General features: G+C 65.7%; 48 protein-coding genes, 2 tRNA genes and 2 pseudogenes (1 of these 52 cut by a window edge). 32 read left to right on the plus strand and 20 right to left on the minus strand.

The annotated features are described in order from the left end of the window. Together OCW50_RS23735 and glmM are read left to right on the plus strand one after the other, a co-directional pair. A pseudogene (locus OCW50_RS23735) lies at positions 1-232 on the plus strand (ATP-dependent zinc metalloprotease FtsH); the annotation flags it as partial. A gap of 224 nt (positions 233-456) precedes the next feature. Continuing rightward, positions 457-1812, plus strand: a complete 1356-nt coding sequence (gene glmM, locus OCW50_RS23740; RefSeq protein WP_262272986.1) for a phosphoglucosamine mutase — start codon at positions 457-459, stop codon at positions 1810-1812. 309 nt (positions 1813-2121) lie between these two features. Here the strand turns inward: glmM and OCW50_RS23745 are convergent, their stop codons facing one another. Continuing rightward, positions 2122-5283 carry an efflux RND transporter permease subunit gene (locus OCW50_RS23745; RefSeq protein ID WP_262299206.1) on the minus strand — a complete coding sequence of 1054 codons (3162 nt, stop codon included), beginning with the start codon at positions 5281-5283 and terminating at the stop codon, positions 2122-2124. A gap of 63 nt (positions 5284-5346) precedes the next feature. Beyond that, positions 5347-6615: an efflux RND transporter periplasmic adaptor subunit gene (locus OCW50_RS23750; RefSeq protein WP_262299207.1), complete on the minus strand. Its 1269-nt coding sequence runs from the start codon at positions 6613-6615 to the stop codon at positions 5347-5349. 247 nt (positions 6616-6862) lie between these two features. Between OCW50_RS23750 and OCW50_RS23755 the strand changes: the two genes are divergently transcribed. From OCW50_RS23755 to purU, 3 genes are all read left to right on the plus strand, one after another. Continuing rightward, entirely contained in the window at positions 6863-8035 is a 1173-nt protein-coding gene (locus tag OCW50_RS23755) for a phosphoserine transaminase (protein ID WP_262299208.1), read from the plus strand. 131 nt (positions 8036-8166) lie between these two features. Then, positions 8167-9759 (plus strand): phosphoglycerate dehydrogenase, encoded by a 1593-nt coding sequence (gene serA / locus OCW50_RS23760; protein WP_262299209.1) that lies wholly within the window; start codon positions 8167-8169, stop codon positions 9757-9759. 10 nt (positions 9760-9769) lie between these two features. Beyond that, the gene (purU, locus tag OCW50_RS23765) at positions 9770-10642 is read left to right on the plus strand and encodes a formyltetrahydrofolate deformylase (RefSeq protein WP_262299210.1); all 873 of its coding nucleotides are present in this window, start codon (positions 9770-9772) and stop codon (positions 10640-10642) included. Positions 10643-11188: 546 nt separating this feature from the next. Here purU and OCW50_RS23770 read toward each other — a convergent pair. Further along, positions 11189-12094, minus strand: coding sequence for a DMT family transporter (locus OCW50_RS23770; RefSeq protein WP_262299211.1), 906 nt, complete (start codon positions 12092-12094; stop codon positions 11189-11191). Between the two features lie 192 nt (positions 12095-12286). Here OCW50_RS23770 and OCW50_RS23775 point away from each other — a divergent pair, with 192 nt between their 5' ends. The 4 genes from OCW50_RS23775 (at position 12287) to OCW50_RS23790 (ending at position 17238) form a co-directional block, all read left to right on the plus strand. Beyond that, complete coding sequence (locus OCW50_RS23775; RefSeq protein ID WP_262299212.1) at positions 12287-13150, plus strand: type 1 glutamine amidotransferase; 864 nt, start codon at positions 12287-12289, stop codon at positions 13148-13150. Positions 13151-13277: 127 nt separating this feature from the next. Further along, complete coding sequence (locus OCW50_RS23780) at positions 13278-14201, plus strand: PepSY domain-containing protein (protein WP_262299213.1); 924 nt, start codon at positions 13278-13280, stop codon at positions 14199-14201. Between the two features lie 522 nt (positions 14202-14723). Further along, positions 14724-16016: an adenylosuccinate synthase gene (locus OCW50_RS23785; RefSeq protein ID WP_262272995.1), complete on the plus strand. Its 1293-nt coding sequence runs from the start codon at positions 14724-14726 to the stop codon at positions 16014-16016. A 34-nt stretch (positions 16017-16050) separates the two neighbouring features. Beyond that, positions 16051-17238, plus strand: a complete 1188-nt coding sequence (locus tag OCW50_RS23790; protein ID WP_262299214.1) for a histidine kinase — start codon at positions 16051-16053, stop codon at positions 17236-17238. A gap of 73 nt (positions 17239-17311) precedes the next feature. Here the strand turns inward: OCW50_RS23790 and rpoH are convergent, their stop codons facing one another. Together rpoH and OCW50_RS23800 are read right to left on the minus strand one after the other, a co-directional pair. Next, positions 17312-18202 carry an RNA polymerase sigma factor RpoH gene (gene rpoH / locus OCW50_RS23795; RefSeq protein ID WP_262299215.1) on the minus strand — a complete coding sequence of 297 codons (891 nt, stop codon included), beginning with the start codon at positions 18200-18202 and terminating at the stop codon, positions 17312-17314. 167 nt (positions 18203-18369) lie between these two features. Beyond that, positions 18370-19347 carry an RluA family pseudouridine synthase gene (locus OCW50_RS23800; RefSeq protein WP_262299259.1) on the minus strand — a complete coding sequence of 326 codons (978 nt, stop codon included), beginning with the start codon at positions 19345-19347 and terminating at the stop codon, positions 18370-18372. A 137-nt stretch (positions 19348-19484) separates the two neighbouring features. Between OCW50_RS23800 and OCW50_RS23805 the strand changes: the two genes are divergently transcribed. Further along, positions 19485-19560, plus strand: a tRNA-Glu gene (locus tag OCW50_RS23805). A 316-nt stretch (positions 19561-19876) separates the two neighbouring features. Here the strand turns inward: OCW50_RS23805 and OCW50_RS23810 are convergent. The 4 genes from OCW50_RS23810 to OCW50_RS23825 all read right to left on the minus strand — a co-directional run bounded on the left by OCW50_RS23810 (position 19877) and on the right by OCW50_RS23825 (position 22179). After that, positions 19877-20251: a VanZ family protein gene (locus tag OCW50_RS23810; protein WP_262299216.1), complete on the minus strand. Its 375-nt coding sequence runs from the start codon at positions 20249-20251 to the stop codon at positions 19877-19879. Between the two features lie 215 nt (positions 20252-20466). After that, the gene (locus tag OCW50_RS23815) at positions 20467-21051 is read right to left on the minus strand and encodes a serine acetyltransferase (RefSeq protein WP_262299217.1); all 585 of its coding nucleotides are present in this window, start codon (positions 21049-21051) and stop codon (positions 20467-20469) included. Between the two features lie 301 nt (positions 21052-21352). Beyond that, positions 21353-21763, minus strand: a complete 411-nt coding sequence (locus OCW50_RS23820; protein ID WP_262299218.1) for a hypothetical protein — start codon at positions 21761-21763, stop codon at positions 21353-21355. A 251-nt stretch (positions 21764-22014) separates the two neighbouring features. Further along, positions 22015-22179: a hypothetical protein gene (locus tag OCW50_RS23825; RefSeq protein ID WP_262299219.1), complete on the minus strand. Its 165-nt coding sequence runs from the start codon at positions 22177-22179 to the stop codon at positions 22015-22017. Positions 22180-22498: 319 nt separating this feature from the next. On the opposite strand from OCW50_RS23825, the gene OCW50_RS23830 reads away from it, so the two are divergent. After that, positions 22499-22879, plus strand: a complete 381-nt coding sequence (locus tag OCW50_RS23830) for a hypothetical protein (RefSeq protein WP_262299220.1) — start codon at positions 22499-22501, stop codon at positions 22877-22879. Positions 22880-22905: 26 nt separating this feature from the next. Here the strand turns inward: OCW50_RS23830 and OCW50_RS23835 are convergent, their stop codons facing one another. The 3 genes from OCW50_RS23835 to ggt all read right to left on the minus strand — a co-directional run bounded on the left by OCW50_RS23835 (position 22906) and on the right by ggt (position 26904). Beyond that, the gene (locus tag OCW50_RS23835; protein ID WP_262299221.1) at positions 22906-24096 is read right to left on the minus strand and encodes an O-succinylhomoserine sulfhydrylase; all 1191 of its coding nucleotides are present in this window, start codon (positions 24094-24096) and stop codon (positions 22906-22908) included. Positions 24097-24180: 84 nt separating this feature from the next. Beyond that, positions 24181-25086 (minus strand): dTDP-4-dehydrorhamnose reductase, encoded by a 906-nt coding sequence (gene rfbD / locus OCW50_RS23840; protein WP_262299222.1) that lies wholly within the window; start codon positions 25084-25086, stop codon positions 24181-24183. A 63-nt stretch (positions 25087-25149) separates the two neighbouring features. Continuing rightward, the gene (ggt, locus tag OCW50_RS23845; protein WP_262299223.1) at positions 25150-26904 is read right to left on the minus strand and encodes a gamma-glutamyltransferase; all 1755 of its coding nucleotides are present in this window, start codon (positions 26902-26904) and stop codon (positions 25150-25152) included. A gap of 192 nt (positions 26905-27096) precedes the next feature. On the opposite strand from ggt, the gene OCW50_RS23850 reads away from it, so the two are divergent. After that, positions 27097-27327, plus strand: coding sequence for a hypothetical protein (locus OCW50_RS23850; RefSeq protein WP_262299224.1), 231 nt, complete (start codon positions 27097-27099; stop codon positions 27325-27327). Positions 27328-27486: 159 nt separating this feature from the next. Further along, entirely contained in the window at positions 27487-28815 is a 1329-nt protein-coding gene (locus OCW50_RS23855; RefSeq protein ID WP_262299225.1) for an MFS transporter, read from the plus strand. Here OCW50_RS23855 and OCW50_RS23860 read toward each other — a convergent pair. Next, positions 28767-29930, minus strand: coding sequence for a transglycosylase SLT domain-containing protein (locus OCW50_RS23860; RefSeq protein WP_262299226.1), 1164 nt, complete (start codon positions 29928-29930; stop codon positions 28767-28769). The two genes, OCW50_RS23855 and OCW50_RS23860, sit on opposite strands and share 49 nt — an antisense overlap. An 859-nt stretch (positions 29931-30789) precedes the next feature. On the opposite strand from OCW50_RS23860, the gene OCW50_RS23865 reads away from it, so the two are divergent. Then, a complete protein-coding gene (locus OCW50_RS23865; protein ID WP_262299227.1) occupies positions 30790-31647 on the plus strand; it encodes an ABC transporter substrate-binding protein in 858 nt (285 codons plus the stop codon). An 8-nt stretch (positions 31648-31655) separates the two neighbouring features. Here OCW50_RS23865 and cobU read toward each other — a convergent pair whose 3' ends face one another. Together cobU and OCW50_RS23875 are read right to left on the minus strand one after the other, a co-directional pair. Continuing rightward, entirely contained in the window at positions 31656-32201 is a 546-nt protein-coding gene (gene cobU, locus OCW50_RS23870; RefSeq protein ID WP_262299228.1) for a bifunctional adenosylcobinamide kinase/adenosylcobinamide-phosphate guanylyltransferase, read from the minus strand. A 6-nt stretch (positions 32202-32207) separates the two neighbouring features. Continuing rightward, positions 32208-33599 carry a sensor histidine kinase gene (locus OCW50_RS23875; protein WP_262299229.1) on the minus strand — a complete coding sequence of 464 codons (1392 nt, stop codon included), beginning with the start codon at positions 33597-33599 and terminating at the stop codon, positions 32208-32210. Positions 33600-33849: 250 nt separating this feature from the next. On the opposite strand from OCW50_RS23875, the gene OCW50_RS23880 reads away from it, so the two are divergent. The 8 genes from OCW50_RS23880 (at position 33850) to phoB (ending at position 41764) form a co-directional block, all read left to right on the plus strand. Beyond that, the gene (locus tag OCW50_RS23880) at positions 33850-34914 is read left to right on the plus strand and encodes a lysylphosphatidylglycerol synthase domain-containing protein (RefSeq protein WP_262299230.1); all 1065 of its coding nucleotides are present in this window, start codon (positions 33850-33852) and stop codon (positions 34912-34914) included. 58 nt (positions 34915-34972) lie between these two features. Next, positions 34973-36265 (plus strand): ATP-binding protein, encoded by a 1293-nt coding sequence (locus OCW50_RS23885; protein WP_262299231.1) that lies wholly within the window; start codon positions 34973-34975, stop codon positions 36263-36265. A 262-nt stretch (positions 36266-36527) separates the two neighbouring features. Continuing rightward, positions 36528-37571, plus strand: a complete 1044-nt coding sequence (gene pstS / locus OCW50_RS23890; RefSeq protein WP_262299232.1) for a phosphate ABC transporter substrate-binding protein PstS — start codon at positions 36528-36530, stop codon at positions 37569-37571. A 72-nt stretch (positions 37572-37643) separates the two neighbouring features. Beyond that, on the plus strand, positions 37644-38579 hold the full coding sequence (gene pstC, locus OCW50_RS23895) for a phosphate ABC transporter permease subunit PstC (RefSeq protein ID WP_373371499.1): 936 nt from the start codon (positions 37644-37646) through the stop codon (positions 38577-38579). Between the two features lie 10 nt (positions 38580-38589). Continuing rightward, on the plus strand, positions 38590-39486 hold the full coding sequence (pstA, locus tag OCW50_RS23900; protein WP_262299234.1) for a phosphate ABC transporter permease PstA: 897 nt from the start codon (positions 38590-38592) through the stop codon (positions 39484-39486). After that, positions 39483-40301 carry a phosphate ABC transporter ATP-binding protein PstB gene (gene pstB, locus OCW50_RS23905; protein ID WP_262299235.1) on the plus strand — a complete coding sequence of 273 codons (819 nt, stop codon included), beginning with the start codon at positions 39483-39485 and terminating at the stop codon, positions 40299-40301. The genes pstA and pstB overlap by 4 nt, the downstream gene beginning before the upstream one ends. Positions 40302-40330: 29 nt before the next feature. Further along, entirely contained in the window at positions 40331-41044 is a 714-nt protein-coding gene (gene phoU / locus OCW50_RS23910; RefSeq protein WP_262299236.1) for a phosphate signaling complex protein PhoU, read from the plus strand. Between the two features lie 3 nt (positions 41045-41047). Then, on the plus strand, positions 41048-41764 hold the full coding sequence (gene phoB / locus OCW50_RS23915) for a phosphate regulon transcriptional regulator PhoB (protein WP_262299237.1): 717 nt from the start codon (positions 41048-41050) through the stop codon (positions 41762-41764). A 408-nt stretch (positions 41765-42172) separates the two neighbouring features. On the opposite strand, the gene OCW50_RS23920 is transcribed toward phoB, so the two are convergent. Then, on the minus strand, positions 42173-42709 hold the full coding sequence (locus tag OCW50_RS23920) for a GcrA family cell cycle regulator (RefSeq protein ID WP_262273601.1): 537 nt from the start codon (positions 42707-42709) through the stop codon (positions 42173-42175). A gap of 383 nt (positions 42710-43092) precedes the next feature. Between OCW50_RS23920 and OCW50_RS23925 the strand changes: the two genes are divergently transcribed. From OCW50_RS23925 to OCW50_RS23935, 3 genes are read left to right on the plus strand one after another with little or no spacing between them, the layout of a single operon-like run. Next, positions 43093-44301: an aspartate aminotransferase family protein gene (locus OCW50_RS23925; protein WP_262273600.1), complete on the plus strand. Its 1209-nt coding sequence runs from the start codon at positions 43093-43095 to the stop codon at positions 44299-44301. Beyond that, a complete protein-coding gene (gene argF / locus OCW50_RS23930; protein WP_262299238.1) occupies positions 44298-45224 on the plus strand; it encodes an ornithine carbamoyltransferase in 927 nt (308 codons plus the stop codon). The genes OCW50_RS23925 and argF overlap by 4 nt, the downstream gene beginning before the upstream one ends. Further along, positions 45221-46210, plus strand: coding sequence for an Hsp33 family molecular chaperone (locus tag OCW50_RS23935; protein ID WP_262273598.1), 990 nt, complete (start codon positions 45221-45223; stop codon positions 46208-46210). The genes argF and OCW50_RS23935 overlap by 4 nt, the downstream gene beginning before the upstream one ends. 111 nt (positions 46211-46321) lie before the next feature. Here the strand turns inward: OCW50_RS23935 and argE are convergent, their stop codons facing one another. Further along, a complete protein-coding gene (gene argE, locus OCW50_RS23940; RefSeq protein WP_262299239.1) occupies positions 46322-47494 on the minus strand; it encodes an acetylornithine deacetylase in 1173 nt (390 codons plus the stop codon). 166 nt (positions 47495-47660) lie between these two features. Between argE and OCW50_RS23945 the strand changes: the two genes are divergently transcribed. Then, the gene (locus OCW50_RS23945) at positions 47661-49457 is read left to right on the plus strand and encodes a calcium-binding protein (RefSeq protein ID WP_262299240.1); all 1797 of its coding nucleotides are present in this window, start codon (positions 47661-47663) and stop codon (positions 49455-49457) included. Between the two features lie 216 nt (positions 49458-49673). On the opposite strand, the gene apaG is transcribed toward OCW50_RS23945, so the two are convergent. Further along, the gene (gene apaG, locus OCW50_RS23950) at positions 49674-50066 is read right to left on the minus strand and encodes a Co2+/Mg2+ efflux facilitator ApaG/CorD (protein ID WP_262299241.1); all 393 of its coding nucleotides are present in this window, start codon (positions 50064-50066) and stop codon (positions 49674-49676) included. A 207-nt stretch (positions 50067-50273) separates the two neighbouring features. On the opposite strand from apaG, the gene OCW50_RS23955 reads away from it, so the two are divergent. Together OCW50_RS23955 and OCW50_RS23960 are read left to right on the plus strand one after the other, a co-directional pair. Beyond that, positions 50274-51365, plus strand: a complete 1092-nt coding sequence (locus tag OCW50_RS23955; protein WP_262299242.1) for a 2'-deoxycytidine 5'-triphosphate deaminase — start codon at positions 50274-50276, stop codon at positions 51363-51365. Between the two features lie 66 nt (positions 51366-51431). After that, positions 51432-51506: transfer RNA gene (locus tag OCW50_RS23960), tRNA-Gly, on the plus strand. Between the two features lie 128 nt (positions 51507-51634). On the opposite strand, the pseudogene OCW50_RS23965 reads toward OCW50_RS23960, so the two are convergent. Continuing rightward, positions 51635-51966 (minus strand): annotated as a pseudogene (locus OCW50_RS23965) (IS3 family transposase); the annotation flags it as partial. Between the two features lie 91 nt (positions 51967-52057). On the opposite strand from OCW50_RS23965, the gene OCW50_RS23970 reads away from it, so the two are divergent. Both OCW50_RS23970 and OCW50_RS23975 read left to right on the plus strand, forming a co-directional pair. Beyond that, entirely contained in the window at positions 52058-53152 is a 1095-nt protein-coding gene (locus OCW50_RS23970) for a phosphotransferase (protein WP_262299243.1), read from the plus strand. A gap of 3 nt (positions 53153-53155) precedes the next feature. After that, on the plus strand, positions 53156-54478 hold the full coding sequence (locus OCW50_RS23975; RefSeq protein WP_262299244.1) for an aspartate aminotransferase family protein: 1323 nt from the start codon (positions 53156-53158) through the stop codon (positions 54476-54478). A gap of 185 nt (positions 54479-54663) precedes the next feature. On the opposite strand, the gene hisD is transcribed toward OCW50_RS23975, so the two are convergent. Beyond that, positions 54664-55971, minus strand: coding sequence for a histidinol dehydrogenase (gene hisD, locus OCW50_RS23980; RefSeq protein WP_262299245.1), 1308 nt, complete (start codon positions 55969-55971; stop codon positions 54664-54666). Positions 55972-56150: 179 nt separating this feature from the next. Between hisD and OCW50_RS23985 the strand changes: the two genes are divergently transcribed. Next, positions 56151-56699 (plus strand): cupin domain-containing protein, encoded by a 549-nt coding sequence (locus tag OCW50_RS23985; protein WP_204241287.1) that lies wholly within the window; start codon positions 56151-56153, stop codon positions 56697-56699. A 131-nt stretch (positions 56700-56830) separates the two neighbouring features. Then, positions 56831-56848: the start of an ABC transporter substrate-binding protein gene (locus OCW50_RS23990; RefSeq protein ID WP_262299246.1), read on the plus strand. Its footprint extends 1035 nt past the window's final position; 18 of the gene's 1053 nt are visible here — the first part of the coding sequence; it begins with the start codon at positions 56831-56833; its stop codon lies off the right edge, out of view.

Consider the following 56848-nt stretch of genomic DNA (forward strand, 5'->3'; position numbering starts at 1 on the left):
CGCCCGGCGCATCCTGACCGAGAAGGCGCACGAACTCGAGGCCCTGGCCCGCGGCCTGCTCGAGTACGAGACCCTGACCGGCGAGGAAATCCGCAACCTCCTCGACGGCCAGCCGCCGGTACGCGACACCGGGGAGCCCGTCTCGCCGAGCCGCGGCTCCGCCGTGCCCACCGCCGGCCGCGGCCGGCCGCGGGAGAGCGACGGCGGCATGGAGCCTCAGCCGCAGGCCTGAGGACCGTCGAAACCCTTCTCATCCAGAACGCCCGCCCCCGGCGGGCGTTCTTTTTTGTTTACCTCAAAGATCTAATACTCCGTAAGGACCAGGTTGAGACCTGTAACAATCGCTTATCACTTGTGATGGCGCGCATTGGCTCGGGTCCCTTGACCGAATTCGGGGAGGTTGCTTTGAAAAAGCCAAAGCGTGGATCAGCGCTACGGAACCAGGAGACAAAGCACGTGCGGAAATACTTCGGGACCGATGGCATTCGGGGCCGCGCCAACGGCATCATCACGCCGGATCTGGCCCTGCGGGTCGGGCAGGCGGCCGGCCTCATGTTCCAGCAGCGCGGCGATTACCGCCACCGGGTCGTGATCGGCAAGGACACGCGGCTCTCCGGCTACATGATCGAATCCGCCCTCCAGGCCGGCTTCACCTCGGTGGGCATGGACGTGCTGCTCCTGGGTCCGATCCCGACCCCGGCGGTCGCCATGCTGACGCGCTCCATGCGCTGCGACCTGGGCGTGATGATCTCGGCCTCCCACAACCCCTACGAGGATAACGGCATCAAGCTGTTCGGCCCGGACGGGTTCAAGCTCAGCGACGAGATCGAGCTTCAGATCGAGGCCTTGATCGATTCGGACCTGACCCGGCGGCTGGCCGGGTCGTCCACCCTCGGCCGCGCCAAGCGCATCGAGAGCGTCCAGGCCCGCTACATCGAGTTCGCCAAGCGGACCCTGCCGCGTCAGATCGACCTGGAAGGCATGCGGGTCGTGATCGATTGCGCCAACGGGGCCGGCTACAAGGTCGCCCCCGAGGCGCTATGGGAGCTCGGCGCCGAGGTGGTGTCCATCGGCGTGGAGCCGAACGGCTTCAACATCAACCACGACGTCGGCTCCACGGCTCCGGACGCCCTGATCCACAAGGTCCGCGAGCTCCGCGCCGACGTGGGCATCGCCCTCGACGGCGATGCGGACCGGGTGCTGATTGTCGACGAGAAAGGCCACAAGGTCGACGGCGACCAGCTCATGGGGGTCGTCGCCCGCTCCTGGAAGGAGGACGGCCGCCTGGCCCAGCCCGGCCTCGTGGCGACGATCATGTCCAATCTCGGCCTGGAGCGCTACCTGAACGGCCTGGGCCTGGGCCTCGTGCGCACCGCCGTGGGCGACCGCTACGTGCTCGAGCACATGCGCGCCCACGGTTACAATCTCGGCGGCGAGCAGTCGGGCCACATCATCATGTCCGACTACACCACCACGGGCGACGGCCTCGTGGCGGCCCTCCAGCTCCTGGCCGTGGTCAAGAGCCTGGGCAAGCCGGTCTCCGAGGTCTGCCACTGCTTCGAGCCGCTGCCGCAGGTGCTCAAGAACGTGCGCTACAAGGCCGGCAAGCCCCTGCAGGAGGCCTCGGTCATCCAGGCCATCGACGCCGGCCGCGAGACCCTCGGGCAGGCGGGCCGCCTCGTGATCCGCCCCTCCGGCACCGAGCCGGTCATCCGCGTGATGGGCGAGGGCGACAACGAGGATCTGGTCAACCGCGTGGTCGACGACGTGGTGGAAGCCGTCACCCAGGCGGCTTCCAGGGCCGCCGCCTAGCGCATCGGACGGACCCAGAGGGCCGTGTCATCCGGTGCGCCGGTCAAGAGAGGGAGCCTCGGATGAATCCCAAAAGTGGTGTCCACTTTTCACGTCCGAGGCTCTAGGCAGGGCGCGATGTCCGTTCGGCGCTCGGAATTGAAAAAGCCCCGGCGAGAGGATCGCCGGGGCTTTCGTTTTGGGCACCCTTTCGTCATCACCGGCCTCGTGCCGGTGATCCCGAGTGGAAGAGCGCTGCGCTTCACAAAACCGTCATGGCCGGCACAAGGCCGGCCATGACGGGGATGGAGGCCTGTCCGTTGACGTCCGTCACTCCGCCGGGTGGGCGGGCGGCACGTCCTTCGTCCGGCCCGGCAGGTCGTCGCCATGCGCGACCTGGCCGGTCTGGGCGCGGAGCCGGTCGAGCATCTCGCTCACGTAGGTGGCAGGCTTGGTGAAGCCGCCGAGGAGCAGGTAGATCGAGGGCACCACCAGCATGGTGAGGATCGTCGAGACCGTGACGCCGCCGACGATCACCGACCCGATGGCGTTGCGCGCCTCGGCGCCGGCCCCGGTCGACCAGGCGAGCGGGATGGCGCCGCCGATCATGGCGATCGACGTCATCAGGATCGGCCGAAGGCGCAGCACCGAGGCCTCGACCACGGCATCGCGCACCGAATAGCCGCGCTCGCGCAGCTGGTTCGAGAACTCGACGATCAGGATGCCGTTCTTGGTCATGAGGCCGATGAGCAGGATCATGCCGATCTGGCTGTAGATGTTGAGCGTCTGTCCGGTCACGAACAGGGCGAGCAGGCCGCCCGTCACCGCGAGCGGCACGGTGAGCATGATGATGAACGGGTTGATCCAGCTCTCGAACTGGGCCGCCAGCACCAGGAACACCACCAGGAGCGCCATGGCGAAGGTCAGGTAGATCGCCCCGGTCGAGTCCAGGAAGTCCTTGGACTGGCCCGTATAGCCGATGCGCACCTCCGCCGGCAGGTTGTCGCGCACGATCTGCTGGAGGATCTCCAGACCCTCGCCGATGGAGACGCCCGGCGCCAGGGAGGACTGGATCGTGATCGACCGCAGGCGGTCGAACCGGTTCAGGGCCTGCGGGGCGGCCGATTCCGTCAGGGACACGAAGGAGGAGAGCGGAACGAGCTCGCCGTTCGACGCCCGGATGAAGGTGTTGGTGAGGTCGTTGGGCGTGGCCCGGTCCTGGGCCCGGGCGCGCATGATCACCGGATACTCGTCGCCGCGGCTGACGAAGGTCGAGACCTCGGTCTCGCCGAACATCAGCTCCAGCGTGCGGCCGATATCCTCCACCGAGACGCCGAGATCGGCGGCGCGCTGCCGGTCGATCTGGACGCGGATGTCCGGCTGCGACTCGCGGTAGTTCGAGTCCATGTTGATGAACTTGCCCGTCTCCTGGGCCTTCTGCATGACGATGTCGCGCCAGCCGCGGATCGTCTCGTAGTCGGGGCCGCCGAGGACGAACTGGATCGGCTGGCCGAAGCCGCCGGCGCCGCCGAAGGCCGGCGGGTTGACCACCGACACCCGCGCGCCGGGGAAGTTCGACACCTTCGGGGTGATCTGGCGCACGATGTCCTGCTGGCTCTGGGTGCGGTTCTCCCAGTCGACGAGGCGCACGATCACGATGCCCTCGTTGACCGGGGAGGGGCGGGCGAAGCCCGGCGCCACCTGGCTCAGCATGGAGGCGACCAGCCCCTGCTCCTGGAGCGGCATGAGGGCCTTCTCGACCTCCTTCACCCGGTCGCGGGTATAGTCGAGGCTCGCGCCCTCCGGCGCCTGGAGCCGGACGATGATGGCGCCCCGATCCTCCGTGGGGGCGAACTCCTTCGGCAGGGACTGGAACAGGCCGTAGGCCGACAGGGACACCAGGAAGCCGATGAACAGGATGACGACCGGGACCCTCAGGGCGCGGGAGAGCAGCCAGCGGTAGCCGCCGTTCATCTTCTCGAAGAGCGGCTCGGTCATGCGCTGGATCCGGCCATGGGCCGGGACCATCAGCTTGGAGCACAGCATCGGCGTGAGCGTGCGGGCCACGACGCCCGAGAAGAAGATCGAGGCGGCGAGCGTGATGCCGAATTCGCGGAAGAGCTTGCCGGTATTGCCCGTCATGAAGGCGAGCGGCACGAACACGGCCATCAGGGTGGCCGTGGTGGCGATCACCGCGAAGCCGATCTCGCGGGCGCCGTCGAAGGAGGCGAGCAGCGGCGGCTGGCCTTCCTCGATGCGCCGGTGCACGTTCTCGATCTCCACGATCGCATCGTCCACCACGATGCCGATGGCGAGCACGATGGCGAGCAGCGTCAGCACGTTGATGGAAGCGCCGAAGAAGGCCATCACCATGAAGGCCGCGATGATCGAGACCGGGATCGCCACCATGGCCACGATGGTCGAGCGCCAGTCGCGCAGGAAGATCAGGATCACCAGGATCACGAGCGCGATGCCTTCCACGAGGGTGTGCAGCACGCCCTCGATGGAGGCTCGGATGAACTGGCTCTCGTCATAGGCGACTTCGGCCGTGGTGCCGGGCGGCAGCGAGGCCTTCAGCTCCTCCAGCTCCTTGCGCACCCCGTCGACCACGGACAGCGTATTCGCCGTCGACTGACGCACGACGCCCATGCCGATGGCGGTCTCGCCCGACTGGTAGAATTCGAACCGCGTGTCCTCGGGTCCGACCTCGACCTGGGCGACTTCGCCGAGCCTGACCAGATAGCCGTTCTTGTTGGTGACGATCACCTGCGAGAACTCTTCCGGCGTGGCGAGGCGCGAGTCGGTCTTGACGGTGAATTCGCGCTGGCTGGACTCGATCCGGCCGCCGGGAAGCTCCACGTTCTGGCGCTTGATCGCGGTCTCCAGATCCTGGACCGTGAGGCCGCGGGCCGCGAGGGCCGGCCGGTCGACCCAGATGCGCATGGCATAGCGCCGCTCGCCGCTCAGGTTGACGTTGGCGACGCCCGGCACGGTGGACAGGCGATCCACGTAGACCCGCTTGAGGAAGTCGCTGAGCTCGAGCGCATCGAGGGTCGTGGAGGTGACGCCCACCCACAGGATGGCCTGCGCATTGGCGTCGACCTTGCGCACCACGGGCGTGTCGGCCCCGTCCGGCAGGCGTCCGGACACGCGGGAGACGGCGTCGCGCACGTCGGAGGTGGCGGCTTCCGGATCTCGGGAGACCTCGAACTCGATGGACACGGACGACCGGTCGTTCTGGCTCTGCGAGGTGATCTGGCGGATTCCCTCGATGCCGGCCACCGCGCCCTCGATGATCTCCGTCACCCGGCTCTCGATCACCTCGTTCGAGGCGCCGCGATAGACCGTGGAGACCGACACGACGGGGCGGTCGGTCTGCGGATATTCGCGGACCGGCAGGTTCATGAGCGAGGCGAGGCCGCCCACGATCAGCAGGAGGCTCACCACGACGGCGAAGACGGGGCGGCGGATGAAGAGGTCTGAAACCTGCATGGCGGTTCGGCTCTGTAACCAGTCATTCAAACGAAAACCTCCCGCCGGGGCGGGAGAAGGGGATCACTTCCGCTCGGCCGCCTGGGCGGCCCCGATGGCCTGCGGGACGTTCAGTGAGGAGCGGGAGGGCTGCTCCCGGGTTGCCGCCGGGACGGGGCCGGCCGGCGCCCCCGACCCCACCGGACGGGCCACGACCTCGGCGCCGGGCCGCACGCGCTGGACGCCCAGCACCACGATGGTCTCGCCGGGCTTCAGCCCGTCCACCACCTCGACCTTGCCGCCCTGGCGCTGGCCGATGGTGATGACGCGGCGCTCCACCTTGCTGTCCTTGACGGGATAGACGATGTGGCGCAGGCCCTCGCTGACGACGGCCTCTTCCGGTACCACCACGGCATCGTCCTTGGTCGAGACCTCGAGGGCCACGGACAGGAACATGCCGGGCTTGAGCGCCTCGTCGGGATTGTCGAACTCGGCCGTCAGGCGCGCCGTGCGGGTCGTCTGGTCGACGCGGGGGTCGATGGTCGACACGCTGCCCTTGAAGGTGCGGCCCTTGTAGGCCGCCGAGGTGGCGTTGACCGTCTGGCCCGGCTTCAGGCGGCCGAGCAGGTTCTCCGGCACGGCGAAGTCGAGACGCACCTTGGCCAGGTCGTCCAGGGAGGTGATGCGGGTGCCAGGAGCCACATAGGCGCCGAGAGAGACCGAGCGGGTGCCGACGCGGCCGGGGAAGGGCGCCCGGATGATGAGATCCTCCAGGCGGGCCTCGGCGGCCTTGCGCTGGGCCCGGGCGGACGCGATGGAGCCTTCCAGGGACTTCATCTGGGCCGTCAGGTCGTCGACCTGGGCGCCGGTGCCGGCACCCGTGCGGCTGAGCGCCTGGGCGCGCTCCAGCTTGATGGCGACCTCGTTGCGGAGCGCTTCGGCGCGGTTCGCCTCGGCGATGGCCTGCTCGATCTCGGCCCGGCGCTCCGCGGCGTCGAACTGGACCAGCATGTCGCCGGCCTTCACCTTCTGGCCTTCGTTGAAGCCGATTTCCCCGACGATGCCGGCCACCTTGGCGGTCACGGTGATCGATTCATAGGCCCGGACCGTACCGACGGATTCCCGCATCTCGACGATGCGGCCGGTCCTGACCGTATCCACGTCGACCGTCGCGGGGCCGGTCGGGCCGCCGCGCCCGCGTCCGCCCTGGGCGGCCTGCTGGCCTGCCGGTTGGCTCACATACGCGCCGATCACGGGCACATTGGCCAGATGGCCGCCCTTATAGGCGTACCAGCCGCCAAAGCCTGCTGCCCCCAGCACGGCAATGACAGCGAGTTGACCGGACACACGCATGCTCGCTCCTTACTCAGTCGTCGGCCTTTTCGGCATTTTTGGTCGCAAATGTCGGATGTTGTCCTAGCACAATATAGGCCAGGGGCTGCGAAGATAACGCAGCAAACACGATGTTTTGTATTACGATTTCGTAATCTGACCTTTTGCTCCGGCGACCTATGCCTTGACCGTCGCCCCCGGCTCCGTCATACCAATCGGTGGGACACCTCTCCCCACCGAGAGGCGCCCATCTGAAAGGATGGATCACATGACGAGCCTGCCCGCCGCGCGTCCGCGCGCGCCCTTCTTTTCATCCGGCCCCTGCGCGAAGCGCCCCGGATGGTCTCTCCAGAACCTCAAGACCGACAGCCTCGGCCGCTCGCACCGCGCCAAGCTCGGCAAGGCGCGCCTGAAGCTCGCCATCGACCTCACCCGCGAGGTGCTGGCGGTGCCGGCCGATTACCGCATCGGCATCGTGCCCGCCTCCGACACCGGCGCCGTGGAGATGGCCCTGTGGTCCATGCTGGGCGCCCGGCCCGTCGACATGCTGGCCTGGGAGAGCTTCGGCGAGGGCTGGGTCACGGACGTGGTCAAGCAGCTCAAGCTCGACGACGCCCGCGTGATCACCGCGCCCTACGGCGAGCTTCCCGACCTCGCGCAGGTCGATACCAGGACCCGCGACGTGGTCTTCACCTGGAACGGCACCACCTCGGGCGTGCGCGTGCCGAACGCCGACTGGATCGCGGCCGACCGCGAGGGCCTGACCATCTGCGACGCCACCTCGGCGGCCTTCGCGCAGAGGCTCGATTTCGCGAAGCTCGACGTGGTCACCTTCTCCTGGCAGAAGGTTCTGGGCGGCGAGGCCGCCCACGGCATGCTCATCCTGTCGCCCCGCGCGGTGGAGCGGCTCGAGACCTACAAGCCCGCCTGGCCGCTGCCGAAGATCTTCCGCATGACCAAGGGCGGCAAGCTCATCGAGGGCATCTTCGAGGGCGAGACCATCAACACCCCGTCCATGCTGGCCGTCGAGGACTACATCGACGCGCTCGAATGGGCGAAGTCGATCGGCGGCCTGAACGCCCTCGTGGCCAAGGCCGAGGCCAACGCCAAGGTCATCCATGACTGGGTGGCCAGGGCCCCGTGGATCGCCAACCTGGCCAAGGTCCCGGCCACCGCGTCCAACACGAGCGTGTGCCTCGTGATCGCCGATCCCGACGTGGTGGCCAAAGGCCCGGAGGCCGTGGCGCAGGTGGCCAAGGGCATCACGGCGGCGCTCGAGAAGGAGAATGTGGCTCTCGACATCGGGGCCTACCGCGATGCGCCTCCCGGCCTGCGCATCTGGTGCGGGGCGACCGTCGAGCAGTCGGATCTCGAAGCCCTGACCCCCTGGCTCGACTGGGCCTTCGCGCAGGAAAAGGCGAAGCTCGCGAAAGCGGCTTGAGGCCTGTCCTTCCACGACCGCCGTCCCCGGGCCCGGCCCGGGGATCTACGCCTTTCGAGGGCTGAGCTTGCGACACCGGCGGACGTGGATGGCCGGGGCAAGCCCGGCCATGACGCCATGAGGTTCATCCCATGCCCGCTCCCCGCGTACTCATTTCCGACGCGCTCTCTCCCGCCGCCGTGCAGATCTTCAAGGATCGCGGCATCGACGTCGATTTCCAGCCCGATCTCGGCAAGGACAAGGAGAAGCTCGCCCAGATCATCGGCCAGTATGACGGCCTCGCCATCCGGTCCGCCACCAAGGTGACGGCGAAGATCCTCGAGCAGGCCAAGAACCTGAAGGTGATCGGCCGCGCCGGCATCGGGGTCGACAATGTCGAGATCCCGGCCGCCACGGCCAAGGGCATCATCGTCATGAACACGCCCTTCGGCAATTCCATCACCACGGCCGAGCATGCCATCGCCATGATGTTCGCGCTCGCCCGCCAGATCCCGCAGGCCGATGCCTCGACGCAAGCAGGCAAGTGGGAGAAGAACCGCTTCATGGGCGTCGAGCTCACCGGCAAGGTGCTCGGCGTGATCGGCTGCGGCAATATCGGGTCGATCGTAGCCGACCGCGCCATCGGGTTGCGCATGAAGGTGATCGCCTATGATCCCTTCCTGTCGCCGGAGCGCGCCCTCGAGCTCGGCGTCGAGAAGGTGGAGCTCGACGATCTGCTGCGCCGCGCCGACATCATCACCCTGCACGTGCCGATGACCGAGAAGACGAAGAACGTCCTGTCGGCGGAGAACATCGCCAAGACCCGGAAGGGCGTGCGCATCGTCAACTGCGCCCGCGGCGGTCTCGTCGACGAGGTCGCTTTGCGCGCAGCCCTCGAGTCCGGCCATGTGGCGGGCGCCGCGTTCGACGTGTTCGTCGAGGAGCCGGCAACCTCCAATCCGCTCTTCGGCCATCCCAACGTGGTCTGCACGCCGCATCTGGGCGCCGCCACCACGGAGGCGCAGGAGAACGTGGCCCTGCAGGTCGCCGAGCAGATGTCCGACTACCTGCTCCAGGGCGCGATCCAGAACGCCGTGAACTTCCCGTCGATCACCGCCGAGGAAGCCCCGCGCCTGAAGCCGTTCGTGGCGCTCGCCGACAAGCTCGGCTCCTTCCTCGGGCAGCTCACGGAAGCCCCGATCAAGGGCATCCGGATCGAATACGAGGGCGCCGTCGCGGAGATGAACACCCGCGCGCTGACCTCGGCGGCGGTGACCGGCGTGCTGCGTCCCTTCCTGCAGGACATCAACATGGTGTCGGCCCCGGTCGTGGCGCGTGAGCGCGGCATCACCGTGGAGGAGGTCAAGCGCGAGAGCGCGGCCCGCGACTACGAAAGCTTCGTGCGCATCATCGTCGATGCGGACGACATGCCGCGCCATGCGGGCGGCACCGTGTTCCAGGACGGCAAGCCCCGCGTGACCGAGATCCGCGACATCACGGTCGACGCGGAATTCGCGCCGAACATGATCTACGTTCGCAACGACGACAAGCCCGGCTTCATCGGGCGCTTCGGCACCTTGCTCGGCGAATCCGGCGTGAACGTCGCCACCTTCGCGCTCGGCCGCGACAAGCCGGGCGGCGACGCCATCTGCTTCGTGTCCGTCGACCAGCCGGTCTCCGATGAGCTCCTGCGCCGGATCGAGGAGATCCCGCAGGTCAAGCGCGCCCGCGCGGTGCGGTTCTAAGGGGGGCGAGATGGCGTCCGTCCCGTCGCAGCGCTTCGTCCTGACGCTCGCCTGTGCGAACCGTCCCGGCATCGTGGCCGCCGTTGCGGGACATCTGTCGGACGCCGGTCTCAACATCCTCGATGCCCAGCAATACGACGACACGCAGACGGACCGGTTCTTCATGCGCGTCGTGTTCGATCCCGTCTCGGGAGAAAGCGACATCGAGGCCTTGAAAGGCGGTTTCGCGCCGCTCGCCGAGCGCTTCGGCATGACCTGGACCCTGCGCGATCCGGGCGAGAAGCGGAAGGTCATGCTTCTGGTCTCGAAGTTCGACCATTGCCTGGCCGATCTGCTCTACCGCTGGCGCATCGGCGAGCTCGATTTCGAGCTCGTCGGCGTCATCGCCAATCATCCGGCCGAAACCTACAGCCATGTGGATCTGGGCAACGTCCCGTTCCACTGGCTGCCCGTCACCAAGGACACCAAGCTCGAGCAGGAAGCCCGGGTCTGGGAGGTCATCCGCGACTCGAAGGCCGACCTCGTGGTGCTCGCGCGATACATGCAGGTGCTGTCGGATGGGCTCGCGGCGAAGCTCGCGGGACGCTGCATCAACATCCACCACTCGTTCCTTCCCAGCTTCAAGGGCGCCAAGCCCTATCACCAGGCCCATGCCCGCGGCGTGAAGCTGATCGGCGCGACCGCGCATTATGTAACGTCCGATCTCGACGAGGGGCCGATCATCGCGCAGGACGTGGAGCCGATCACCCATCGCGATTCGGCGGAGGACCTCGTGCGCAAGGGGCGCGACATCGAACGGCGCGTGCTCGCGCGCGCCGTGCGCCACCATCTCGAGGACCGCATCCTGCTCAACGGCCGCAAGACGGTGGTGTTCGCGGATTAGAGCATTTTCCGGTGAAGTGGATCCGGCTCACCGTCAAGAAATGCGGCGAGAGCATCGGATGTGAAAAGTGGACCGAGGTTCGGGTCCGATGCTCCGCTCTTGGCTGGCGCATCGTTCGGGATCCTGTCTTGATCGCTTGACCGGATGGGCACCCCTTGGTCATCACCGGGCTTGTCGCGGTGATCCCGATACGAGAGGCGCCGCGCTCCAAAAGATCGGGATGGCCGGCACAAGGCCGGCCATGACGTGGGGAGGGTGGCAGGAAGGGCGGAGGATGCCATGACGTGGGAGGGTGTTCGCACCGGCCTCACATCACCCTCTCACGTCATCACCGGGCTCGTCCCGGTGATCCCGCTTCCGAGAGGCGCGGCGCCCCAAAGGATCGGGATGGCGGGCAAGAGGAGGGTGATGACCGGCCGGCCATGACGTGGAGAGGGTGGCAGTGAGACCGCAGGATGGCCGGCAAGAGGCGGGTGATGACCGGCCGGCCATGACGAGGAGGGCGTCATCCCCGGCGAGCCCAGCGAGAGAAGGCAGGATTCTCCTCTACCGCCGCCGTTCCGCCAGCCAGATGCCGCCGAGCACCAGCGCCAGCCCGACCGCGTGATACGGGGCGAACGGCTCGCCGAGCAGGACCACCGCGAGGAGCGCGCCGAAGACCGGCACGAGATTGACGAAGAGGCCGGCCCGCGTGGGGCCGATCAGCTCCACGCCGCGGATGAAGAAGATCTGCGAGAGCAGGGACGGCAGAAGCGCGACGTAGAGCAGGATCAGCCAGCCGTTCGGGGTCGGAAACTGCGCCGTGCCCTGGATCATCTCCACGCCCACCAGCGGCAGGGAGCTGGCGAAGGCCACGAGGGCCATGGCGGCGAAGAACACGAGGCCCGGCATTTCCGGACGGTAGCGCAGGCCGAGCGTGTAGACGGAATAGAACACGCACGCGATCAACATCCACAGGTCACCGACATTGATCGCCAGCGCCTTCAGGATCTCCCAATCGGCCTTCACCGACACGGTGATCACGCCCGCCAGCGTCACGACCATGCCGACGATCTGCAACGGGATCACCCGGGCGCGGAAGACCGCGATCATGCCGATGAGCACGAAGACCGGGATCGAACCCTGGAAGATGGTGAGGTTGACCGCGCTGGTGTGATGGGCGGCGGCGTAGAAGAGCGCGTTGAAGGCGGTGAAGCCGAAGACGCCCATGACCAGGGTGAAGAGCCAGCGCGCCCGGAACTTCGCCCGCTCGGCCACGAGCTGGCGCCCGACGAGCGGCAGCAGGATCGCCACCACGACCACCCAGCGCAGGCAGGTGAGCACCATGGGCGAGACCTGCCCGATGGCGAGACGGCCGGCGATCCCGTTGCCGGCCCACATGAGGGTGGTCAGGACCAGCAGCACGTAGGCCTGTCCCCACAGCCCGTGCCGGAGCGAATGCAGAAATTTCATCGGAGGCCGGACCTCTCTGACGCCTCGGGCGCAGAAGTGGCTCCACTTCCGCGCCTCCCACGATGCGCTGACTCCATGAAGACCGTACCGGATCGACCCCAAGAGCGGATTCGACTTTCGGGTCCGATACGATTGCCCTTGCCGCCGCGCGCCGTTCGGCTAAACCGGCACGACGAGGAGCGGGTGACACGCATGGCCTTACGGTTTCTGGTGGTCGAGGGCAATACGCGGGGTGCAAGGCAGGCCCACAGGCAAGCCTATGGACTCACGCTGTCGGAATCCTATGCGGAGGTGATTCAGGGCATCGACCGGGAGGCCGTCTGCGACATCGCCTTTCCGACGGACGAAGGCGCGAACCTGCCGGATGCGGCCGGGCTCGAATCCTATGACGGCATCGTGCTCACGGGCTCGCATCTGAACATCTATGACCGCACCCCCGAGATCCTGCGCCAGATCGACCTGATGCGGGCGGTCTACGCCTCCCGCACCCCGTCCTTCGGCTCCTGCTGGGGCTTGCAGGTGGCGGCCGTCGCGGCGGCCGGGGACGTGCGGCCCAACCCGCTCGGCCGCGAGGTGGGCGTCGCCCGAAGGATCACCCGCACCGAGGCCGGCCAGGGCCATCCGATGCTCGAAGGCCGCCCCCCGGCCTTCGACGCGCCGGCGATCCACCTCGACATGGTGACGGCCCTGCCGGGCGACTGCACGGTGCTCGCCGGCAATGCGGTCTCGCCGGTGCAGGCCGCCGAGATCCGCCAGGACGGCGGTGTGTTCTGGGGCGTGCAGTATCACCCCGAATTCTCTCTGGGTGAGCTCGCCGCCATCCTGAGCCGCCGGACGGACATGCTCGTGGCGGAGGGCTTCTGCCGCACGACCGAGGACGCCGTCGCCTATACGCGGGATTTGGCGGCCCTCGACCGGGACCCGACCCGCTTCGATCTCGCGTGGCGGCACGGCATCGACGGGGAGGTGCTCGAGCCCGGGCGCCGCACCCGCGAGATCCGCAACTTCATCGAGCACCGGGTGAAGCCGGCGAAGAGCGTCCGGGGGCGGGCCTGAAAAGGCGACCCCGCGCTTTCCCGTATCCGCCGCCGTCCAGGCAACATGACTGAACTTTAACTTGAGCTCCCGAGAGCCCGTCGCGATCATGGGTTGATCGTTCACCTCGGGTCAGGAAGTTCGGCCGATGGGCAAGGCTCTGTTGCTGCGACTGCACCGATGGGTGGCTCTGGCCTTCGCATTGCCGCTCCTCGCCGTCATCCTCACGGGCGTGATCCTGTCCTTCGAGCCCATCGCGGTTCAGCAGGCCATCAGGCCGGGCTCGGTCACGGTCCGGACCGTGGAGGGGCTGCTCCAGCGCTACGATCCGCGGGGAGCCGCCCGCACGCTCTCCCTCCGTCCGAGCGAGAACACGCTTGCGATCGGTCGCGGGCAGGGCGGTGGTGCGGTCACGGTCGATCTGGCGACGGGCGAGCCGGTGACCCGTGATGCCACGACGGTGTCCGACATCTTCGGAACGGCCCGACAGATTCATGAGCGGTTGCTCCTGCGGGCCGGCTGGCTGGTGACGGCCTCGACGATCGCGATGCTGTCCCTCGTCGTCCTCGGGGTCCTGATGGGATGGCCGAGGCTGCGCAACACGCTGCCCGGCTGGCACAAGGGGGCGGCCTGGTTCCTGTTGCCGCTGGTGGTTCTCAGCCCGCTGACCGGCCTGCTCCTGGCGCTCGGCATCTCCTTCACGCCGGGCCCTCGGGCGGCCGACGCATCCGGCTCTCCTCTGACGCTCGCGGAGGCCGTGCAGGTGCTGGCCGTCGAACACGACCTGTCGTCGCTCAGCTGGATCCGGCCCCTGGGCCGCACCCTCGCGGCGCGCGTGGTCGAAGACGGCGAGATGAGGACCTATGCGCTGACGCGGGAGGGTGCGGTGCCCATGGCCAGGAACTGGCCCCGTCTCATCCACGAGGGCACCTGGGGCGGCCTCGCGCTCGCCGTCCTGAACCTCGTCACGTCGGTCGCGCTGCTCGGCCTGCTGATCACCGGGATCTGGATCTGGGCCCGCCGCAGGCTGCGTCGCGCCTCGGGACGCCAGCGCCTCGCGAAGGCAGCGTGACCCCGGGCGGCCGCTATCCCGCTCCCGCAACGACACCCTCCTTCGTCATGGCCGGCCTTGTCCCGGCCATCCCGATCCGAAGAGCGTGGCGCCTCTCAGAAGCGGGATCACCGGGACAAGCCCGGTGATGACGGGGTGGTGGATCGTCCGGTCCTGACACCCTCCACACGTCATGGCCGGCCTTGTGCCGGCCATCCCGATACGGTGAAGCGCTGCGCCTTTCCGATCGAGATCACCGGGACAAGCCCGGTGATGACGTGAGAGGGCGACCCTCGGAGTGGCGCGACCTTTCCCACGCCATGGTCGGCATACGCTCTGCGACGGGAAGGGGAGCTACACTGGTCCTTGCGGCGATCGCGGCTCGGCGCGAAACCATATTCCCGCCGCGCAAGGCGCTTATGATGGCGGGATCGAGGCGCATTCCGCCTTGACCTGAGGCGCGCGATCCACCATGAGGGTTTGCAAGGTTTTTGACCCAACCCTGGCCTTGCGCCGGGGTTTTTTTGTGTGAGGCATTGAGCGATGGCGAACGTGGTTGTCGTGGGCGCCCAGTGGGGCGACGAAGGCAAGGGCAAGATCGTCGACTGGCTGTCCGAACAGGCGGACGTGGTCGTGCGGTTCCAGGGCGGGCACAATGCCGGCCATACCCTCGTGATCGGCGACAAGGTGTACAAGCTCTCGCTGCTGCCCTCCGGCGTCGTGCGCCCGGGCAAGCTTTCCGTCATCGGCAACGGCGTGGTGCTCGATCCGCATGCGCTCGCCGGAGAGGTTGAGCGTCTCGCCGAGCAGGGCGTCTCGATCAGTCGCGAGACCCTGCGCGTGGCCGAGAACGCCACGCTGATCCTCTCCATCCACCGCGAGCTCGACGCCCTGCGCGAAAGCGGCAGCGCCGGCACGAAGATCGGCACCACCAAGCGCGGCATCGGCCCGGCCTACGAGGACAAGGTCGGCCGCCGCGCCATCCGCCTCATGGACCTCGCCGATCTCTCGGCCCTGCCCGAGAAGATCGAGAGGCTGCTTGCCCACCACAACGCCCTTCGGCGCGGCTTCGGCCTCGACGAGTTCGAGCCGAAGGCGATCTACGAGGAGCTGGCCTCGGTGGCCCCGAAGGTGCTGCCCTACATGGACGCCGTGTGGCGCCTGCTCGACGAGGAGCGGCGGGCCGGCAAGCGCATTCTGTTCGAGGGCGCTCAGGGCGCGCTGCTCGACGTGGATCACGGCACCTATCCCTTCGTCACGTCGTCCAACACGGTGGCCGGGCAGGCGGCGACCGGCTCCGGCCTCGGCCCGGGCGGCGTCGGCTACGTGCTCGGCATCGCCAAGGCCTACACGACCCGCGTCGGCGAGGGACCTTTCCCGACCGAGCTGTTCGACGAGACCGGCGAGCTGATCGGCCAGAAGGGCAAGGAATTCGGCGTGGTGACGGGACGCAAGCGCCGGTGCGGCTGGTTCGACGCCACCCTGGTGCGCCAGACGGTGCGCACCTCGGGCATCGACGGGATCGCGCTCACCAAGCTCGACATCCTCGACGGCTTCGAGACGATCAAGATCGGCGTCGGCTACAGGCTCGACGGCGAGACCATCGACTACTTCCCGGCGAGCCAGGGCGCCCAGGCCCGCGTGGAGCCCATCTACGAGGAGATCGAGGGCTGGAGCGGTTCGACCGCAGGGGCACGCTCCTGGGCTGACCTTCCGGCACAGGCCATCAAGTATGTGCGCCGCGTCGAGGAACTGATCGGGGCGCCCGTCGCGGTGCTCTCCACCTCGCCGGAGCGTGACGACACAATCCTCATGAAGAACCCCTTTGAGGGTTGACGACGGAGCCACGGCGGGTCATTCCCAGAGAGAAATGGCAGATTATTACCCTCTCATCGCACGAGCCGTCGAAGGCTTGCCCGACCAGACGCCCGACAAGCGGCGCGCCGTCTACGAGCGCGCCCGCACGGCTCTGATCGCACAGCTGCGTTCGCTCAATCCGCCTCTCAGCGAGCCGGAGATCCAGCAGGAGGGCCGCTCTCTCGACGAGGCGATCGACCGGGTCGAGGCGGATTATGCCGCCCCTGCCGCAGGGTTCGATCCCGATCCCTTCCCGCCTGCGCCCGCCCGCGATCGTACCCCGCCCGAGGAGGCTCGGAGCCCAGGTTCCGTCCACGGCCTGCGGGCTCCCGCCCCTCAGGCGACTGCCGACGACGAGGCCGCGGAGTCCTATGCGGAGCCGGCGGTGGCCCGTCCCAAGATCGACAGCCGCCCTCATCCGGCCATGCAGGGAAAGGGACGGCGCCGGACCATCATCTTCGGGTCCGTGCTCGCTCTCGTGATCGCGGCCATCGCGGCCTTCGCGTTCCTGTGGCGCGACAAGCCCGAGGATCTCGCGCCCGAAACCCCGGTCGCGGCAGCGCCCCAGCCGGCCCCGGCCGATTCCAAGATCAACGAGCGGGTCGGCGGACAGGCTCCTCCCACGACTGCTCCCGCCTCGGCGCCCCGCCAGGAGACCGGGGTGGTGCAGCGCGCGGTCTTCTACGAGGAGGATCCGGCCAATCCGCAGACGCCCAAGGCGCAGGTCGGACGCGTCACATGGCGTCTCGAGGACGTGAATCCCGGCCAGGGGCAGCCGCTCGAGAAAGCGGTCAGCGCCCTGATCGAGGTGCCCGAGGCCGGGTTGACGATGCGCATGGTCTTGAGGCGCAACCTCGACGCGACGCTCCCCGCCTCCCATACGGTCGAACTCACCTTCACGACCCGCGAAGGCGACGTGAACCGGGTCATCCGGGATGTCGGGCTGCTCCAGTTCAAGGATGAGGAAGCCGCGCGCGGGACACCGGTCGCCGGGCTGCCGGTGCCGGTGCGCGAGAACCTGTTCCTGATCGGGCTGTCCAACCTGCAGGTCGACGTGGCGCGCAACACCCAGCTGTTCGTCCGCCGCAACTGGATCGACCTGCCGGTCCGGATGGTGTCCGGCCAGCGCGCGATCCTGAGCTTCGAGAAGGGCGGCTCGGGCGGCCAGATCCTCAACGACGCCTTCAACCAATGGCAGTAGGGCGACCCTGCGCCTGACAGCAAAAAAGCCGCGCTCGGTGCGCGGCTTTTTCATGGTCCCGGCGCCGGCCGGCTCAGGCCTCGGCCGACGAGGTCTCGATCTGCGTCAGGTTCTTCTTGACCGCTTCCTGGATCTTCTCGAAGGCCCGAACCTCGATCTGGCGGACGCGCTCGCGGGAGACGCCGAACTCGGTGGAAAGCTCCTCCAGGGTGATTGGATCGTCCGACAGGCGGCGCGCTTCGAAGATGCGGCGCTCGCGCGGGTTGAGCACGGACAGCGCCGACCGCAGGGCAGTGAGCCTGTTCTGGCCTTCCTCCTCCTCGACGAGCACCTGTTCCTGGCTCTGGCTGGTGTCGACGAGCCAATCCTGCCATTCGCCGCCGCCTTCACCCTCGTCGCGCAGGGGGGCGTTGAGGGAGGCGTCGCCGCCGAGGCGGCGGTTCATGTCGACCACATCCTGCTCGGTCACCCCGAGCTGGGTTGCGATCTGCTTGACGTTTTCGGGGCGAAGATCGCCTTCCTCGAATGCGGAGATCCGGCCCTTCGCCTTGCGCAGGTTGAAGAACAGTTTCTTCTGGTTCGCGGTGGTGCCCATCTTCACGAGTGACCAGGAACGCAGGATGTATTCTTGAATCGCGGCCTTGATCCACCACATGGCATATGTGGCGAGGCGGAAGCCCTTGTCGGGCTCGAAGCGTTTGACGGCCTGCATCAGACCGACATTGCCTTCCGACACGACCTCGCCGATCGGCAGGCCGTAGCCGCGATAGCCCATGGCGATCTTCGCGACCAGGCGCAGGTGGGACGTCACGAGCTTATGGGCCGCTTCGCGATCTCCATGCTCGCGCCAGCGCTTGGCGAGCATGTATTCCTCATGCGGCTCGAGCATGGGGAAGCGACGGATTTCGTCGAGATAGCGCGAAAGGCCCCCTTCATTGGCAAGCACCGGAAGCGCTGCAGCCATGTCTTCTCCTCCTTTGGCTCCCTCACCATGAGGCAAGCCTGGGGCGGCCCCCCTCCGAGGCCGGCCGCCCTAACCCCCTATATAAGCGGTTCAACGTTGTCCGAATAGAGGCATCAGGCTTCAAGACGTGGTGAACGCTCCAGACTCGCAAGGGTGCCAGCGTGACGTCATTTTGCGACCGATTGACGCTCAATTTCAGCCCGCAGCGCCTCCAGAAGCGCGGCCATGTCCGGGGGAAGCGGGCTCTCGAAGCGGAGGAATTCGCCGCTGCGCGGGTGTTCGAACCCGAGGATTGCGGCATGAAGGGCCTGCCGGTTCAGGGCATCGAGCGCCTCTCTCTGCGTTTCGGAGAGCCGGTTCGCCTTGGTCTTGAAGCCGGACCCGTAGGTGGCATCCCCCAGGAGCGGATGGCCGAGATGGGCCATGTGGACCCGGATCTGATGCGTGCGTCCCGTCTCCAGTTCGCAGCGGACCAGGCTCGCGAGAGGCTGGGCCGGCGGCAGGGCCTCCAGCACCTCGTAATGGGTGATCGCATAACGGCCGCGGTCCTCTCCCACCACGACGATCTTCTCGCGGTTATGGGTGCTGCGGGCGAGCGGCGCGTCGACGGTTCCTCGCCGCCGCTCGGGCACGCCCCAGAGGATCGCCAGATAGGCCCGCTCCAAGGGTCCCGTGCGGCCGTGATCGGCGAACTGCGCCGCCAGCGCCTGGTGGGCGAGGTCGTTCTTGGCGACCACCAGCAGGCCCGACGTGTCCTTGTCGAGGCGATGGACGATCCCGGGGCGCTTCACGCCCCCGATCCCCGAGAGACTCTCGCCGCAATGGGCGATGAGGGCATTCACCAGGGTGCCGGAATCGTGCCCGGCGGCCGGATGCACGACGAGCCCGGAGGGCTTGTCGATGACGATCAGGTCGTCGTCCTCGTAGACGATCGTGAGGTCGATCGCCTCGCCGGCAGGCTCGGCCGGAACGGGCGGCGGCACGGTCAGGGTGATCCGGACGCCGCCGGCAACCTTCCGGTTCGGATCCAGGGCCGGCACGTCGTCGATGGCGACCTGACCGTCCCGAATGAGAGCCTGAACGCGGCTTCGCGACAGATCCGCCTGCAGGCGTGTCAGCACGCGATCGAGCCGATCCGCCGTCATGTCGGGTTCCAGAAGCCATTCCTGTCGCGTTACGCCGTTCACCGCATCCTCATTTGATCTGAGCCGTTCGCTTTTTTCAGCAAAAGGGCTTGAAGGGATTCAGAAGGGTGGTTATACGAGCGGCCTCAACCTTGCTAGCTCCCTTCGTCTAGCGGTCTAGGACGTCGCCCTCTCACGGCGAAAACAGGGGTTCGAGTCCCCTAGGGAGCGCCAAGGTTTCAACGACTTGGCAAGCAGATGCGATGCGTCGTTGGTTCTATGCCTGACTCTGGTCCGATAAGGGGCGCGGGCGGGCTACACATCCCATAATCGAAAAGGTCGCCAGGCCTGGACCCATGGCTCCCGCTGCCTCGAGGCGCGACGTGATGCCGGTGCCTTCGGCCGATCCCATCGTCCGGCGAGCGCAAGGTCAGCCCCTGGCGTCCAAGCTCATTGCGGCCAGGGATCGGATCCGATGCTACGTCATCGATATGTGCATCGTTGATGCCGCCCTTCGGGTCGCTGGCGCGGCCCGCTGGGTCCGCACGATTCACGCGCGTTCGTCATCCGCTCCGATGCTGCGGAGAAGGCCTTCGCAGCAACTGACGAAGGTTGCAAAAACGGCTCCCAGAACGGCGCCAGACGCTTTCACGAGGGCATCCGGAAGGCGCCCATGGCGGCCCGGAACATAGTTCTGCGCAAGTTCGAGAATCCCGACGGTTGCGAGCAGCATCACGATGACGTGGAGGCGGTGTTTCGGGTAGCCGAGGCAGAACGCGGCCCCAATGGCCGCGGAGGCTGCAAATCGCTCCAACCCGACCGGCGCTGCCGTGACAGGCCGAAAATCAATGGGTGCCAGGGTCAAGGCCGCGATCGCCAGGATGAGCAGCCACGCGACCCAGCGGAAAAATATCGTGGGCGTCATGGGGAGCGGTGTACCCGATCATGGGGTGGCCGTGCATGGCTTGCTGCACGATCGCCGAATGTCACATCATCAGGGTTGCCGCACGTCACAGGACCGAAGCCGGAGATGCTCATGTCACTGAAGGCTCGGCGGGAGGGAGTGCTCGCCCGCCGACAAGGATGAGTTCGCAGCCCCAATGTCCGAAGCAGGCGAAGGGCGCTCCATGAGCCGGCGGTTCAACTCCGCCCCTCCATGAGCACCGCCCGGTGAAGCACGTCCGGCGTGCAGCCCGTTCGTATGATGGCACCTGGATTGCCAGCGACCACCGACCGAGCCGGAACATCGAAGTTGACGACAGCGCCCGCCAAAATGCGGCTCCCCATTCCCACCGTTATGTCACCGACGACCACTGCATGCGGCCCGATCCATACGTCGTCCTCGATGACGGGGTATCCCGTTCTCCGAGTTCCGTCGGGAGCAATGGAATCTGCCTGGCCAATCGTCACTCCGTGGAACAGAGTCACATTGGCGCCAATGCGGGCTTTTCCGTTCACGACCAAGCCGAAGGGGTGTGAAATCTTCAAGGCTGGTCCGATCGACGTTTTGATCGGCAGCTCCATGCCGGCAATGCCGTTGAAAACTTTGTGCAAGACCTGAATGGGGACTTTGAATGGGCGTAGGGCCCGTTGTTTTGCAATCGCTTGGTACAGTCTCAGCGTCGTAATCGACCGGAAGCTGCTATCGCGCAGGAATTCGGTCAGGAATACGCCAATAGAGGTCCGGCCGTTAACCCTATAAATGTCGTGCTTGAGATTGGCCATGCGGGACTTCGTCGTTGTGCAGTGCTCAAAACTCCTAGTGGTTCCTTAGGGGAGAGGCAATCCCGCAGCAAATCGCAGAAGATATATGGTTAATGAGGCAAAGATTGATGATGGCGTCAGTCGAGGCGGCCCTCCCGAGGCCGATGTATTCAGGAATACATCGGTGAACTTGCCTCTCGTGGCGCAGGAATAGCCTCCTGCATGGAGCCTCTTGGATGAAGCAAAAGAGGCGGTCCGCAAGGTCCGCCTCTTCGCGTTCGATCGGCCTTCGGAGCAGGCGGCGCTGCCCCTCGGCATGACGTCATTCGGCGGGCGTCAGGCGGACCGTCGGAGACGCAGCGGTGTCACGCGCTGGCCTGAAGACGAAATAGGCGAACAGCACCATCGCAGCCAGGATGATCAGCGAGGCTAGTGCGGCAACCGGGTCGAAGGCCGTGTAGCCGAGATGAAGCGCGGCCACGGCGACCGTCAGGACGATGGTGCCGATCGACCAGATGACGACCTGGATCATGGCCAGGCGGCTTCGATCAAGTGACGGGCGACGTTCGTAGTAGATGCCGAAGAGGAACAGAGACACCCAGCCGAGCAGGTTGAGATGCGCGTGGGCCGGCATGATCGAATGATCCTGGGAAGCCGCCATCCCGATCCCCATCGCCATGCCGGCGATGACGAAGAGAACGGCCAGCTTGAAACTGAGCGACGATGCGGTCATGAGGTCCTCCGAGAAGTATTCCCTGGGTCGATTGCTTTTGTTTTCACTACGACTGTGGGCACAATGTCCGATGTGTGGAAAAGCACAACAGATCTTCTAGGGTATTCTCGCATCGTTTCTATTATAACACTTCGCATGACGCCCGTGAAAGGTGCCTCTCAGAATCGTCGGCCGACATGAGAAGCGGCCCGCTTTCGCGGGCCGCTGGCGCAACATCCATCGAGGTCATCCGCTCTTTGCGGGCCATCACCTCAACCTTTGCTTTGGATGTCGCTGCGATGCGCGCCTGATCCCATGCCCTGCTTGTCCTGAAGAGCATGTTCGCAGCGCTCCACATGACTGGCCGCACGCTGCTGCATCTCCTGAGCATTATGGCAAGGGTTCTCGACCTCCTGACGGCAGAACTGGCATTTCATCACGACCTCCTCTTCAGCATGAGCAGAAGGCCAACGTAGAGGCATAATGAGGGTTCCGCGGCTCCTGGAAGGATGCACCGATGAACGCTTGGGCCTCCTGGAGAACGGGTGCTGGGTTCGCTTCAGGAATTCCGCAGGTCGCTCGCCGTCCGTCTCCGTCCGGGTGCGATGCAGGGGCCGACGCGGCAGTCGGGCCGCACAACAGGAACCAAGCGTCCCGTGGCCTGTTCACATTCGTTGACGATGGCGCGCAACGTCTTCGTGCCGCGGGAAGCGGGTTCATTCCTCGTTCAAGCATCATCTCCGGAGGGAGATTCCTATGAAGAGAGCTTTCATTCTGGCCGCCGGCCTTGTCGTCCTGGCAACCGGCGCTTGGAGTCAGGAATCATCGCGAAGCCGTGACGACTTCGATCGCGGAAGCTGGCGCGAGAGCCGCGACGGCTGGGATCGCGACCGAGACCGCCGCCGTAGCCCGATCATGCGGGACGAGGACGAGGATGATCGGGATGACCGGCCCCAGCGTGGAGCCCGGTTCTTCCTGCGCAGCGGCGATACGCAGCTCCGGGTCGTTTGCGGCAATCGGGAATCGACGCAGTCCTGCGTCGATGCGGCCCTGCGCATGTTCGACCGCGTGCAGTCCCAGCAGGGTGCGGGCGCGCGGTCGCCCGCAACGTCCGGGCCCTCCCAGGCGCCGCAATAGGAAGGCTCAAGGGAGACGGGTCGCGCTTACGCGTACTCGAGAGCGCCGGTGAGATCGGCCAGCAGGTCGTCACGATGCTCGAGCCCGATCGACAGGCGCACGAGGCCGTCCGGGATGCCCATCTCGCCGCGCTGATCCGGCGTGAAGCGCTGGTGCGTGGTCGTGGCCGGGTGGGTGACGAGGCTCTTCGCGTCCCCCAGATTGTTCGAGATCCGGATCAGCCTCAGCGCATTCAGGAACCGGAAGGCTGCTTCCTTGCCGCCCTTGACCTCGAGGGCGATCATGGTCGAGCCGCCGCTCATCTGGCGCCGGATCAGGTCGGCCTGAGGATGATCGGCCCGACCCGGATAGGTCAGTCCTCGAAGCTTGGGGTGATCATGGAGAGCGTCCGCGAGATAACCTGCCGTCGCCGTCTGCTTCTCGACGCGCAGGGGAAGGGTCTCCAGGCCTTTGAGCAGCACCCAGGCATTGAAGGGTGAAATCGACGGTCCCGTCATGCGCAGGAACTGCTGGACCTTCGTCTCGATGAATTCGGTCGAGGCCAGGATCACGCCTCCCAGACACCGGCCCTGGCCGTCGATGTGCTTGGTCGCGGAATAGACGACGCAGTCGGCGCCCAGGGCCAGAGGCTTCTGGAAGAGGGGCGTGGCGAAGACGTTGTCGACGGTGAGCGTTGCGCCTGCCGCATGCGCGATGTCCGCGACGGCCGCGATGTCGATGATCTCCAGGCTCGGATTGGTCGGGGTCTCGAGCAGAAAGGCCTTCGTGTCCGGTCGCACCGCCTCGCGCCATTGGCTCAGATCCGCGCCATCGACGAGGGTGCAGCCGACGCCGAAGCGGGGCAGGAGATCCTCCACGACCCACCGGCACGAGCCGAAGAGGGCCCGGGCGGCCACCACGTGGTCTCCCGCCTGGACCTGTCCGACCATGGCGGCGGTCACCGCTGCCATGCCGCTCGCCGTCGCCCGGGCCGCCTCAGCGCCTTCAAGGGCCGCGATGCGTTGCTCGAAAGCGTCGATCGTCGGATTGGAATAGCGGCTGTAGCTGTAGCCGGGCTCCTCGTTCAGGAAGCGCCTCTCCGCGCTCTCCGCGCTCTCATAAACGAAACCCTGGGTGAGGAAGAGCGCTTCCGACGTCTCGCCGAAGGGCGTGCGTTGATGGCCCTCATGAACGAGGCGGGTTTCCAGGTGATAATCGGGTTGGTGCGGCGAGGTCATGAGAAGATCCTACGATTGTTCTTTAAAAAGAACAATCGTCTTTTCTCGCGGAAAGTTTCAAAAATTTCTTCTCCGGTCCCGCGTTCAGCGGGCCACTTCCTTGCGTGCTTCCTCGATCACACGCTTGACGCAAGGTTCCAGCGACGACCGCCAAGGAGGGAGGGCGACCCCGTGGATGTCCTTCAGCTTGCTGCAGTCGAGCCGGGAATTGGCCGGTCGCTTGGCCGGCGTCGGGTAATCCGCCGTCGCGATCGGCCGCACCCTCGCCGAGGGTCCGCCGAGCCGCGCCGACAGGGCGAAGATCTCCGTGGCGAATTCCGCCCAGCTCGCGAAGCCCGTTCCCGTCATGTGAAACAACCCGCGCAGGCTCCGGTCTTCCGGCCGCTCGAGAAGGTTGCGGCTGACCGCGAAAATCCCGTCGGCGATATCGAGGGCGCTGGTGGGCGATCCATGCTGGTCGCCCACCACGCCGAGCTCTTCCCGGTCGGCGGCGAGGCGCAGCATGGTCTTCACGAAATTCTTGCCGAACGGACTGTACACCCAGGCGGTGCGCAGGATCACATGATTCTCCGCCTCGGCGGCCACGGCTTCTTCGCCCAGAAGCTTCGAGGCGCCATAGGCTCCCAGCGGCGAGACCGGATCGTCTTCGCGGTAGGGGCGATCCGCCGTGCCGTCGAAGACGTAGTCGGTCGACAGATGGATCACGGGCACGTTCATCGCCGTGGCGGCGCCGGCCACGACGCCTGCGCCGATGCCGTTGATGGCTTCCGCCAGTTCCGGGTCCGATTCCGCCTGGTCCACCGCCGTATACGCGGCGGCATTCACGATCAGGTCGCCGCCGGTCTCGATCAGTGCGTCCTCGATGCCCGAGGGATCGGCGAGATCGAGCTTGGGGCGTCCGACGAGGACGGCCTGAGCCCCGTGGACCCGCGCCCGCTCCGCCAGCGCCCGCGCGACCTGTCCTTCCTTGCCGACGATGATGATACGCATGGACACCTGCAATCCTCTGTGATGGCGAGGGCGGCCTTACCAGAGCAGGGCCGCCCGACAAAATCAGTTGCCGATGGCAACGCCTTCGCGGCGGCTGTCGGCGCCGCCCACCAGCCCGGCCGGCGTCACGACGATAGCATGGATGCCGGAGTTCTGGTCGATCAGCTTGACCTCGTGGCCCTTCGCCTCCAGGGCGGCCTTCCATCCTTCGGCCTCCGTGCCGGCCTCCAGCTCGGTCGGGCCGTTGCGGCTCCCCACATTGGGAAGATCGGCTGCGACCTGCGGATCGAGCTTCCAGTCCAGGATGCCCACGAGGGTCTTGGCCACGTAGTTGATGATCAGGCTGCCGCCCGGGGACCCGACGACCGCGTAGAGCTTGCCGCTGCCGTCGAGCACGATGGTCGGCGCCATGGAGGAGCGGGGGCGCTTGCCGGCCTCGACGCGGTTGGCGACAGGCTTGTCGTCCTCCATCGTGGCGAAGGAGAAATCGGTCAGCTCGTTGTTGAGCAGGAATCCGCTTTTCGTCATCAGCCTCGAGCCGAAGCCGTCCTCGATCGTGGTCGTCATCGACACCGCGTTGCCGTTGCGATCCACGATCGACATGTGGCTCGTGCCGAATTCGATGCCGTCGGATGGGCCCCAGAGGAAGGTTTTCTGGAAGGGCGGATCGCCGGGCTTCGCCTTGCCCATGGACTTGTTCGGGTCGACCAGAGCGGCCCGGCTCTTGAGGTAGCCGGGATCGGTCAGGCCCCTGACCGGCACAGTCACGAAAGCGGGGTCGGCCACGAAGAGCGCCCGGTCCGCGTAGGCGAGGCGGCCCGCTTCGGCGATCCAGTGGACCGCATCCGGCCCGGGCTTCAGGGCCGCCATGTTCTGCGTCTCCAGGATGCCCATGATCTGCTGCACCGCGACCTGCCCCGAACTCGGCGGGCCCATGCCGCAGATCCGGTAGGTCCTGTAGGTCCCGCACAGCGCTTCACGCTCCTGCACCCTGTAGCCCTTCACATCGTCCAGGGTCATGTCGCCGGGATTCGTGGCGTGGCCGGTTACCGTCGTGACGATGTCCTGCGCGATCTCGCCCGTGTAGAAGGCATCTGCTCCCTTGTCCGCGATGGTGCGGAGAGTCTTGGCGAAGGCCGGGTTCTTGAGAACCGTCCCGACCGCCTTCGGGGTGCCGTCCGCCTCGTAGAAATAGGCGCGGGCCACCGGATCGTTCTGGAGATACTTTTCCTGCCCCAGGAGGCCGTTGAGCCGCGGCGAGATCGCAAAGCCCTCCTCGGCCAAGCGGGCCGCGGGTTCGATCACCTGCGGCCAGGACAGCTTGCCCCAGTTCCTGTGTGCCGTTTCCAGGAGACGCAAGGTGCCCGGAACGCCGACGGAGCGGCCTCCGACGACGGCATCGTAGAATTTCATCGGCTTGCCGTCGGGCCCGAGAAACCGCTCAGGCTTCGCGGCGGCCGGGGCCGTCTCGCGGCCGTCGAGGGTGGTCATGGTCTTTCCGTCCCAGAAGACCATGAAAGCACCGCCGCCGATGCCGGAGCTCTGCGGTTCGACGAGGTTGAGGACCAGCTGGACGGCAATCGCGGCATCGACCGCACTGCCGCCGGCGGCGAGAATCTCCCGGCCCGCTTGCGCGGCCAGGGGATTGGCGGCGGCAACCATGTCCTTCGTCGTCGTGCCGGCGGATTTGAGCGTTCGCCCCGTGGGAGCTTCCGGAGCAGGAGCGAGGGCTTGGGCCAAAACCGGCGCAGATAATGGAAGGCTGGCAAGGAGACCGATCCCGAAGAAACCGCGCCGAAGAGCATTCCGATTGGTCATGCGTGATAAGCTCCCTCTTCCCTGGCTGAATCCAGCGGCCGGAAAGGAGCCTAACAAACGATCGTCCCTTTGCGCCACTTCGTTCGATCCGGGCGGGAGAACAAATTCTGCATTTGTTGCGCTGCAATATCACACTCCTGTCACTCTTTTCCGGCAGGGTGCGATTCGCAAGGTCGACAGAGGAGCAGTGACATGGACTCATATAATCTGTTCCAAAGTACGCAGCCGGACGGTCTGGTCTGTGCCGTTCCGGAAGAACGCTCGGTTCCCTCCTTCGTCGTGGGGCCGCATTGGCAGTTCGGCGGGCGGATCGAGAGCCAGGAGGCCCCCCTCGGCTTCGACCGGAAGGCCGCCATGGAAGGCGTGCGCTTCAACGGCTTCTATCTCTTCGCCAGCTTCCAGAAGGATCGCCCAGGCCGGTGAGGCTTGAAGGCACATGCGTGGATGCCCGGCAGCGCGGCCGGGCATGTCGGGCCGACTAAAGTCAATCGTCAAGGTTCGGATCAACTCTTGATCTTGCGCGGCACCTGCATTCTATCTTGCTGATCTTTGCCGCTGCCGCCTTGCATCACCGATTCGATTGTGAACTCATCCCTCGCTCTTATCTGGACCATCACGGCTGCAACCACCCTTCTGCAAGCCGGCAATGGCCTGCTCCAGGCGCTCATGCCCCTGCGCATGCAGGCCGAGGGGATCTCCGTCGCGTCCATCGGGGTCGTGGCCGCGGCCTATGGGCTCGGCTTCTCGACGGGCTGCTTGCTGGCCCCGAGCTTCATCCGGCACGTAGGCTATATCCGGGCTTTCGCCAGCCTCGCGGCCATGGTGTCGGTCCTGATCCTCCTCATGACCCAGGCCCATTCGACCTTGGCCTGGATCCTCCTGCGCGGGATGACCGGGGTGACGTTGGCCTGCATCTTCACCGTGACCGACGGGTGGATCAGCGCCCGGGCGATCTCCAGCCATCGTGGGCGCATCCTGTCGATCTACATGATCTGCACCAAGGTCGCCCTGATGGTATCGCCCCTCGGGATCGGTTTCGGCAATATCCGCACCGATGGCTTGTTCATGGCGGTGAGCGCGCTGATCACGCTCTCGCTCCTTCCCATTGCCGCAACGACCACGAAGGAGCCGGCTGCGCCTCAAGGCGTCCGGATCGAAGTCAGGAAGCTGTTCGCGACAGCGCCGTCCGCGGTGGTCGGCGCCTTCGTGGTCGGTCTGGTCAATGGCCCGGTCATCGCCATCACGCCCGTCTTCGGCATCACCATCGGATTGAGCCAGGATCAGGCGGCAGCCCTTCTGTTCGCCCTGCAGGCCGGCAGCCTCGCGATGCAGTGGCCGCTCGGGTGGCTCTCCGACCGGGCGGACCGCCGTTACGTGATCGCCGGGCTCGCCGCGGGAACGAGCCTCGTTTCTCTCCTGATCCTGTGGGCAAGCGCACAGGGGGCGAACGTCTTGATCCTGTGGTCTTTCGCCGCCTGGGGCGGCCTTGCCCTGTGCATCTATTCCGTCTGCGTCGCCCATGCCTGCGATATCGTTGATCCAGGACAGATCGTCTCCACCGTCGGCACCCTGCTGTTCTCCTGGGCCACGGGCGTCACGGTCGGTCCCCTGTTCGGCGCCATGGCCATGGAGACGATGGGACCGAAGGGCTTGTTCATCTACGCGGCCTTCGCCTCGTCGGGCCTCGTGGTTTTCACCGTGATGCGGATTCTCCAGGTGCAGCGCTCGCCCGCCAAAGGCGGCTTTGCGGATATCGCGCCGACGAGTTCAGCCACGGCCAGCCTGACGCCCCGTGCCGACATCGACGCCATCGGGGATCAGAGCCCCGTGGCGAACGGTTCCGGCGAGGGGGCAGCGCCCGATCAGAAGGGCGAGCCGTCCGCCATGGCCCGGGCCGATACGGCCTCGTAGCGGTTGAGGCGCTTGTCGATCATGTCGTCGATCTTGTCGTAGACCTCGGCGACGCTCAGCTGGCGGGTCTTCTTTCCATCCTTGGTGAAGAACAGAGACTTGTTCGACTTGGCCGCGGCCGGGAAGGCATCGGGAGCGCTCTTCTTGGGCGTGTCGTCCACCAGGGCGATGAACCGGCTCGCGCTGTCGACGCCGAAGAAATGGGAGAGATAGAACTCCGAGCGGCTGAGCTTGCGCCCGAGCTTCGTCTCGATCTTTCCCTTGTCGCGCTTCATCATCTCGGCCGCCATCAGAGCCGAGATGTAGGGATTGCGGCGCAGGCCGAGGATATGCTCCCGCATCGTCGGGTCGGTCACGTCAATCTTCGCCCCCGAGCCGACGATCGCCTCCGCTTCGGCGATCAGGCCGTGCAGGGGACCGAACGATTTGACGGCTTCCAGCCATGTGCTGGAAATGAACTGAAACAGGCCGAGCGCGGACGAGGTCGAGGCCTTGTTGCCCGGCAGGAAGCTCGATTCCTTGTCCGCCAGGGCCATCATGTACACGGGATCCGCACCCGTCGCCTTGGAGGCGCGCAGGATCGTGTCGACGATCCAGACGGGCACGCGCATGTCTTCGAACTCCATGAACTCCGTGAGTTCCCGGGAGACGGCTTCCTCCGTCGCGCTGCTGCCGGAGGCCGGCGTATCGGTGAGGGGAATGGACAGGATGATCTGCTTCTGCAGTTCGGCCGGAGTCGCGGCCACGGCCGCGACGGGAGCGATGGTCTTGAGAGGATCGGATGAGGCAGCATCCCCGGACGGCATGGTGAACGGCGCCGTCGCCTGGGCGGGCGGCACCCGGATGGCGTTCTCGCCGGCGTCGAGGGCCGGCGGCAGCGCCGTCCATGCCTCGGCCGCAGACGCGTCCCGGGTGTGGACGGCGGTGCCGATCACAATCGTCAGGCATGCGCCGATCCCGAAGCATTTCGTGAGGTCGAGCAGTGTTCTTCCGCCCTGCAGGCGCGTGAGTCGGTGAACTGCGACACGGAGCGCGGATCCGCTCCTGAATTCATTGTCGAGGCAAATGGCCGTCTGCTGGCACGCGTCCTGAGACGCTGTCAGAGGGATTTGCATATGGATACGCCCCCAAGAATGTGCCGCTTCTCCGCCGGGGCGGGTTCACGGTCGTTCTTCGTTCAACAGAGGCAAGTATGTGGCCGGCCGATATGTCCAGAATAGGTCAGCTTGGCGTTAAGATTTGGAATTGTTCCCTGGTGCGACCATTTGTTCAGGCTCATCCGTGAATGGTGATCTTCAAAGAAGCCTTATTTCTCAACAGAATTCTTACCATTAGAACCTTATCACTGACGGCGAGATGACGCAGGGTGAACAATACGATTTGATAATCCGGAAATAGCCAAACTTTATTGGTTCCCCGGCACGCAATACTGGGTTTGACAGCGCCTGGATGGCAGACCTTTTCAGGATTTTATGCGGTGGGAGCGGTCGTTGGGGAGATCCAGCGTCCGCGTGGCAGGAGGGCCGCCAGGGAGGTGTGCGCTTCCTTGGGCGGATGATCGGATCCGATGCTCAAGCCTTTGAGCGGCGCACCGCTCGGGACTCTGTCCTGATCGCTCGGCCGATCCACCACCCCGTCATCACCGGGCTTGTCCCGGTGATCTCGATGACGAAGAGCGCCGCGCTTCGAACAATCGGGATGGCCGGCACAGGGCCGGCCATGACGTGAGAGGGTGTCCGCACCACCACACATAACCCTCCACGTCATCACCGGGCTCGTCCCGGTGATCCCGATGCGAGAGGCGCCGCGCTTCGAACAATCGGGATGGCCGGCACAAGGCCGGCCATGACGTGGGGAGGGTACCATCACAAGGATGCTCCACTCTTGGCCGGCGCACCGCTCGACGCGAAAAACCGGGTCCACTTTTTCGCACGGTGCGCTAAAGAGCCCGCAGCGTGCAGACCCGGTGCAAAGATGATGCTCCTCCGACATACCCGCCGGCACAGCTGGGGGCTTCTGCTGTCATGCCTGACGGCATTCGTCCCCGGCGGCATGCAGGCTCAGGCGAGGCCGGAAAGGGTCGCGTCCCTCAACCTCTGTACGGATCAACTCCTTCTCGCCCTGGCGGATCGCAGCCAGATTGCCTCGTTGAGCCGGCTTGCGCGGGATCCGTCCATTGCGTTCCTGGCCGATCAGGCCGCCGCGGTTCCCGTGAATGACGGCAGTGCTGAAGCCATTGTGTTCGAGGGACCAGACCTCGTGCTGACGGGCACCTACGGTCAGCGGGAGCAGATCGCGCTCCTGACGCGGGAGGGGTTCGACGTGCTGTCGCTCGGACCCTGGGAGGATCTGGCGGACGGGCGCAACCAGATCCGCACCCTGGCCCGCCGGCTGGGTCATCCGGAGCGCGCGGAGGCTCTGATTGCTCAAATCGATGCCGCGCTGGACAGGGCGCGCGGAATCGTCCCTCGGGGACGGAGCATCCTGTCCCTGGAACGGGGCGGCTGGGTCACGGCACCCCGCTCGCCCCTTGGTGAGGTTCTCGTCCACATGGGCTTCAAGCTGCACCAGGAGGATCTGGGACTGGCCCAGGGCGGAATGGCGCGTCTCGAGGCGATCGTCACGACACCTCCGGACTTCATGCTTGTCGATGCGGCTTCGAGCCGGGCGGTCGACAACGGGACGGCGCTGCTCCTTCACCCGGCCCTCGCCGAGGCCGTGCCTTCGACCCGGCGACTGGCCTTGCCCGGCAAGCTCACGATCTGCGGCGGGCCTGCGACGCCCGTTGCCATCGATCAGCTGACAGTCGAGGTTCTGGCCAAGGTTCGCTGACCGGGGCCCTATTCCAGGTGCAGCCGCAGGGGAGGGGACGGCTTGACGAGGATCGGGCAGCCTGCCGCGACGAGGACCACGGCATCGCAGGCCTCCGCGACCCTTTGATTGAGGCGTCCCTGCTCGTCCCGAAACGCGCGCCCCAGCGGCGTCGGCGGGACGATGCCCTGGCCGACCTCGTTCGTGACCAGGATGAGAGGTCCCCGAGCATCCTGGACGGCCTGGACCAGCCGACCGGCCTCTCGGCCGGGATCGCGCCCCTCCAGCATCAGGTTCGAGAGCCATAGCGTCAGGCAATCGACCAAGACGGCGTGCCGGGGGGCGACCTGCGCCTGAACGGCCTCGACGAGATCCAGGGGGGCGTCGACCGTCTGCCAGGACCCGTCGCGTTCGGCGCGATGCCGATCGATGCGCTCGCGCATCTCGTCGTCGAAAGCCTGAGCCGTGGCGATATAGGTCCGCTCGGGCGATGTGCTCTCGGCCAGCCGCAGCGCGGTGCGGCTTTTCCCGGAGCGTGCTCCGCCCAAGACCAGGACGCGTCGGTGGATGGTCATGACCGCTCAGGCGCTCAACCGGCTGACCGGCAGGATCATGTGGACGCGCAAGCCTTCGGGCCGCCATTCCCGGTCGAGAGTGCCGCCCAGTTGTCCGGTGATGCTTCTCTGGGACAGTTGCGTGCCGAAACCCTCGAAGGTCGGCGGGCTTTCGATGGTCGGGCCACCACTCTCGGTCCACCGGAGGTCGACGTCGTCCCCCTGAAGGGTCCAGTGGATGGCGAGGCCCCCCTCTGCGCATGAAAGACAGCCGTATTTGGCGGCATTGGTCGCCAGCTCATGCAGGACGAGGGCGAGGCTCGTCGTCGTATTGGATCCCACGAGCACGCGCGGTCCCTCGATGGCGATCCTGTTCTGGCCGGACTGCCGGTAGGGTTCGAGGACCGCCTCGATCAGCCGGCCAAGTTCCACATCCGGACCTTGCCCCGTCTCTCCTCCCGCGACGGGCTGCACCAGTTCATGCGCCCGCGAGAGCGCGCTCAGGCGCCCGCGCAGGGCATTGGCCATGTCCTTGGGATCCTTGGCCGTGCGGGCGGTCATCGACACCATGCCGTTCGCAATGGCGAACAGGTTCTTCACGCGATGGTTGAGCTCGCGCGTCAGGAGCTTCTGGGCCTCTTCCAGGCCATGTCGTTCGGTGACGTCGCTGACGACGCCATACAGGCTCACGGCGCGACGGGTCCCGCCCTCGACGGTGTAGAGCGCCTGTCCGTGCGACCGGAACCATCGGAGTTTCCCATCAGGCAGGATCGCACGGTACTGGCTGTCATACTTGCCGTCGGATCCCGCAGACGCGGCCGCGGCAATCCTGGCCTTGACCCCCTCCACGTCCTCGGGATGGATCATGGCCCAGGCGTCTTCGAGGGTGAGGCTGTACAAACCGTTATGAGGAAGATGATAGAGGGCGCATGACCCCTCGTCCCAGGTGATCAGGCTCTTGTCCAGGTCGATCTGCCAGGTTCCGAGATCGGCGGCTTCGAGGGCGATCCTGTACTGGTTTTCGAGCAGGCGCACGGCCTCCTCGGCGGTCTTCTGCGCATTGATGTTCGTGCTCGTGCCGAACCATCGCGTGATCTTTCCCGACAGGTCCTGGATCGGGATGGCCCGGCTGAGAAACCATTCGTAGCCCCCCGCGGCGGTGCGGACCCGGTACTCCCATTCATAGGCCTGTCCGGTATCGATGGATCGTTGCCAATGTTCCCGAACCTGAGGAAGATCGTCGGGATGGATGGCGACCTCCCAACCGGATCCAAGGAAATGCTCGCCTGGAAGTCCCGTGAATTCGCGCCACCGGCGATTCACGTAATCGACAGATCCATCGGGACGGGATGACCAGACGAGTTGAGGCAGAGACTCCGCCAGAACAGCAAATTGCGTTTCTGTTTCCTTGAAATCCACTCAAAACTCCCGGGCCATCCCTGCGGCCAAGTCTCCGATGCCAAAGGAAGCATTGTTGTAGGCCTTTTTCGAGGCTGACAACCCACATCGGACGCCCGCGGCGTTTTCTCCGGCGAAAGAGTAGCGCCAGCCTTGCGAAACCATTAAAAGGCGCTGGCGACTGGCGCTTGCCCCTCCCGGCGCATAGATGCAGGACAGCCCTCGTACCCCGATGCGACCTTTCTCACGCTGAGGCTGATTGACCGATTTCATGAATGATATGAGCTCCCGTCCGGCGTCGCCGCCGGAGATGTCCTCTGCCGAAGCCCTTCACCCGAAGGAGCGCCGTTCCCGCCGGTTCGCCTGGATCGGGATGGCAGCGAGCATCATTCTGTTCGGCGCCTCGCTGGTGGTTCTCTGGCATATCGTGTCAGAGATCGACGTCAATGAATTGAAAGCGGCTTTCACCGCGGCCAGCCCCCGCCAGATCGGCCTCGCCGTCCTCCTGACCGCCGTCAGCTACAGCCTTCTGACCTGCTACGACGCCATCGCCCTGCGGCAGCTCAAGCTGCAGATCCGCTATCGCACCACGGCGCTCGCCTCTTTCACCAGCTATGCGGTGAGCTTCACGCTGGGGTTCCCCTTGCTGACGGCCGGCACGGTCCGCTACTGGATCTACGCGCCGAAGGGCGTGAGCCCGGGGCGGGTGGCGAGCCTCACGGTGATCGCCGGCGTGACCTTCTGGCTCGGCATGGCCCTGGTTCTGGCCTGGAGCCTGATCAGCAAGGCCGACGAGCTGGCGAGCCTCGTCTATACCCACATCTGGATGAACCAGCTGGTGGGCCTCGGCGCGGCGGTCTTCGTCGTCGGGTACATGATCTGGGTCTCGATCAAGCGGCGCGCCGTCAAGATCCAGGGCTGGAAGCTGGAGCTGCCGGGCTTTCGCCTGTCGCTGGCCCAGATCCTGATCGGTGCCGGGGATGTCTGCGCCGGCGCCGGAGTTCTCTTCGTGCTCCTGCCCGGGGGGCACAATCTCAGCTTCGAGACCTTCCTGGCGGTGTATATCTTCGCCGTCATGCTCGGCGTGGCCAGCCATGCGCCGGGCGGACTCGGGGTCTTCGAGGCCACCATTCTGCTGGCCCTGTCGAACTATCCCCGCGAGCCGGTCCTGGGTGCGCTGCTCCTCTATCGCCTGTGCTATTACCTCGTCCCCTTCGTGATCGCCCTGGCGATCCTGGGCGCCTACGAGATCCGCAACCGCATCCGGTCGGCCCGCCTGGCCTTCAAGCCCGACGAGACCGAGCTCTCCGGCGACGTCGAGCTTGGCGGACGGTGACACCGGGGCGTGCCTCCCTTAAAGAGGACCGACCCCGCCTTCGAGACGTTCCAGCGCGATGACCGATCCCGACGACCTCACGCCGGACGCCCTCCGGCAGAGCGCCACTCCGATCCGGGACGCCGCCCTGCGCGGCGCCGTCGTCGCCTGCTTCGTGCTGGTCGCCGTGGCTTTGGTGCGGGGCCACGGGGACGGGTGGCTTCTGGTCTGGGCCGGCGTGGCCGTCCTGGCGGGCATTCTCGTGGCCGGACCCAAGCGGCCGCTCGGAACGGGCCTCCGCCCACAGGCGAAGGCGTCCCCGCGCTCCAGCGTCGCCGAGGCGGTCCTGGCGCAGATCCCCGATCCGGTCATCCTGGTGGACCAGCGGGCGCTGGTGATCGAGGCGAACCGGGCTGCCTACGACCTCCTGGCAGGCCTCAAGACGGGCCATCCCCTGTCCTTCGCCCTGCGCAGCCCTGACGTGCTCGACGGCATCCAGGACGTGCTGGACAGCGGCGAACCGCTCAAGGTCGAATATTCGGAGCGGATCCCGACGGAGCGGACCTTCGAGGTCCATATCGGTCCCCTGCAGGGCGACGTCCAGGATACGCAGGTCCAGGCCGGTGTCGTCCTGTTCTTCCGCGATCTCACCTCGGCCCGGCGCCTCGAGGCGATGCGCGCCGATTTCGTCGCCAATGCGAGCCACGAGCTGCGTACCCCCCTGGCCTCGCTTCTCGGGTTCATCGAGACCCTGCAGGGGCCTGCCCGCGAGGACGTGAAGGCCCGGGAGCGCTTCCTCGACATCATGAAGGGTCAGGCCCAGCGCATGAAGCGCCTGATCGACGATCTCCTGTCCCTGTCGCGGATCGAGATGCGCGCGCATCTCTCGCCCACGCAGACGGTCGATCTCGCCACGATTGCCTCTCAGATGGTCGAAACCCTCTCGCCGCTGGCCCAGGAGAGGGGAGTGGTCATCAAGGCCGCGCTGCCGGACCGGCCGGCTCTCGTCCTGGGCGACCGGGACGAGCTTCTGCGCATCGCCGAGAACCTGATCGAGAATGCGGTCAAGTACGGCGAAAGCGGGGGCCGGGTGGAGGTCGAGGTCGTGCGCATCGAAGGCTCCGCCCGGCAGGTCGCCTTCTCGGTCCAGGATCACGGCCCCGGCATCGCCCCGGAGCACCTGCCGCGCCTGACCGAGCGGTTCTACCGGGTCGACGTCGCCCAGAGCCGGGACAAGGGCGGGACGGGCCTCGGCCTCGCCATCGTCAAGCACATCGTCAACCGGCACCGGGGGCAGCTGGCCATCGCCAGCGAGCCCGGGCAGGGCGCCCGCTTCACGGCGACCTTTCCCGAGGCCGGACCGCGCCCCTAGAGCATTTTTGGTGAAGTGGATCCGGTTCACCGTCAAAAAATGCGGCTCGGCAAAGACAAGAGATGGTTCCACGTGAGGGGAAGCAGCTCTAGGTTCCGCCCTGTCGCGATGCTTTCGGCCTCCCCGAGGGATCCTTTGAGGTGTCATCCAATTGTCATCCAACCGTCGTAGAGGAGACATCCGTCGGGCCTAGCTGTCCCATCGCGTGACGCGTCTCATGGCTTCCGAGCGGCCTGTCGCGCTTATGAACAGGAGTCTTACCGTGAAGATTTTGTCCTACGCCATTGCGGCCGGCCTTGCCGTCGCGAGCCTCACGACCACGGCATCTGCGGCCGACATCACGGGCGCAGGCGCGACCTTCCCGTTCCCGGTCTATTCCAAGTGGGCCGAGGCCTACAAGAAGGAGACCGGCAACGGCATGAACTACCAGTCGATCGGCTCCGGCGGCGGCATCAAGCAGATCCAGGCCAAGACGGTCGATTTCGGCGCCACCGATGCCCCGATGAAGGGGGAGGATCTCGAGAAGAACGGCCTTCTCCAGTTCCCGACCGTGATGGGCGCCGTGGTTCCGGTCGTGAACATCCAGGGCGTCCAGGCCGGCCAGATCAAGCTGACGGGCCAGGTTCTGGCCGACATCTTCCACGGCAAGATCGCCAAGTGGAACGATCCCAAGATCGCCCAGCTGAACGCCGGCGTGACTCTCCCCAACGCCAACATCACGCCGGTCTACCGCTCCGATTCTTCGGGCACGACCAGCGTCTTCACCACCTACCTGTCGCAGGTCTCCGACGCCTGGAAGTCCGAGCTCGGCGCCGGCACGACTGTGAACTGGCCGATCGGTCAGGGCGGCAAGGGCAACGAGGGCGTCGCCGCGACGGTCAAGCAGGTTCCGAACTCGATCGGCTACGTCGAGTACGCCTACGCCAAGCAGAACAACATTCCCTACACCCTGCTCCAGAACAAGGCGGGCAAGTATCCGCAGCCTGAGATCAAGTCGTTCCAGGCCGCCGCCGCCAGCGCCAACTGGACGTCGGCTCCCGGCTTCGGCATCTCGCTGACCAACCAGCCGGGCGACGACGCCTGGCCGATCACGAACCCGACCTTCATCCTGGTCTACAAGACCGCGGACAAGCCCGAGCAGGCCGCCGAGGTGCTGAAGTTCTTCGACTGGTCCTTCAAGAACGGCGACAAGCTCGCCTCGGACCTCGACTACGTCCCGCTGCCGGACAACGTCGTCGAGCAGATCCGGTCGACCTGGTCCAAGGACATCAAGACCGGCGCCGGCCAGCCCGTCTACAAGATGTAAGCTGGTCCCCGACCTGTTGATGGAGTAAGGCGGATGGCTGTTCTGTCTGATGAGATCGTCGTGTCGAGCAACATGCAGGCCGGCCGCCGCCGTACTTCACCCTTCTTCGATCAGGGCTTCCGCTGGGCCAGTTACGGCTCCGCCCTGATCGTTCTCGCCGTCCTGGCCGGGATCATCGGCACGATGATCTACGGCGGATGGGCCGCCTTCCGGGAATTCGGCCTCGGGTTCGTCACGTCCAGCATCTGGAACGTGGGCGGGGAGCAGTTCGGCGCCTGGGTGGCCATCACCGGCACCCTGACCTCGGCCCTGATCGCCCTCGTGATCGGCGTGCCGATCTCCATCGGCATCGCGATCTTCCTGACGCAACTCTGCCCGCCGTGGCTCCGGCGCCCGGTCTCCACCGTCATCGAGCTGCTGGCGGCGGTGCCCAGCATCATCTACGGCATGTGGGGCCTCTTCGTCTTCGCGCCGCTCTTCGCCAACTACGTCCAGATTCCCCTGTCGACCATCGTCGAGGGGATGCCGATCCTTGGAACCGTCCTCTACGCACGGGTGCCGTCCGGCGTCGGCATGCTGACGGCGGGCATCATCCTGGCGATCATGATCATTCCCTTCATCGCGTCGATCACGCGCGACATGCTGGACCAGATCCCCAGCATCCTGCGCGAGAGCGCCTACGGGGTCGGCTGCACCACCTGGGAGGTGGTGCGCCACGTTCTGCTGCCTCAGGCGGGCGTCAGCATCATCGGGGCCGTCATGCTGGGCCTCGGCCGTGCGCTCGGCGAGACGATGGCGGTGACTTTCGTGATCGGCAACGCGAACCGCCTGTCCCTGTCGCTCTTCGACCCGAGCTCGACGATCGCGTCCCGGATCGCGAACGAGTTCAACGAAGCCTCCGGCATGCATATGAGCGCCCTGCTGGCCCTCGGCTGCATTCTGTTCGTGGTCACTTTCATCGTCCTCGCGCTCGCCCGCCTTCTGATCGCCCGCGTGAAAACCCCTTGAGAGGTGAAGGATGGATACCGCCGTGTATGACCAGGCCCCGACCGTCGCTCACGCTCCCTGGGGCCGCGTGCGCCGCAGCCGCTATCTCGCCGATCGCGTGCTCAAGATCACCTGTACCCTGTTCACCCTGCTGGGGGCCTTCGTCCTCGGCTGGATCCTTCTGATGCTCCTGGTGGAAGGAATCGGCGGCCTCTCGCCCGCGGTCTTCACGCAAACCACTCCTGGTCCCGGAACCGAGGGAGGCGGCATCGCCAATGCGATCGTCGGCAGCCTGGTCCTCACGACACTCGGCATCGTGGTCGCAACCCCCATCGGGGTGCTCGCGGGGACCTATCTGGCCGAATACGGCAAGGGCTCGGCGCTCGCGACCGTCATCCGGTTCGTGAACGACATCCTGCTGGCCGCGCCGAGCATCCTCATCGGTCTCTTCGTCTACATCCTGATGGTGCAGCCGATGGGCGGCTACTCGGGATGGGCCGGCGGCGTGGCCCTGGCGATCATCGCCATTCCGGTGATCGTCCGCTCGACGGAGGACATGCTCCGGCTGGTGCCCGGCTCCCTGCGCGAGGCCGGAGCCGCCCTCGGGGCTCCCATGTCCAAGGTGATTGTGGCGATCAGCTGGAAGGCGGCCCGGGCCGGCATGGTGACGGGCGTGATCCTCGCGACCGCGCGCATCGCCGGCGAGACGGCGCCGCTGCTCTTCACCGCCCTCAACAATACCTTCTGGTTCAGCCCGACCCTGATGGGCGGCGTTTCGAACCTGCCGGTCACCATCTATCAGTTCGCCCTGGCTCCCTACGCGAACTGGCGCGAACTCGCCTGGGCCGGCGCCCTCATCATCACCCTGTCGATCCTGGCGCTGTCCGTCGTGGCGCGCCTCCTCCTGAGCAAGGACAAAGCCCGATGAGCACCATCGCCCTCAACACGAGCAGCGCCATCGGCAACGCGGCCGCGGCCGATACCGGGGCGCCGGTGCGCATCGCGGTCAAGAACCTCAACTTCTACTACGGCGATTTCCGCAGCCTGAAGGACATCTCGATCGATTTCTACGACCGCCAGGTCACGGCCCTCATCGGCCCCTCCGGCTGCGGGAAGTCGACCCTGCTGCGAACCTTCAACCGCATCTACAGCCTCTATCCCGAGCAGCGCGCCGACGGACAGATCCTGCTCGACGGGCAGAACGTGCTCTCGCCCTCGATCGACGTGAACGAGCTTCGCGCCCGCGTCGGCATGGTGTTCCAGAAGCCGACGCCGTTCCCCATGTCGATCTACGACAACATCGCGTTCGGCATCCGCCTCTACGAGAAGCTGCCGAAATCCGAGCTCGACGGACGCGTCGAGGAGGCCCTGCGCAAGGCGGCGCTCTGGGACGAGGCGAAGGACAAGCTGCGCCAGTCCGGCATGGGCCTGTCGGGCGGCCAGCAGCAGCGCCTGTGCATCGCGCGCACCATCGCCCAGCGACCCGAGGTGATCCTGCTCGACGAGCCGACCTCGGCCCTCGACCCCATCTCCACCGGCAAGATCGAGGAGCTGATCGAGCAGCTGCGCTCGGAATTCACCATCGTGATCGTCACGCACAACATGCAGCAGGCAGCGCGCATCTCGCAGTTCACGGCCTTCATGTATCTGGGCGAGCTCGTGGAGTTCGGGCCCACGACCAGGATGTTCATGAACCCGACCAAGAAGCAGACTCAGGACTACATCACGGGCCGCTTCGGCTGATCGAAGCCCTTCAAGGGAGATTGAATCCAATGGCGGAGCATATCGTCAGCTCCTACGACAACGACCTTCAGGGTCTCCGGCAGCGCATCTCCGAGATGGGCGGCATCGCCGAGAAGATGCTCGTGGAATCCATCACGGCGCTCGTCCGGCACGACAAGGCGCTGGCCCAGAACGTGGTGATTTCCGACAAGCGTCTCGACGTTCTCCAGCGCGAGGTGGAGGAGAGCGCCATCCTGACCATCGCCCGGCGCCAGCCGCTGGCCGTCGATCTGCGCGAGACGATCTCGGCCATCCGCATCTCCGGGGACGTCGAGCGGATCGGCGACATGGCCAAGAACATCGGCAAGCGGGCCCTGGCGATCGGCGACGACTTCCAGCCGCAGAAGATCGTCGTCGGCCTCCAGCACATGGGCGATCTCGTCCTCGGGCAGCTCAAGGACGTGCTCGACGCCTATGCGCAGAAGGACACGGAGAAGGCCCTCGACGTGTGGAAGCGGGATGGCGCCATCGACGCGCTCTACACGTCCCTGTTCCGCGAGCTCCTGACCTACATGATGGAGGATCCGCGCAACATCTCGTTCTGCACGCATCTCCTGTTCTGCGCCAAGAACATCGAGCGCATCGGCGATCACACCACCAACATCGCCGAGACGGTTCACTACCTGGTGACGGGCGAGACGCTGGCCATCGACCGGCCCAAGAACGACCGCTCCATCGACACGACGGTCGCGACGGGAGTCTGACGCATGGGACCTCGCGTTCTAATCGTCGAGGACGAAGAGCCCTTGATGCTGCTCCTGCGCTACAACCTCGAAGCCGAAGGCTACGAGGTGGACAGCGTATCGCGCGGAGACGAGGCGGAGATCCGCCTGCGGGAGCAGGTGCCCGACATCGTGCTGCTCGACTGGATGCTGCCCGGCCTGTCGGGGATCGAGCTCTGCCGGCGCATCCGCGCCCGGACCGAGACCGAACGCTTGCCGGTGATCATGCTCACGGCGCGCGGCGAGGAGGGCGACCGCATCCGCGGCCTCTCCACGGGCGCCGACGACTACATCGTCAAGCCCTTCTCGGTGCCGGAGCTGCTGGCCCGCGTGCGCGCGCTGCTGCGCCGTGCGAAGCCCGCCCATATCGCCACCCTGCTCAAGGCGGGCGACATCGAGCTCGACCGCGAGACCCACCGCGTGCGCCGCGCCGGCCTAGAGCTGCACTTGGGTCCGACCGAGTTCCGCCTGCTGGAGTTCCTGATGCAGAGCCCGGGGCGTGTCTTCTCCCGCGAGCACCTGCTCAATGCCGTCTGGGGTCACGACGTCTATATCGACGAGCGCACCGTCGACGTGCATGTGGGCCGTCTGCGCAAGGCCATCGGCCTGCCGCGCCGCCCCGATCCGATCCGCACCGTGCGCGGCGCCGGCTATTCCTTCGACGAGACCTTCGCCCGCGAGGAGCAGACCGTGAGCGCCTGACGTCCGAGGCCCTGACCATCCCCCGTCATGGCGGGGCTTGGCCGGGCTTGGCCGGGCTTGTCCCGGCCATCCCGATCCGGTGAGGCTCTGGGTCTCGAACGATCGGGATCACCGGCACAAGGCCGGTGATGCCGGGGACGGTGGTACGGTCCTGCCACCCTCCCACGTCATGGCCGGCCTTGTGCCGGCCATCCCGATCATGAAAAGCACCGCGCCCCACCGTATCGGGATCACCGACACAACGCCGGTGATGACGGCGGAGAGAGCCTGTCCTCGCTCTCGGGTCTTGTTCGACCCGTGGGTCTCCAGGTTCCAGTGACGGCGAAATAAAGAATTCCAGTGACGGCGAAATAAAGAAAAGGCCGCGCTGACGTCGTCAGCGCGGCCTTTTCCTTGACACGGTCGTGCTCAGGCGCGGGCGAGCCGGCGCTCACGCTTGCGGTCGGCCACCGGCTGGTAGGCGATGCGGGCGTGATGGGTGCAATAGGGCAGGCCGGTGATCGAGCGGGCGCCGCAGAAGCGGAACTCGGGCTTCGTCGGGTCGCCCATGGGCCAGCGGCACATGGACTCGCGCAGATCCATGATCGTCACCCGCTCGGACATGGGAATGGCGACCTCGTCCTCGGCGAACACCACGGGTTCCTCGGCCACGGGCTGCAGCGGGATCGGAGCCAGCACCACGTTGTTATTGTGCGGCTGGGGCGGGATCGGCGCCGGCGCGCTCGGGGCGCGGGTCGCCTTGCGGGGACGGGCGGCCGCCGCAGCGACAGGTTTCGCGTCCTTGGCCCGGCCGGACAGGCCGAGGCGGTGAACCTTGCCGATCACCGCGTTGCGGGTCACGTTGCCAAGCTCGGCGGCGATCTGGCTCGCGCTCAAACCATCGGTCCAGAGCTTCTTGAGAAGCTCGACCCGCTCGTCCGTCCAAGTTCCGCCCGCATCCATCATTTTTAAACTTTCCTCCTTCGCGCCAGGCGTCAAGCTCAGAATCCCGGATGCCTCGCGGACAGGTTTTTGTGTCCGACCGCGTTGCGAGGATCGCTCCTGAGGGTGAATGCCGTGGCACGAATGCTGTACTCGACTACCCCGAAGGTACAGGATGGGTGGACTCGGGCGCAAGAGTCCCCGTTAAGGCCCTGTCGTTTTCCCCAAGGAACTCGCCCGGGCCCGTAACCGGCAAAAATTCCTTGTGATGAGTGACTTCATTTCTCTTGAATTGACAGGGTCCCGCACCTCGTTAGAATCGCTTTCCGTGCCGCCCCCGTTGGGGCGGCGCTTTCTTTTTCGGGCCCGGGTGCGACCTTGGGCCTCTCTTCAGGCGGAGACAACCCGTGACATCGCCATTGCTGCCGACTTTTGCCCGCGCCGAGCTTTCCTTCGAGAAGGGAGAGGGCCCCTGGCTCTACGGCCGAGATGGCGAGCGATACCTGGATTTCGGCGCCGGCATCGCGGTGAATGCCCTCGGCCATGCGCATCCGCACCTGGTCAAGGCCCTGTCCGAGCAGGCGGCCAGGATCTGGCACAGCTCCAACCTGTTCCAGATCCCCGAGGGCGAGCGTCTGGCCAAGCGTCTCGTCGACTCCACCTTCGCGGATTACGTGTTCTTCACCAATTCCGGCGCCGAGGCGAACGAGGCCGCGATCAAGATGGCGCGCCGCTATCACTACGTGAACGGGAACGCCGAGCGCTTCCACATCGTGACCTTCGAGGGCGCCTTCCACGGCCGCACCCTCGGCACGATCGCGGCCGGCGGCCAGGCGAAGTATCTGGAGGGCTTCGGCCCCAAGGTGCAGGGCTTCGACCAGGTGCCGCCCGAGGATCTCGAGGCCCTCAAGGCGGTGATCGGCCCGCAGACCGCAGCCCTCATGATCGAGCCGATCCAGGGCGAGGGCGGCGTCAGGACCGTGTCGGCCTCCTTCCTGCGCGAGCTGCGCGCCCTGTGCGACAGCCAGGGCCTGCTCCTGATCTTCGACGAGATCCAGACCGGCGTCGGCCGCACGGGCAAGCTCTTCGCCTACGAGTGGAGCGGCGTGACCCCCGACATCATGACGGTGGCCAAGGGCATCGGCGGCGGTTTCCCGCTGGGCGCGTGCCTCGCCACCGCGGAGGCCGGCAAGGGCCTGACGCTGGGCACCCACGGCACCACCTTCGGGGGCAACCCGCTCGCCATGGCGGTCGGCAACGCCGTGCTCGACGTGATCCTCGAACCCGGCTTCCTCGAGGGAGTCGAGCGCAAGGGCCTGCTGCTCAAGCAGCGCCTCGCCGAGCTGAAGGACCGCCATCCCAGCGTCATCGCCGAGGTGAGGGGCCAGGGCCTGATGATGGGCCTGCGCACCGTCGTGCCCAACACGGATTTCGTCAGCGCCGCCCGCGACCAGAAGCTCATCGTGATCGGGGCCGGGGACAACGTCGTCCGTCTCCTGCCGCCGCTGATCATCACCGAGGCCGATCTCGGAGAGGCTATCAATCGTCTCGATGCCGCCTGCGCGGCCATCGAGCTTAAGCAGAAAGCCGCCGCCCAGCCGGGAGCCGTTCAATGAAGACCCGTCACTTCCTCGATCTCAGCGACTTTTCCGGCGCCGAGATCCGGCACCTCCTCCAGATCGGACTGGACATCAAGGCTAAGCGCCGGCGGGGCGAGAAGGCCAAGGACCGCCCGCTCGAAGGCAAGGTCCTGGCGATGGTGTTCGACAAGCCGTCCACCCGCACCCGCGTGTCCTTCGACGTGGGCATGCGCGAGCTTGGCGGCGAGACCCTCATGCTCACGGGCAAGGAGATGCAGCTCGGCCGCGGCGAGAGCATCGCCGATACGGCCCGGGTCCTCTCGCGCTACGTGGACGCCATCATGATCCGCACCCTGGACCATGCCATGGTGACGGAGCTGGCCCAGTACGCGTCGATCCCGGTGATCAACGGCCTGACCAAGATGACGCATCCGTGCCAGATCCTGGCCGACATCATGACCTTCGAGGAGCATCGCGGCTCCATCGAAGGCAAGACGGTCGCCTGGACGGGCGATTCCAACAACGTGCTCGCCTCGTGGATCCACGCGGCCGCCCGTCTCGATTTCACCCTGAACATCGCGTCCCCGCCGGAACTTGCTCCCCGTCCCGAGCTTTTGTCCTGGGCGAAACGGGAAGGGGCCAAGATCGGCGTGACCACCGATGCCTTCGAAGCCGCCGAGGGAGCCCATGCGGTCGTCACCGATTGCTGGGTGTCCATGGGCGACGACGACGAGTTCCGCCGCCAGAACCTGCTGAAGCCCTATCAGGTCAACGGCAGGCTCATGGGCGTGGCCGACAAGGACGCGATCTTCATGCATTGCCTGCCCGCCCATCGCGGCGAGGAGGTGACGGATGAGGTCATGGACGGTCCGCAATCCGTGGTCTTCGACGAGGCCGAGAACCGGCTTCACGCACAAAAAGGCATCCTGGCATGGTGCCTCGGAGCAGCAAGCGCATGAGTTCAGCCCCGCTCGAAGGAAACGATGACGTCGTCCTGCCTTTCGCCGTCGAGCCTCTCGACGTGCGCGGGCGCGTGGTGCGTCTCGGGGCCTCCATCGACACGATCCTGGCCCGCCACGGCTATCCCGATCTGGTGGCCCGCGTCATCGGCGAGGCGGCTGCCCTGACGGCCATGCTCGGAGCATCCCTCAAGCTCGAGGGACGCTTCCAGTTGCAGACCAAGACGGACGGCATCATCGACATGGTGGTGGTGGACTTCAACGCCCCTGACCGCCTGCGCGCCACGGCCCGCTTCGACAAGGACAGGCTCGAGGCTCTTGGTGGCGCATCGCCCGGAAGCGGCGAACTCCTTGGCTCCGGCTACCTCGCCATGACCATCGATCAGGGCTCCGAGCGCAGCCGCTATCAGGGTGTCGTCGCGCTCGACGGTCAGGGGTTCGAGGAGGCGGCCCACCAGTATTTCCGCCAGTCCGAGCAGATCCCGACCCAGGTGCGCCTGGCCGTGGCCGAGCAGTTCGAGAACGGCCGCCACACCTATCGCGCCGGCGGGCTGATGATCCAGTTCCTGCCGTCATCCCCGGACCGTCTGCGGCAGGCCGACCTGCATCCCGGAGACATCCCCGAGGGTCATCCGTCGAACGATCTGGCAGCGCCTTCGGAAGACGATGCCTGGCTCGAAGCCAAATCCCTGGTCGGCACGGTCGAGGACCATGAACTGGTCGATCCGACCGTGTCCAGCGAGACGCTGCTCTACCGCCTGTTCCATGAGCGGGGCGTGCGCGTCTTCGAGGGCCAGCACGTCCATGAGGAATGCACCTGCTCGCACGAGCGCATCATGGGCATGATGCGCCGCTTCTCCCCCGAGGACCGCCGCGACATGGTCGGCGACAACGGCCGCATCGGCATCACCTGCGAGTTCTGCTCGCGCTTCTACGATCTCGATCCGGCCGAGGTCGAAGCGGAGATCGCGAAGTCTGAGGCTTGATGTCGTCTTTCGTCATCACCGGCCTTGGGCCGGTGATTCCGATACGGTGGGGCGCCGCGCTCAAGACAATCGGGATGGCCGGGACAGGCCCGGCCATGACGTGAGAGGGCCTCAGGAATTGGCGCAGGTCGCCGCAAGCCGCCGCATGAAGGCGAGCCCGGCCTCGAGCTGGTCGAGCGTGATGTACTCGTCCGGCTGGTGCGCCTGATTGATGGAGCCTGGACCGCAGACGACGGTCGCAATGCCCGCAGCCTGGTAATGACCCGCTTCCGTGCCGAAGGGCACGGTTTGGGTGTGGTTCTTGCCCGCAAGGCGCAGGGCCAGGACTTCCGCGGCCGAGCCCGGATCCGGCGCGAGGCCCGGCACGTCGGCATGCAGGATCGTCTCGATCCGCCCGAACTCGCCGAAGCGGTTGAGGCGCTTCAGGGCGACCTCCTCGACGAACCGGTTGAGGCGATCCGGGATCTCCTGCGGGTCGAGGCTCGGCAGCCCGCGGAACTCCCAGTGGAAGGTGCAGGTCTTCGACAGGATGTTGCGCGCCGTTCCCCCCGAGATCGTGCCCACATGCACCGTCGTGTAGGGCGGGTCGAACCGCCCGCTGGCGTCGCCGCGCTCCATCATGTCGTCGCCGATGCGGTTGAGCTCGGCGATCAGTTCGGCCGCCGTCATCACCGCGCTGGCGCCGAGATACGGCTTCGACGAATGGGCCTCGAACCCGTGCACCGTGGTGGAAAAGGTGACCACGCTCTTGTGCGCGTCCGCCACCTCCAGCATCGTCGGCTCGCCGACGATCACGGCCTTCGGCGCGGGGAGGTCATGTCCGAGCCGACGGATCGTATCGACGACGCCGAGGCACGTCGTCTCCTCGTCATAGGAGAGCATGATGTGGATCGGCGTCGTGAGGCCGGCGGCCTGGAATTCCGGCACCATCGCGAGCGCCAGCGCGACGAAGGCCTTCATGTCGACCGCACCACGGCCATAGGCGCGCCCGTTCTCGACCCGGAGCGTGAAGGGATCGGACGTCCAGGCTTGGCCCGTGACCGGCACCACGTCGGTGTGGCCCGACAGCACGATCCCGCCCCGGTCCCGCGGACCGACCGTCGCGTAGATCGCCGCCTTGTCGCCGGTCTCGTTGGGCACCCGCAGATAGGGCACGTTCCAGCTCTGCAGATAGCTTTCGACGAACGCGATCAAGGGCAGGTTCGAATTGGAGCTGACGGTATCGAATGAGACCAGCTTCGCCAGCATCTCGAGCGGCGTCAGCCGTTGGCCATGGGACGGCATGGGATCCTCAGGTAATCGTATCAGGACTTTGCGGACTAGAGCGGCCATGGTGGTAATCGCCGCAGGTTCCGCCGTCAATTTTTCGAGGAAATGGCGCTTTGAAATTCTGTTTCAGGGTTGCATGAGCCGACATCTGTGAAATATAATAACATAAAAGGGGCATATCATGACCAGTGTACCGGACAGCGCACTCACGACTCTCGCCAATGGCTCTTACCTTTCCGTCTGGACCGCGGACTCAAACGCCGTCTGGGGCCAGATCAGCAACGCCCGAACCTCGGCGAAAGGCCCAGTCTTTTCCGTTGCCCCTGCTAAAGCGGCGACAGTGTCGCACCTGTCGGCGACAGAACTCAGCAACGGCCGTTTCGTCGTCGTTTGGGAAGAGACCGACGGTGCGGGCAAGCACACCATTCAAGCCCGTCTCTTCGGACGAGATTCAGCGGCGGTTTCGGACACTTTCGAGATCGGCGCGAGTTCCGCGAACAGGACCTCACCAAACGTCATTGCAGATGCTTCAGGCGGTTTCTCCGTCGTCGCAGGCGATGGCAATGGCGTGACGAGAGTGAACGTCAATGCCGCTGGATTGCAGTCCGCCCCGAAAGTGCTGATGGACGAGGGTCTTAGTCCGTCTGTTGCGATTTTGCGGGACGGTAGCGTCATGACGGTTGCCGCCAGTGCCGCCGACGGAGGGGGCTACGAGATCATCGGCGTCGCTCAAGGGGCGGATGGCCCGATCACGATGTCGAAGGTGCTGGCTATCCGGAACGAGCCGTGGGTTCCTCATCCGACAGTCGCCGGGCTTGCCAACGGCACGTTCGTCGTGTCGTGGGAAGGTGAGGTGGATGGGAAGCAGAGCGTCCTTATTCAGGCCTATGAGAGTGGCGGCATTATTCTCGGCAGAGCGTCGAACTTTACCCCGACGTCGGCGGACCAGACATTCTCTTCTCCTGTCTTGCAAATGTTGCCGGGCGGCGGTTACGCCTACGCTTTCTCCGGCGGGAAGGCAGGAAACATGGACGTGTTTCTGGGTTTCGCTCGGAGCGAGTTCTCATTCCTATCCGCCGATCAAGTCGACGCAGGAGCTTTAGGCAGTCAGGGTGATCCGTCTCTCGCGTTGTTGCGGGACGGTCGCCACGTCCTCACATGGATCGAGCAGAGTGCTTCCGGATCTTCCATAAGATCGAAAATTCTGGACGAACGCACGGCTGCGATCAACATCACGGGCACCGATGGGAATGACGATTATCTTGGAACGACATTCGGCGACACGCTGACCGGCGGCTCGGGGGACGATTATCTCGAGGGCAATGGTGGGGCCGATATTCTTGATGGGGGAGCCGGCGCCGACATGATGGTTGGTGGCGGCGGCTTCGGGACGGGCAACAACACGACCTATTATGTCGACAACGTTTCCGACAAATGCATCGAGACTGCGGATGGAGGGACTGACAGGATCGTGACGTCCGTCAGCTGGACCCTCGGCGGCTACACGGAAAATCTGACGGCCGTCGGATCCGATGCGCTTGCTCTGACCGGCAACAGCCTGGCAAATGTCATCGTCGGAAACAGCGGAAACAATCTCATCAAGGGCGGAGCCGGCGCGGACACGCTCAGTGGCGGCGCCGAAAGCGACACTTTCGTTTTTGCCACCAAGCCCGACAAGAAGTCTAATCTGGACAAGATCACGGACTTCACTGTGAAGACCGACAGGATCTGGCTCGAGAACAAGGTCTTTACAAAGCTCGGAAAGAAGGGCTCAGAGGCCAGCCCCGCGAAGCTGAACAAGGCATTCTTCAAGCTCGGCGACAAGGCCAAGGACACGAACGATTATCTGATCTACAACAAGAAAACCGGTGTTCTCCTGTACGATGCCGACGGTTCCGGAGCCAAGTACAAGGCTGTGGAGATCGCGTCTCTCAAGACGAACCTCAAAATGGTGGCCGCCGACTTTCTCGTCATTTGACGGAGGGCAGGGATGAAGCATCGGTCGGAGCCGTCCGGCTTTCGCCTGCGCTTGGTATCGCGAGGCTAAAGCATCGGACCCAAAAGTGGACTTGCACTTTTGGGATCCATCCGATGCTTTCTTCTTGAATGAGAGCATCGGTCAGAACGGACCCAGCGGGTCACTGGCGTGGCCCATTCGGGTCGCTGACGCGGCCCTCTGGGTCCGTCCGATGCTCTAATGCAGCACGCGCTTGGTGCGGGGGATATCGAGCGAGAAGGCGGGGATTTCGGCCTCGAAGGTTTCACCGGCGGCGGTTTCCATCAGGTAGGTGCCCTGCATGGTGCCGCTCGGCGTCGGCAGGGGGCATCCGCTGGTATAGCTGAAGCTCTCCCCGGGACCCAGCACAGGCTCCTCGCCGACCACGCCGGCGCCGCGCACCTCCTGGACCTGACCGTGCTCGTCGGTGATCCGCCAGTGGCGGGCGCGGAGCTGGACCCGCTCCAGGCCCGTGTTGATGATCTCGACCGTATAGGCGAAGAAATAGCGGCCCTGCTCAGGAGAGGATTCTTCCGGCATGTAGCGGGGCGTCACCGTCACAGAGATGCCGCGGGTCACGGCTTTGTACATGAGCTTGCCTCACGCCTGTCGCAGAATTCCATGAGGTTCTGGTACGGCGGCCTTCGGGGCCCGTCAATCGACCCGGCGGGGAACGGACCCCGCGTTTTCACCGGGATATCCCCAAGGCGCCGAAAGCCATTGAGAATTCTTCAGCAATCCTTACAGATATTGCCAGGCTCAACATTCAATTGAGGGCAGGCCCCTCGGAAGACGGACATGGTTGCGTTGAAGGACGGGATCCAATCGGCTGATGCCATCATGCGCTTGGCCGAGGCAGGGGCCATCAAACCGGAGACACCCTTCGCGTCCGACCAGGTCCAGCCGGCGAGCCTCGATCTCAGGCTCGGGCGCCGGGCCTACCGGGTGCGCGCCAGCTTCCTGCCGGGGCGCAACCATACGGTCCAGGATCGGCTCGACCAGCTGAGCTTTCACGAGATCGACCTGAGCAAGGGGGCGATCCTGGAGACCGGGAGCGTCTATATCGCCGAGCTGCAGGAAGAGCTGGCCCTGCCGGAAGACCTCTCGGCCGCCGCGAACCCCAAAAGCTCGACCGGCCGCATCGACGTGTTCACCCGCGTGATCACCGACCGGAGCCAGGAATTCGACACCATCGGGGCCGGCTATCGCGGCCGCCTCTTCGCCGAGATCTCGCCGCGGACCTTCCCCGTGCTGGTCAGGACCGGCACGCGGCTGTCGCAGCTGCGCCTGCGCAAGGGCGACGTGCGCCTGAGCGATGCCGAACTCCTGGCCGTCCATGAGCGGGAGCGGGTCGTGACCTCGACCGAGCCGTCGATCCAGGACGGGGTCGCCGTCAGCGTGGACCTCGCCGGCTTCGGTCGCGACAACCTCGTCGGCTACCGGGCCAAGCGCCATACGGGCCTGGTCGACGTGGACAAGCCCGGCTCCTGCCGCATCGCGGACTTCTGGGAGCCGCTCTATGCCGATTCCAGCCGGACCCTGATCCTGGATCCCGGCCAGTTCTATATCCTGGCCTCCAAGGAAGCGGTGCATGTGCCGCCGGATTACGCCGCCGAGATGGTGCCCTTCGACCCTCTGGTGGGCGAGTTCCGGGTGCATTACGCGGGCTTCTTCGACCCGGGCTTCGGCCACGCCGAAGCGGGAGGGGAGGGAGCCCGCGCGGTGCTCGAGGTCCGATCCCGCGACGTTCCGTTCATTCTGGAGGACGGTCAGATCGTCGGACGGCTCGTCTATGAGCGCATGGCCGAGCGTCCCAAGGTCCTCTACGGCGCAGGCGCCGGGTCGAACTACCAGGCGCAGGGCCTGAAGCTGTCGAAGCATTTCCGCTGATCTTCGCCGGAACTCCGGCCGACCCCCTTGCCGGATCGACGCAAGGCCGGATATGAATAGGGGAGCGCGGGCGTAGTTCAGAGGTAGAACGTCAGCTTCCCAAGCTGAATGTCGTGGGTTCGATTCCCATCGCCCGCTCCACCTAAACCATTGGTGGATAAGGCTTTCAACGTTCTGCCGCTGATCTCGCGTTCCCCAAGGTTTGTTCAGGCCCCGTTCTTCGCGATGTGACGTGAGCCCTGAGGATCCTCCGCTCAGAGCTGGAGTCCGCTGGTTGATCGATGCCCGTTGTTGGCGGTCAGAGCAACTGGAAGAGCCACTCCTTCCGATTGCAGTCCACGGGAGGCAATGGTGGTATCCAGCTCCCGCGTGACCCGCAGGCCTGAGAGCGAGGGATCGGCCACGAGCCCGAGGCACTCGCGGGTCAAGTCATCAACCCCGCCAGAACACGACAGCGGCGCCCATCGGCAAAGGCATCGCTGAGGAAATCCAGGCTCCAGCGCTGGTTGGGCCCGCCGGGCAGCAGGATGGGAGTGCGCGTCCCCAGGGTCCGCTTGCGGCCGCCCCGGCGTTTGACCTGCAGTCTCTCCTCGCGATAGATCGGCCGAAAACGGCTGACAAATTGCTGGGGACCGCTATTGTCCGTCCAAGGCCTCCGCGATGCGGAGCCGTTCACATGTCCTGGAGCCTGAATGACCGCAGGTCGTTCCGGCGAGGTAAGCCCGATCATGTCGACGACGTCGCGAGCGAGCATCAACGCAGTGCTCGAAACCGCTGTGCCCGTGGCTGCTGCCGAGGAAGTGAGGGCGATTGCACTTCGGCATTTCGGCATCCGCGGCGAGCCGACCCGGCTGCCGGGCGAGCGGGACAGCAACTTCCACATCAGGACGGAGGATGGCGATCACTTCCTCCTGAGGATCAGCAATCCTGTCGAAGACCGTCAGGTGACGGATTTCCAGACCAAGCTTCTGCTGCACATCGAGCAGACCGATCCCGGGCTGCCCGTGCCGCGCATTGTCCGATCCGTCGAAGGCAGGCCCGAAATCGTCCTCACGCTTCCGGGGCAACCGCCGAGCGTCGTGCGCCTCTATACTTTTATGCAGGGGGAACCCCTGCATAAAACGCCGCCCAGCCGATGCCAGCGGTGGAACATGGGCGGAGTGCTCGCCCGGATCGATCTCGCCATGCGGGAGTTCCAGCATCCCGCTTCCAACCACGAGCTGATGTGGGACATGAAGCATGCCCACCGTCTGCGTCCCCTTCTGGTGCATGTCGAGGATCTGCGGCGGCGTGCTCTGGTAGAGCGGTTCCTCGACAGGTTCGAGCAATTCGTGCTGCCGGCCATGCCGAACCTGCGCACGCAGGTCATTCACAACGACCTGAACCCGCACAACGTGCTCGTGGCGGAACGCGATCATGACCATGTGACCGGCGTGATCGACTTCGGCGATGCGGTGCTGGCCCCTCTCGTGAACGATCCTGCGGTCGCCGCGGCCTATCGGAATGCGGATGCCGGGCATCCGCTTGAAACAGTCTCCGAGTTCATTGGCGGATACCATGCCGTCCTTCCGCTCGACGACGCCGAGTTCGAGATCCTATTCGACCTCGTGGCGACCCGCATGATACTGACGGTGCTGATCACCAGCTGGCGCGCCGCCATCCAGCCGGAGAACCGCGAATACATCCTGCGCAACGCGCCGTCGGCCTGGGCCGGGTTGGAGCGCTTCGCCGCCTTGGACCGCGCGGAAGCGCACGCCTATCTTCGTCGAAACAGCCGTCCGGAGTGACCGATGTCCATGATCAACGCCTATGACCCCGCCAAGGGGGCCGATGTGGCCGTACGCGAGCAGGAGATGATCGCCCGTCGCCAGCGCTTGCTTGGGCCGGCCTACCGGCTGTTCTATGCTAACCCGGTCCATGTGGTGCGCGGAGAGGGCGTGTGGCTGTATGATCCCGATGGCCGGGCTTATCTCGATGTCTACAACAATGTGGCGTCCGTCGGTCATTGCCACCCACGCGTCGTGGCCGCGCTGTCCAGGCAGGCGTCTATCCTCAACACGCATACCCGCTACCTCCACGACATGGTTCTCGACTATGCCGAGAAGCTTCTCGGCTATTTTCCCATCAAGAACCCGCAGGTGATGTTCACGTGCACCGGCAGCGAGGCGAACGATCTGGCCTTGCGGGTGGCGAAGACTCACACGGGCGGCACTGGGGTCGTCATCACCGACTTCGCCTATCACGGGGTCACGAGCGTTATCGCCGAGATGTCGCCCTCGCTCGGCGCCGGGATGCGCCTGGGAGATCACGTGCGCACCGTGCCGGCGCCGGACCATTATCGGTCGAACGGGCAGGATGTGGGCGCGGCCTTTGCGCAGCATGTTCGCGCCGTGATCGACGACATGAGGGCTCATGGCATCAAGCCCGCCGCGCTGATCGTCGACACGATCTTCTCGAGCGACGGCGTGTTCTCGGATCCGGCAGGCTTCCTGAAGCCGGCGGTCGAGGAGATCCGCAAAGCCGGCGGAATTTTCATCGCGGACGAGGTCCAGCCCGGCTTCGGCCGCACGGGCGACGCCATGTGGGGGTTCCAGCGCCATGGGGTGGTGCCCGATATCGTGACCCTCGGAAAGCCCATGGGCAACGGTCATCCCGTGGCCGGCATGGTGGCGAAACCTGAGATACTCGCCGAGTTCGGGAAGCGCGTGCGCTATTTCAACACCTTCGGCGGCAACCCCGTCTCCTCGGCGGTCGGCATCGCCGTGTTGGAGGCCATCGAACAGGAGGGACTGGTGGAGAATGCCCGCAGCGTGGGCGCCTATCTCCGGCAGGGCCTTCAGGACTTGGCGAACCGCCACCCGATCATCGGCGACGTGCGCGGGGCCGGTCTGTTCGTCGGCGTGGAATTGGTGCGGGATCGCGCCACGAAGGAGCCCGCCACGCAGGAGACGGCGGCCCTGGTGAACGGCCTACGCGAGCGGCGGGTGCTCATCAGCGCGACGGGACGTGCCGCGAACGGCCTGAAGATCCGCCCGCCGCTGGTCTTCTCGAAGGCGAACGCCGACCACTTCCTCTCGGCCATGGAGCAGACGCTCGAGCAAATGGCACTCTAGAGCATCGGACGTGAAAAGTGGATTCCACTTTTGGGATTGGATCCGATGCTCAACTCTTGGCTGGCGCATCGCTGACTGCGAAAAACCGGGCCCATTTTTTCGCACGATGCTCTAACGGAACCGATGGTGCAGCAGGCAGATAAACGATCGGCGACCGGCGGCAGGGCCGGTCGCCGCATGTACGATCAGACCGGTCCGTTCTTCAGGAGTTGCTCGCGGCCCAGGCGGAAGGCGGCCGCGCGGCGATGCCCTTCGAGGCCTTCGCTCTCGCTCTGGCGACAGGCAGGCGGCGCAACGGCCGCGACGCCGCGCTCGTCGAGCCATTGGTGGGTGCAAACCTTCACGTAGGAGCCGACCCAGAGGCCGCCCGTGTAGCGGCCGGCCCCCATGGTCGGCAGCGTGTGGTTGGTGCCGCAGCATTTGTCCGAATAAACCACACTGGAGAGTGGCCCGATGAACAGCGAGCCGTAGTTGCGCAGCTTTTTGGCGGTCGCATGCGGATCGCGCGTGTGCACCTGCAGGTGCTCGGCCGCGATAAAGTCCGAATAGGCGGTCATCGCCTCCTCGTCGGCGCAGACGGCGATCTCGCCGTAGTCGCGCCAGGCAGGGCCGGCAACATTCGCGGTGGAAAGGTTCTGAAGCTGGCGCTCGACTTGTGCGAGAGTGGCCTCGGCCAGTTCCCGGCTCGTGGTGATGAGGCCCACGCGCGTGCGGATGTCGTGCTCGGCCTGCGCCAGAAGGTCCACGGCGATCATTTCCGGATCGCCTGTCTCGTCGGCCAAAACGAAGATTTCGCTCGGCCCGGCGAGCTGGTCGATGCCCACGGGGCCGAACACTTGGCGCTTCGCCTCGTTGACGAAGGCGTTGCCGGGGCCGACGATCTTGTCGACGGCTGGCACCGTCTCCGTGCCATAGGCCATCGCGGCAATCGCCTGCGCACCGCCGATGCGGAAGATCCGGTCGGCGCCCGAGAGATGGCAGCCGGCGATCATGGCCGGGTGGGCCGTCGGCGGAAGGCAGGCGATGACCTCCTCGCATCCGGCGACTTTGGCGGGCACGATCGTCATGATCGGAGCGGACAGGAGCGGATAACGCCCGCCGGGCACGTAGGCGCCGACGGTTTTGATCGGGATCACGCGGTGCCCCAGATTGAGGCCGGGCAGGGCTTCGATCTCCAGGGGCAGGATGGTGCCGAGCTGCGCCTGGGCGAAGGCGCGGACGCGCTCGATGGCGAACTCCGTGTCCTGCCGGGTCTGCGGATCGAGGTTGCGCACGGCCTCGGCGCGCTCCTCGTCGGTGACTTCGAAAGCGGCCACATCCACCTTGTCGAACGCGTTGCCGTATTCCCGCACGGCCGCGTCCCCGCGCGTCCGCACGGCGCCGATGATGTCACGCACGGTGGCTTCGATCGCGCGATTGTCCGTATCGGCGTCGCGCTTCGGGGCTTTGAGATGTGTGACCTTCCCGGTCGGACTCGACATCGATCGTAACATTGTTTGTTCCTTTTGACGGGTCTCGACTCTCAATGATGTCGTGGAGCTTCTCAATTGGCCCCGACCCTCTTGTTCAGTATTCTAACCATGCCTAAGATGGTGGGAATGCAGCCTGCGGCCACGCCGGACTCTCATCGGGTTTGGACGGGGCGAGGCCCTCAGACGAGGAAGGGGTAGGCATGCCGAAGATCGGGACCCGGCTCAGAGAGCTTCGCCGCCGGCGGAACCTCGGAGTTCGTGAGGTGGCCTTGAGATCCGGCATCTCGCATTCCTCGATCTCGCTCATCGAGCGGGACCGCATGAGCCCGTCGGTCGACACGCTCAGCGCCATTCTGGATGCTCTCGGCACCACCCTGACGGGCTTCTTCTCGGACCTGAACTCCGCCGTGCGTCACTCGCCGTTCTACGGGGCCGATGAATGGGTCGAGATCGGCAAGGCGCAGACGATCTCGTACCGCATGTTGGGCATGAACCATCCCAACCGGCAGATCCTGATGCTGCATGAGACCTATGCCGTCGGAGCCGATACGGGAGAGCCGTTCTCCCATTCGGCGCAGGAAGCCGGAACGGTGCTGCACGGTGCCGTCGAGGTCACGGTGGGCGACGAATGCCGCGTGCTCAAGGCGGGCGACGGCTATTATTTCGACAGCCGCATGCCCCACCGTTTCCGGAACGTGGCCAACGAGCCGAGCACCGTTCTCAGCGCCGTCACGCCACCAACCTACTGACCTTCAAACCGACGGAGGCCAACCGGGTCGACGTTCAATATTTTCACCGCGACGGAGCCAAGCCGCTTCCAACTTCGACCGCGGATGTGCTTGCCTGCCGGGGGCGCCAATAACCAGAGAGGGACCCAAACATGACACTCGCCAAGAAA

It is taken from the genome of Microvirga sesbaniae (genome assembly GCF_025460805.1).
GTDB lineage: Bacteria > Pseudomonadota > Alphaproteobacteria > Rhizobiales > Beijerinckiaceae > Microvirga > Microvirga sesbaniae.

Excerpts from the sequence above, each read along its gene's own strand:
- OCW50_RS23745 (WP_262299206.1), bottom strand. The coding sequence starts at position 5,283 with ATGCAGGTTTCAGACCTCTTCATCCGCCGCCCCGTCTTCGCCGTCGTG.
- OCW50_RS23750 (WP_262299207.1), bottom strand. The coding sequence starts at position 6,615 with ATGCGTGTGTCCGGTCAACTCGCTGTCATTGCCGTGCTGGGGGCAGCA.
- OCW50_RS23755 (WP_262299208.1), top strand. The coding sequence starts at position 6,863 with ATGACGAGCCTGCCCGCCGCGCGTCCGCGCGCGCCCTTCTTTTCATCC.
- serA (WP_262299209.1), top strand. The coding sequence starts at position 8,167 with ATGCCCGCTCCCCGCGTACTCATTTCCGACGCGCTCTCTCCCGCCGCC.
- purU (WP_262299210.1), top strand. The coding sequence starts at position 9,770 with ATGGCGTCCGTCCCGTCGCAGCGCTTCGTCCTGACGCTCGCCTGTGCG.
- OCW50_RS23770 (WP_262299211.1), bottom strand. The coding sequence starts at position 12,094 with ATGAAATTTCTGCATTCGCTCCGGCACGGGCTGTGGGGACAGGCCTAC.
- OCW50_RS23775 (WP_262299212.1), top strand. The coding sequence starts at position 12,287 with ATGGCCTTACGGTTTCTGGTGGTCGAGGGCAATACGCGGGGTGCAAGG.
- OCW50_RS23780 (WP_262299213.1), top strand. The coding sequence starts at position 13,278 with ATGGGCAAGGCTCTGTTGCTGCGACTGCACCGATGGGTGGCTCTGGCC.
- OCW50_RS23785 (WP_262272995.1), top strand. The coding sequence starts at position 14,724 with ATGGCGAACGTGGTTGTCGTGGGCGCCCAGTGGGGCGACGAAGGCAAG.
- OCW50_RS23790 (WP_262299214.1), top strand. The coding sequence starts at position 16,051 with ATGGCAGATTATTACCCTCTCATCGCACGAGCCGTCGAAGGCTTGCCC.
- rpoH (WP_262299215.1), bottom strand. The coding sequence starts at position 18,202 with ATGGCTGCAGCGCTTCCGGTGCTTGCCAATGAAGGGGGCCTTTCGCGC.
- OCW50_RS23800 (WP_262299259.1), bottom strand. The coding sequence starts at position 19,347 with ATGACGGCGGATCGGCTCGATCGCGTGCTGACACGCCTGCAGGCGGAT.
- OCW50_RS23810 (WP_262299216.1), bottom strand. The coding sequence starts at position 20,251 with ATGACGCCCACGATATTTTTCCGCTGGGTCGCGTGGCTGCTCATCCTG.
- OCW50_RS23815 (WP_262299217.1), bottom strand. The coding sequence starts at position 21,051 with ATGGCCAATCTCAAGCACGACATTTATAGGGTTAACGGCCGGACCTCT.
- OCW50_RS23820 (WP_262299218.1), bottom strand. The coding sequence starts at position 21,763 with ATGACCGCATCGTCGCTCAGTTTCAAGCTGGCCGTTCTCTTCGTCATC.
- OCW50_RS23825 (WP_262299219.1), bottom strand. The coding sequence starts at position 22,179 with ATGAAATGCCAGTTCTGCCGTCAGGAGGTCGAGAACCCTTGCCATAAT.
- OCW50_RS23830 (WP_262299220.1), top strand. The coding sequence starts at position 22,499 with ATGAAGAGAGCTTTCATTCTGGCCGCCGGCCTTGTCGTCCTGGCAACC.
- OCW50_RS23835 (WP_262299221.1), bottom strand. The coding sequence starts at position 24,096 with ATGACCTCGCCGCACCAACCCGATTATCACCTGGAAACCCGCCTCGTT.
- rfbD (WP_262299222.1), bottom strand. The coding sequence starts at position 25,086 with ATGCGTATCATCATCGTCGGCAAGGAAGGACAGGTCGCGCGGGCGCTG.
- ggt (WP_262299223.1), bottom strand. The coding sequence starts at position 26,904 with ATGACCAATCGGAATGCTCTTCGGCGCGGTTTCTTCGGGATCGGTCTC.
- OCW50_RS23850 (WP_262299224.1), top strand. The coding sequence starts at position 27,097 with ATGGACTCATATAATCTGTTCCAAAGTACGCAGCCGGACGGTCTGGTC.
- OCW50_RS23860 (WP_262299226.1), bottom strand. The coding sequence starts at position 29,930 with ATGCAAATCCCTCTGACAGCGTCTCAGGACGCGTGCCAGCAGACGGCC.
- OCW50_RS23865 (WP_262299227.1), top strand. The coding sequence starts at position 30,790 with ATGATGCTCCTCCGACATACCCGCCGGCACAGCTGGGGGCTTCTGCTG.
- cobU (WP_262299228.1), bottom strand. The coding sequence starts at position 32,201 with ATGACCATCCACCGACGCGTCCTGGTCTTGGGCGGAGCACGCTCCGGG.
- OCW50_RS23880 (WP_262299230.1), top strand. The coding sequence starts at position 33,850 with ATGAATGATATGAGCTCCCGTCCGGCGTCGCCGCCGGAGATGTCCTCT.
- OCW50_RS23885 (WP_262299231.1), top strand. The coding sequence starts at position 34,973 with ATGACCGATCCCGACGACCTCACGCCGGACGCCCTCCGGCAGAGCGCC.
- pstC (WP_373371499.1), top strand. The coding sequence starts at position 37,644 with ATGCAGGCCGGCCGCCGCCGTACTTCACCCTTCTTCGATCAGGGCTTC.
- pstA (WP_262299234.1), top strand. The coding sequence starts at position 38,590 with ATGGATACCGCCGTGTATGACCAGGCCCCGACCGTCGCTCACGCTCCC.
- pstB (WP_262299235.1), top strand. The coding sequence starts at position 39,483 with ATGAGCACCATCGCCCTCAACACGAGCAGCGCCATCGGCAACGCGGCC.
- phoU (WP_262299236.1), top strand. The coding sequence starts at position 40,331 with ATGGCGGAGCATATCGTCAGCTCCTACGACAACGACCTTCAGGGTCTC.
- phoB (WP_262299237.1), top strand. The coding sequence starts at position 41,048 with ATGGGACCTCGCGTTCTAATCGTCGAGGACGAAGAGCCCTTGATGCTG.
- OCW50_RS23920 (WP_262273601.1), bottom strand. The coding sequence starts at position 42,709 with ATGATGGATGCGGGCGGAACTTGGACGGACGAGCGGGTCGAGCTTCTC.
- argF (WP_262299238.1), top strand. The coding sequence starts at position 44,298 with ATGAAGACCCGTCACTTCCTCGATCTCAGCGACTTTTCCGGCGCCGAG.
- OCW50_RS23935 (WP_262273598.1), top strand. The coding sequence starts at position 45,221 with ATGAGTTCAGCCCCGCTCGAAGGAAACGATGACGTCGTCCTGCCTTTC.
- argE (WP_262299239.1), bottom strand. The coding sequence starts at position 47,494 with ATGCCGTCCCATGGCCAACGGCTGACGCCGCTCGAGATGCTGGCGAAG.
- OCW50_RS23945 (WP_262299240.1), top strand. The coding sequence starts at position 47,661 with ATGACCAGTGTACCGGACAGCGCACTCACGACTCTCGCCAATGGCTCT.
- apaG (WP_262299241.1), bottom strand. The coding sequence starts at position 50,066 with ATGTACAAAGCCGTGACCCGCGGCATCTCTGTGACGGTGACGCCCCGC.
- OCW50_RS23955 (WP_262299242.1), top strand. The coding sequence starts at position 50,274 with ATGGTTGCGTTGAAGGACGGGATCCAATCGGCTGATGCCATCATGCGC.
- OCW50_RS23970 (WP_262299243.1), top strand. The coding sequence starts at position 52,058 with ATGACCGCAGGTCGTTCCGGCGAGGTAAGCCCGATCATGTCGACGACG.
- OCW50_RS23975 (WP_262299244.1), top strand. The coding sequence starts at position 53,156 with ATGTCCATGATCAACGCCTATGACCCCGCCAAGGGGGCCGATGTGGCC.
- hisD (WP_262299245.1), bottom strand. The coding sequence starts at position 55,971 with ATGTTACGATCGATGTCGAGTCCGACCGGGAAGGTCACACATCTCAAA.
- OCW50_RS23985 (WP_204241287.1), top strand. The coding sequence starts at position 56,151 with ATGCCGAAGATCGGGACCCGGCTCAGAGAGCTTCGCCGCCGGCGGAAC.